A 56365-nucleotide genomic window follows, 5' to 3' on the forward strand; every position below is an offset into this window, starting at 1 on the left:
CATGGCTGGTTACTACGCTTCGCTGGAGTATGCGAAGAACCGCCCGCAGGGGCGCCCCGCGGGCCCGGCCGGCAAGGACTCGGCCAAGCCGCAGGTGCGCATCATCGAACACGCCGACGTGCGCCGCATGCTGCTCGCGCAGAAGTCGTATTGCGAAGGTTCGCTGGCCCTGTCGCTGTATTGCGCACGCCTGGTCGACGAGCAGAAGACCGGCACGCCGCAGGCCGCCGATGACGCGCGCCTCCTGCTGGAGGTGCTCACGCCCATCGCCAAGAGCTGGCCCAGCGAATGGTGTCTCGAAGCCAATTCGCTTGCGATCCAGATCCACGGCGGCTACGGCTACACGCGCGATTTCCCGGTGGAACAGTACTGGCGCGACAACCGTCTCAACATGATCCACGAGGGCACGCACGGCATCCAGGCGGCCGACCTGCTGGGCCGCAAGGTGTTGATGGAGGACGGCCGCGGCATGAAGTTGCTCGCGGCCCGCATGGCCGAGACGATGGGGCGTGCCGCCAAGGTGCCCGAGCTTGCCGCGCATGCAAAGGCGCTCGGCGAGGCCCTGCAGCGCGTCGGCACGGCCACGCAAGCGGCATGGTCGACCGGCGATCCGCGCTCGGCGCTGACCAATGCCGTGCCCTACATGCAGGCTTTCGGGCACACGGTGCTGGCCTGGATCTGGCTCGACGTGGCGGCGCGTGCGCTGGAACTCGATGCTGGCAAGGCATCGGCTGTGACGACCGGCAAGGCCAGCGCCGCGGCCTACTTCTTCAACTACGAGTTGCCAAAAATCGGCGCCTGGCTGAACGTGGTCGAAAGCCGCGATCCGACTTGCACCGACATGCCGGAAGAGGCATTCTGATGGCCGCCAATCCGCATGCCCGCATCGAGAACTGGATCTGGATCCTGATCTATGGCGGGCTGTTCCTGGTGATCCTCGGCATTGCCACCGCCCGCATCGACTCCTTCACCGGCTGGATGCTGGCCGTTCCCGGCGCCGTCGCTGCCGTGGTGGGCGTGGTCCTCATTTATGTTCGTTCCCGACTGAAAGACGACAAGCCATGATCAAGCACATCGTGATGTGGAAACTGCTCGACGCCACGCAGGCCGCGCGCTTCAAGGCCGAACTCGACACCTGCAAGGGGCTGGTGCCCGGCATGCGCGAGTTCGAGGTGGGAACGCGCACCGACGGCCTGGAAGCCAACCAGGACGTGGTGCTGAACTCGAGCTTCGACGACGCGGCGGCGCTGGAGGCCTACATCGTTCATCCGCACCACAAGAAGGTCTCGGCATTCCTGGGCACCCTGCGTGAATCGCGCGCGGTGCTCGACTACGAGATCTGATCGACCCCAAGACACTGGAGACCCACCACATGACACCTCGCACCGTTCAGAAACTGTTCGACCTCACGGGCAAGACCGCCCTCATCACCGGCGGCTCGCGCGGCCTGGGCTTGCAGATGGCGCATGCGCTCGGTGAAGCCGGCGCGAAGATCATGCTGAGTTCGCGCAAGGCCGAGGACCTGGAACAGGCCGCGGCCGAGCTGCAGGCCGCCGGCATCGACGCACGCTGGATCGCAGCCGATTGTTCGAAGGAAGAAGACACCCGCCGCCTGGCCGACGAGACGCTGGAGCGCATGGGCGCCATCGACATCCTGGTGAACAACGCCGGCGCCAGCTGGGGCGCGCCGGCCGAGGACCATCCGGTGGCGGCATGGGACAAGGTGATGAATCTCAACGTGCGCGGCTACTTCATCCTGGCGCAGCAGGTCGCCAACAAGTACATGATCCCGAAGAAGGCCGGCAAGATCATCAACATTGCGTCGATCGCCGGCCTGAACGGCAATCCGCCCGAGATGACCACGCTGGCCTACAACACCTCCAAGACGGCGGTGATCGGTTTCACCCACACGCTGGCCGCGGAATGGGGCAAGTACGGCATCAACGTCAATGCGATCTGCCCGGGCTTCTTCATGACCAAGATGGCGACGGGCCTGATCCAGTCGATCGGCGAGGAAAAGATGGCCAATGCCGCGCCGCTGCGCCGCCTGGGCGACGAGGAAGACCTGAAGGGCCTGACGCTGCTGTACGCGAGCGATGCCGGCAAGCACATCACCGGCCAGTGGATGGCGGTGGATGGCGGCGTGAGCGTGGTTCTCGGGGCAGCCTGACGTCATGTCGATCCCATTCGGCGTCGCGATTCCGTTCGTCGACCTCCTGGGCTTCACGCTCGAGCGTTTCGAGAACGGCGAGTCCGAGATGCACTACACGACGCAACCCGAGCACACCAACAGCTTTGCGGTGGCGCACGGCGGCGTCACCATGACCCTGCTCGACGTGACGATGGCCACCGCGGCGCGCAGCGTGCAGAACGACATGGGCGTGGTCACCATCGAGATGAAGACCACCTTCATGCAGGCGTCGCGCGGGCCCTTGATAGCCAAGGGGCGCCTGATGCATCGCACGGCCACCATGGCCTTCACCGAAGCCACGGTCTATGACGAGAAGGGCCGCGCTTGTTCCCATGCGACGGGCACCTTCAAATACGTGAAACGCCTTCCGGTCAGCGGCAGCGAAGTGCATGCACTGCAGCCGGTTTCAACAGACTAGTTTTTCCAAGAGACACCCCATGCCCATCAACAAGCAGATCCATCTCGACAATCGCCCCGAAGGCGAGGCCACGGCGAGCAACTTCAAGCTCGTGACCACCGAAACGCCGGCGCTGGCCGACAACCAGGTGCTGGTGCGCCACCATTTCATGAGCCTGGACCCCTACATGCGCGGTCGCATGAACGACTCCAAGAGCTACGCCGCCAGCCAATCCGTGGGCCACGTGTTCCAGGGCGGCACCGTGGGCGAGGTGATCGAGAGCAAGCATCCCAAGTACAAGGCGGGCGACAAGGTCGTTGGCTTCGGCGGCTGGCAGGAGTACAGCGTGGTCGATGCCTCGCAGCCCGGCGCGCTGAAGAAGGTCGACACCACGCACGTGCCGCTGTCGCATTACCTCGGGGCGGTCGGCATGCCGGGCGTGACGGCCTGGTATGGCCTGGTGAAGATCATCGCGCCCAAGGAAGGCGACACCGTCGTGATCACCGCCGCCAGCGGCGCGGTCGGCAGCGCCTTCGGTGCGCTGGCCAAGGCGCGTGGCTGCCGCGTGGTCGGCATCGCCGGCGGCCCCGACAAGTGCAAGTACGTGACCGATGAACTCGGCTTCGACGCCTGCATCGACTACCGCCAGCACCCCGATGTCAAGAGCATGAGCGCGGCGTTGAAGGAAGCCTGCCCCAAGGGCATCGATGGCTATTTCGAGAACGTCGGCGGCTACATCTTCGACGCGGTGCTGCTGCGCTGCAATGCCTTCGCGCGCGTCGCGCTGTGCGGCATGATCGCGGGCTACGATGGCGCGCCGATGCCGCTGGCCAACCCGGCGCTGATCCTCATCAACCGCCTGAAGATCGAAGGCTTCATCGTCAGCGAGCACATGGAAGTGTGGCCGGAGGCGCTCGCGGAACTGGGTGCGCTGGTGGGCTCCGGCAAGCTCAAGCCGCGCGAGTCGGTGGCGCAAGGCATCGAAGCCGCGCCTGAAGCGTTCCTGGGCCTGCTGAAAGGCAAGAACTTCGGCAAGCAACTCGTCAAGCTGATCTGACGCACAAGGAAGAACGATGGCCGACCTGATCCTGCACCACTACGCCACCTCGCCGTTCTCGGAGAAGGTGCGGCTCATCCTCGGCGCGAAGAAGCTGCCGTGGAAGTCGGTCTTCATCCCGCCGATCATGCCCAAGCCCGACGTGGAGGTGCTGACCGGCGGCTACCGCAAGACGCCGTTCCTGCAGATCGGCGCCGACATGTACTGCGACACCGCGCTGATCGCCGACGTGCTCGAGCACCTGCAACCCGAGCCGACGCTGTACCCCGAGCCCGAGAAAGGCCTGTCGCGCATCCTCGCGCAGTGGGCCGACAGCACGCTGTTCTGGGCCGCCATGGCCTGGAACCTGCAGCCAAAGGGCGCGGCCGAGGTGTTCTCCAAGGCGCCGCCCGAAGCCGCCAAGGCCTTCGGCGAGGACCGCGGCAAGATGAGCGCGGGCAACATGACGCGCCTGCGCCCGGCCGACGCCACGAGCGCCTACAAGTCGTACCTGCGCCGCCTGTCGGACATGTTCGACGACAAGCCCTTCATGCTGGGCGAGGCGCCGTGCATTGCCGACTTCGCGGCCTACCACCCGCTCTGGTACACGCGCCGCATCGACTCGGTACGCGGCATCCTCGACCTGACGCCGGGCGTGGTCGACTGGATGGAGCGCATGTACGCCATCGGCCACGGCGCGCCGGAGAAGTTCACTGCCGAGGAAGCCATCGCCGCGGCCAAGGCCACGCGGCCGAACACGCTTCTGACCGACAGCACCTTCCAGGACGACCACGGCATTGCGCTGGGCAGCGACGTCACGGTGCGCGCGGAGAGCTTCGGCCTCGAGGAGACAGCCGGCAAGCTGGTCGCGGCCACGCGCACGCACTACACGCTGGAGCGCAGCAACGAGCGTGTGGGCACGGTGCACGTGCACTTCCCGCGCATCGGGTACGTGCTGCGCAAGGCGGAAGGCTGACGCGCACGAGAGATCCCCTCAGGATCAGGCGCCATGAACCCTGGTTCCGTTCCCAGGCGGCGGGTGCTGCAGGCTGTGGCGGGCGGTGTTCTGGTCGCGCCCTTGGGCGTTGTTCCGTGGCGCGCCCGGGCCGCTTCATCGCCACTTGCGCGCGTTCGGCCCGGTGAACCGGGCTGGCCTTCGGACGAGGCCTGGCAACGGCTCGGCCAGCAGGTCGAAGGGGCGCTCATCAAGGTGCAAACGCCGCTGGACGCCTGTATGGCGACGCCGACGAGCGCGGCTTGCGCGCAGCTTTTCAAGGCCGTCAAGAACCCTTACTTCACCGGCGACGATGTCGCGCTGACCCAGACACTGGGTTGGGTCGATGCATGGACCTCGAAACCCAGTGTGTATGCGATGGCGGCGCGCACCACCCGGGACGTGGTTGCCGCCGTCGACTTCGCACGGCAGAACAGGCTGCGGCTGGTGGTGAAGGGCGGCGGCCACAGCTATCAGGGCACCTCGAATTGCGCCGATTCGCTGCTGGTGTGGACGCGCCGAATGAATGGCGTCCAGATGCACGACAGCTTCGTGCCCGCGGGTTGCGATGCCGTGCCGCGGCGCGCAGTGAGCATGGGAGCAGGCGCGCTCTGGGCCCATGCCTACGACGCGGTCACGACGCAGGCTGGCGGCTATGTGCAGGGGGGAGGGTGCACCACCGTCGGCGTGGCGGGTCTGGTGCAGAGCGGCGGCTTCGGCAGCTTTTCGAAGCGATACGGCACTGCCGCCGGCAGCCTGCTGGAGGCCGAGATCGTCACCGCCGATGGCGCCGTGCGCCTCGCCAACGCCTGCACCAACCCGGAGCTGTTCTGGGGGCTCAAGGGCGGGGGCGGCGGCAGCCTCGGCGTCGTGACAAGGGTGACCTTGCGCGTGCACGACCTGCCCGGGGAATTCGGCGCGGTGAACATGTCGGTCAAGGCGCTGTCGCCGCAGGCGTATCGGCGGCTGATCGGGCTCATGGTCGAACACTACGCGAAGAACCTCATGAACCCGCACTGGGGCGAGCAGATCCGCGTGCGGCCGGACAACGTCCTGCGCGTCTCGATGGTGTTCCAGGCTCTGAATCGCGGGCAGGCGCAGATGGCATGGCAGCCCTTCGTCGACGCGGTGGCGAGTGCGCCGGCGGACTTCTGGTTCGAGTCGGCGCCCTTCATCGCGTCGCTGTCGGCGCGCGAGTTCTGGTCGGCGACGACGTTCAAGAAGCTGGCGGGCGTGCTCGCGACAGACGACCGGCCCGGCGCGCCGAAGACCAACGTTTTCTGGCCCGGCGACCAGGGGCAGGCCGGCCAGTTTCTGCATGGCTACGACTCCGCCTGGCTGCCTGCATCGCTGCTGCGCGACGACCGGCGCGACGCCTTGTGCGATGCGTTGTTCGCGGCATCGCGACACACGGGCATCGGGCTGCACACGAACAAGGGATTGGCCGGCGCGCCGGCCGAGGCGATCGCGGCGGCCAGGGACACGGCCACGAATCCGCTGATGCTCGATGCCTTTGCGCTGGCCATCATGGGCGCGGAAGAGCAGCCGGCCTATCCTGGCGTCGCGGGCCATGAGCCTGATGTCGCGCGAGGCCGCCTGCGGGCGCAAGCCATCGCACGCGCCGTCGCCGAGCTGCGCAGGGTCGCGCCCAATGGCGGCGCCTATGTCTCGGAGAGCAACTACTTCGAGCCGGACTTCCAGCGCCAGTACTGGGGCACGAACTACCCGCGCCTGCAGGCAGTGAAGGCCCGCTACGACCCCGATGGCCTGTTCTTCGTCCACAACGGCGTGGGCAGCGAAGGCTGGAGCACCGACGGCTTCAACCGCACGGCTTGAGCGGGAGCGCCCGCACAAGCCACGGCGCATCTGGCGACTTGTCCGGAGCCTCCCAGGCCATCTCGTCGCCTGAACGACAGCCCGGACGCGCGCAACGGGGTCCAATAGCCGACGGACTTCATTCCTCAGTTTTCAGAGACATCACAGGACGGCATCCATGATTCAGGACTTCAAGGGCAAGACGGCAGTACTCACCGGCGCGGGCTCGGGCTTCGGGCTCGAATGCGCGCGCATCGGCGCGGCGCGGGGCATGAACCTCGTTCTCGTCGACGTGCAGCAGGACGCGCTCGATGCGGCGCAAGCAGAGATGGAAGCCGCCGGCGCGCAGGTGCTGGCACGCAAGGTCGACGTTTCGAACACCGCGCAGATGGAACAACTGGCCGCGGATGTGAAGGCACGTTTCGGCGCGCCGCATTTCGTCTTCAACAATGCCGGCGTCGGCGCCGGTGGCCTGGTGTGGGAGAACACCGTGGCCGACTGGGAATGGGTGCTCGGCGTCGACCTCTGGGGCGTGGTGCACGGCGTGCGCCTGTTCGTGCCGATGATGCTCGAGGCAGCGGCCAAGGATCCGGCCTACCGCGGCCACATCACCAACACCGCCAGCATGGCCGGCCTGTTGACGCCGCCGAACATGGGCATCTACAACGCGGCCAAGGCGGCCGTCGTGAGCCTGACCGAGACGATGTACCAGGACTTGACGCTGGTCACTGACCAGATCGGCGCCAGCCTGCTGTGCCCTTACTTCGTGCCCACCGGCATCACCAGGAGCGAGCGCAACCGGCCCGATGCGCCGACACAGGCCCAGCTCACCAAGAGCCAGCTCATCGGCCAGGCCATGAGCGACAAGGCGGTGAGCAGCGGCAAGGTGACGGCAGCAGAGGTCGCGAACAAGGTGTTCGACGCCATCAGCGCAAACCAGTTCTATGTGTTCAGCCACCCGAAGGCGCTCGGCAACGTCAAGAGTCGCATGGAGAACATCGTGTCGATCACCAACCCGGCCGACCCGTTCCTCGAGCGGCCCGAGATCGGCATTGCGTTGCGCGCGCAGCTCCGCACGCCCTGACACCGCGACGGGTGTTGTTGCAGGGCGGTTCCGCGGATTGGTGACAATCGAGCTTTACCCAGCGATCCGGCCCGGATCGACAGGAGTTGACTCATGGGATGCCCTTGGAAGCGCTGAAGACCCAGTGCCGCGGCTGCGCGCTGTTCGACACCGCCATCGGACCGTGCTGCATCGCGTGGAACGCGCAAGCGATCGTGGCGGTGCAACTGCCGGAAGCCAATCCCGCCTGCACCCGGGCGCGGCTGTTGCAGGGCACCGGCGCTCTGGAGGATGGCGAGCCGCCGCCGTTCGCGCAGGCAGCGATCGAGGGCGTGCAGGCCCTGATGCAGGGTAGCTCACGCGACTTGCGCGAAGTACCGCTCGACATGTCGGGCGTACCCGAGTTTCATCAGCGCGTGTACGCCATCGCCCGCCGTATCGGCCCTGGTCACACGCGCACCTATGGCGAGGTGGCGCAGGAACTGGGCGACAAGGGCCTGGCGCGGGCTGTCGGCCAGGCGCTGGGGCGCAATCCGTTCGCGCCCATCGTGCCGTGCCACCGCGTGCTCGCGGCCAATGGCAAGCCGGGCGGATTTTCCGGCGGCAGCGGCGTGCCGACCAAGCTGCGCATGCTGGCCATTGAGGGCACTTCGCCGAGCGGGTCGCTGGCGCTGTTCGACTAGCGTGCTGTGCCAGCTTGACGTTCGTGCGTCATGGAGCACCACAGCGATCCGGAGAAGGCGAGTGTGGCATCCGCGCCGATAGCAAACAGACGGCACCGCGTCGTGAGACTGATCGACTGTGTCTGGAACGCCATCCTGCTGATACCAGCCCTGTGGATCTTTGGGTCCACGCACCTTCGAGATCCCGGGGCTGCTTACCTCGTTATCGCAAGCGCGGCGTTCTTTGGCTTGCTTCGGGCGATCCTGGGGCTTCGAGTGTTCCTGGTGCTGACCTATGTACCGGCGCTGTTCGGTGTTCTGGCCGTGGGAGCCGATTGGCTACGCGATGTCAACCTTCTCGAGGCGGCCCTGATCCGGCCGGATCCACGCGAAGCATGGCCGGTCATCCAGCCTTATGTCGTGTGGATAGCCCTGGCCGCGCTCCTGTTCGCCACGCCGATCTGGGTGTTGTTCCGCACGCCATCCACCCGGACGGCGCGCCGGAAGCGGTCTTCGGCAACTCTCGCGGCCATCACCGTCGCCTTGGTCATGGTCGGCGCGGTCTTTCATCGCACTGTGCTGAGGGCGTGGCCGCTGAATGTCATTTCCGTGGCCGCCGCTTCTGCGATCGGCCGCGACGACTTCATCCCGACGGCATCGGCTTATGCGGCCACCAATCCGCGCTCGGCAACCGCGAACTGGGGCGCCTCGCGGTTGCCGGGCCTTCATCCGCAGAACGAGATATACATCCTCATCATCGGGGAATCGGTGCGTGCCGATCGGCTCGGCGCATGCGGCGGGCAAAAGCAGGTCGGCATCCAGCACGACGCGATCATCTATTGCGACGTGACGTCCGGCTCCAGCAGTACGCACACGTCGGTCCCTCTGCTCGTCTCGCGCGAAATGCCTGGCGGTGCATATCGGGTCAGCAAGGACGCAACCTTCATGAAGGCCTTCGAGGAGGCGGGGTTTCACACCTATTGGCTCGCTCTCCAGGAAAGAGGCATCGCCTGGCCTGACGCCGAAATCGACATGTTCCTGACAGCAAAGAGAACCGATCGGGAAAGCCTTCTGCCATCGCTCAGATCGGTGCTCGCGCAGAACGCGCCCAGGAAACTGATCGTGCTGCATGCCTACGGCGCACACTTTTCGTACTGTGATCGCTATGACCCGGCAACGGCTGCTTTCCAGGCAGATTGCTCGAAGCTTTCTGAATTCCCGGATGAATCCACGCTTCCGGATTTCCTGCGTGCCTATGACAACGCCGTCAATGAATCCCTCCGGTTCGTCGATGCCGTGATCTCGGAGGTGGCGCAGGCGGGCGGCTCTTCCTTCGTGATGTTCACGCCTGACCATGGCGAGAACCTGCTCGACGACGAGCGAAAGCTCTTTCAGCACGCGCTGAAAGATCCAACGCATTGGGACACGAGAGTCCCGGTCGTCATGTGGGCGAGCGACGAATGGCGCGCCGCCAACGCCGCGCGATGGGAACGGCTCCGCGCCAACCAAGGAGCGAAGGCGATGCATGCCGACCTGGTGCCCACGCTGCTCAACGCTGCGGCCATCAGGTATGTCGACGAGCGGCAGGTGGCTGTCGATCTCGGAGCGATGTCACCGGCTGCTGACAGAACCCGGTGGGTCATGCGACGCCTCGGTGAAAAGGTGGATGGCGATCGACTGCGCTGAGAACGGGCCGGCAAGCAGGACACGCAGCTGCGCGACTACTTCTCACAGTGATGGCCCATCGGGTTGGCGCGCGTCATGCGTTGACGCGCGAACTGTTCCTTTTCCTACCTGTCGCTGCCGCACGGCTGCACATGCTTTGCGCCTCTTTCTTTTTTGGGAGACGCCCATGTTGCAACCCTTCAGTCTGGACCCGAGCATGGTGTCCTTGATCGGCAAGACCTTCTATCCGACCGGCTATTCACTGGTGATGTTTCCCGATGGAGCCGATGCCAACGCGACCGGGGATCGCCTTTCCGCCGAGATGCCGGAGAGCAATGTATTCCTGCTCGAACCGGCCACGATCCTGCGGCAGATCACGCCGACCGTGGATGACGCTGACAATCCGCTGCCTTCCGCCGGTACGGAAGGCGCCACCGTGCGGGCCTACACGAAGCTGGCGCTCGAAGGCCACCACGGGCTGCTGGTCGAGACGCCGGATGCAGAGTCGGCGGAACGCATGATGCAGGTGGTCCGGCAGGTTCCGTATGCGATGGCTCAGCGCTACCGCGCGCTGGTCATCGAGGATCTCTAGAGTGAGGCTGGCTTAACGCGCTTCCCGCTGCACATCGGCGTCGAAACTCACGCCGGCCTGCGTGAGCCCTTGCCACGCCGGGTAGGTGGTCGCGAAGTCGCTCACGATGCGCTCGAGTGGCATGTCGTCGTATGCGCCGCGTTCTCCGACGTACTCCATGTGCCGCCGCCCTTCGCCGTCGAAAGGGTGGTAGAGCGAATCGGCTCGCCCATCCCATTCAAGCGGCAACAGGCCGAAGCGCTGGCACAACTCGACGTTGAACGCGGGTGTGGACTTGATCCAGGCACCCTGCAGCCACAGTTCGGCGTAGCCGTGCCAGATGAAGACGTCCGTCTGCATGGTCTCGCGCATGCGCTGCGTCGACAGGTGATTGCGTACGTCAGCGTAGCCGACCCGCGCGGGAATTCCGGCTGCCCGCGCAGCCGCCGCGAGGAGGGCGGCCTTGGGCACGCACCAGCCATACCCCTGTTCGATCACCTGGCTCGCCCGCATGCCTTGCAGGGACAAGTCGATGCGGTACGGATCGTAGCGGAAGCGATCGCGCACCGCGTAGTAAAGAGACACGGCGCGCTCGCGATCGTCGGCGCCCTGCGCGTGCGTGGCCGCGAAGTCGACGACGCTGGGGTGGTCACTGTCGATCAGCGCGGTCGCTGCGAGGGTCGCCCTGGTCGGGCCTGGAGTCGTGATTTGCATTCCCGATATTTACCAGAAGCCCGATCCATCGGTTCGACAGGCATCTGCATCCCCTGATTCGAGGGCGGGCAGACGCCACGACGTGAAGCGCATCCGGATAGGGCAATATCGAAGAGTGCCTATTCCAACTCGCCCCATGCCGTTGCCCGCGTCGCTGCAAGTCGCCTTGCCCCTGGTCATCCTCGCGTTCGGCCACACGCTTTCAAACCTCATTCGCACCTTGCCCGCCATCGCCACCGATGTCATGTCCGCCGACATCGGCACGACGACCGGCTACCTCGGTGTGCTCACCGGCGCCTACCATCTTTTCTTTGCGCTCGGGCAGATTCCGGCGGGCGTGATGCTGGACAGGCTGGGGGTCAGGACGGTGTCCCTGTCACTGTTCGCGATCACGGCGCTCGGCGCGATCGCCGGGGCGCTCGCGCAAGACGCCTTCGGTTTTTTCGCGGCCCAGGCTCTGTTGGGCATCGGCTGCTGCGGCATGCTGCTGTGCCCCTTCACCTTGGCCGCCAAGACCTTGCCGCCGGCACGCTTCGCGATGTGGTCGGGATTGATCCTGAGCATCGGCAACAGCGGCATGTTGTTGTCCGCCACGCCCATGGCATGGCTCATCGAGCATCACGGCTGGCGCGCCAGCTTCTGGGTTTCGGCTGCGATGGCGGTCGGCATCGGTGCGCTGGTTGCCCTGGTCGTGCCGGCCATGACAAAGCCAACGGCGACAGCGCCTTCGCTCAAGCTGAAGACGGAGTTCCAGGAGGTGCTGCGGATGACCGCTTCGCTTCCCATGCGCGGGCCGGTGCTGCTGGCCTTCACCTCACTGGCCGCCGCGCTCGCGGTGCGCGGCGTGTGGGGCGGCCCGTGGTTCATGGAGGTCCAGGGACTGACGCGGATCGAGGCCGGCAACGCCCTCATCCCGCTGACGCTCGCGTTGGCGATCGGGCCGCTGGTTGCAGGGGCCATCGACAGGGTGACCGGAGCCCGGCGTGCCTTGCTCGCGGGCAGCCACCTCGTGGCAGGCCTGCTGTTGCTCATCGTCGTTGCTGCAGCGCCGGGAGGCTGGCTGCAAGGCGGCTACGTGGGCTCGCCGTCATTCGATGCGTGGATCTTCTTTGCCTTCGGCTGCTGCATTTCGACGCAACCCCTGCTCTTCGCGATGGGTCAATCGTCGACGCCGAAGGAGAAGTCCGGCAAGGCTCTCGCGGCGCTGAACCTGATGTTCTTCTGCGGCACCGCCTTTCACCAACTCGTGAGCGGATGGATTGCGTCGACGCTCGGGCTGGTCACGGTGTTCTTCTATTTCGCCATGGCCTTGGCCGGGTCGACCTTGCTCTTTCTCCACTACACGCGCCGCCGGGCCTGAAGCACTGCTGTAGTCGGCCAATTTGTCAGCTGAGTCGCGCGGGACGCGCGCTTTGCGCCCATGTCCGGCCTGTTGCCAACTCGCTGGCAGCTGCATCTTCGTCGCTCGTGTGAGCAAGTTCCTACGAGGCGCCATGCGCGCGACTGACAGAGTGCGACGGGGGAGGGGAGAAAGCTTGAGGCTTGTTTTAGGAGCTGATCGAATGGCTTACATAGACGGGTTCGTCATCGCCGTCCCCACGGCCAACAAGGCCAGGTTCATCGAGCACGCGAACAAGGGTGACTCCGTCTTCCTGGAGCATGGCGCGACTCGCGTTCTCGAGTGTTGGGGGGATGACGTCAAGGCGGGCAAGCAAACCGATTTTCGGCGTGCAGTCCAGGCGAAGGACGATGAAACGGTCGTCTTCTCCTGGATCGAGTGGCCGGACAAGGCGACGCGCGACGCCGCGATGGACAAGGTCATGAAGGACCCGCGCCTCGATCCCAAGACCAACCCGATGCCCTTCGACGGCATGCGAATGATCTTCGGCGGGTTCACGCCCGTGGTGGACCTTGGCAACCCGCGCTGAGACACCGCCTCGTCAGGGACTTCGATGCGGCAAGTGCGCCCGTCAAGGCGATCGACGCAAGAACCTCTGGTGATCGCGTCGCGACAGAGGCCAGCGCAAGCCGATTGGAGGCGCCTTTGAACAAGGAATTGAAGCAATGGAACCGATGCAGCCCATGAAACCCATGAAACCGATGGAGGCCATGAAGCCGATGGCCCCGCCGGACAGCAGCTGGTGGCCGAAAGGGCTCAGCGACCCGTCGAGTAGCGGCCAGCAGGACGGCATGCGCTATGCATTCTTCCCGGCGCAAAGACGCCTGGCTGTGGAGCGCGATGGCCGCCTGGCGCAATACGAAACCGGCGACCATCGCATCACGGGCGTGTCGCAGACCGGCGGATCCGCCCCCGGCGGTGCCACGTTCACGAGCCAGAACGGGGAGGTCGACTTGTCGACGCTCAAGCGTGCAGATTGAAGTTCCAGCCGGGCACGCTGTTCGTCAGTGATCGAAATGAAAGGCCACCGTCGCCCGCGGTCCGACCCGCCGTGACGACACGCGATCGGCAAACTGCCGCAGCAGGAACCCGGCCAGCCTGCGCTCGCCGTCGCCCGAGTCGATGATTTCCTCGATCGTCGGGCGCACCTGCGGCAACTCCAGTGCATCGCCGTCATAGGACACACGCAGGTCGAGGTTGAACTCGTCGAACGAGGCTTCGATGACCAGCGGTCCGTTGGCGACACCGCTCGACGCCAGCGTCTCGATGGACTGGACCAGGTTGAACTTGGCACGCACGATCACGTCGCGGCGCGCGCCCCACACGCCGCCCTGCATCTCAAGGAAATCCTCCAGCGCCTCCGGATCAAGCCCTCCGGGTTGCACCGTCATCGACACCGTCTTGCGCAGCCCGATGCGAAACAGCAGGTTGAGCCCGAGCCCCACCAGCGTGCCGAACACCATCGCGTTGCCGAGCGAGGCGCGCAGCCCCGGTGGCAGCACCACCAGGAAGCCCGGGTAGATCTCCACCGCCAGTCCCATCACGATCGACAGCCCGATCACCAGCGTCTTGCGCGCATCGAGCAGGCGCGAGGTCATGATGACCAGCCCGTTCAGCACGATGAAGGTCGACGAGAACACCAGCGCCGCGCCCAGCACGGCGCGCGGCATCAGGTTGACCAGCAAGCCCAGCTTGGGCACAAAGGCCGCGACCAGCAGGATCGCCGCGATCGAGTAGCCCACGCGCCAGCTCGTCACGCCCGTGGCCGAGGCCAGACCCACCGCGCCGGTCGACGAGTTCATGCCATGTGCTCCGAGTGCACCCGCGACGACGTTCCCGAGTCCGTCGGCCATCACGCCGCCGCCGACCGTGCGCATGTCGGCCCGCACCCAGTTGGCCTGGTTGGCCTTCTGCGAAGTGGTCACGTTGCCGATGGTCTTCAACACCGCGGCGACGGCGCCCACCACGAAGGCCAGCAACAGGCTCGAGTGGAACGACCAGCCCGGATGCGACAGCCCCGGCAACGCCAGCAGTGGCGCGGCCGACACATGCGCCACCTCCACGCTGTCGAAGCGCCCCAGCGCCCAGGCCGCGAGGCAACCGGCCGTCAGCCCGATCAGCACGCAGTAAAGACGCAGCACGCCGCGCCCCCAGACGTTCAGCGCCACCATCAATCCCAGCGTCGCCAGCCCGAGCGTCATGTCGATGCCCGCGGGCACGCCGCCGGCATCGACAGAGGTACCGACAGCCGTGCGAAGGCCGACCACGCCCACGGAGATCCCCGACAGCAGCACCACCAGCCCCGTGATCTCGGGCGTGAACAGCTTGCGCAGGTGTGGCAGACCGCGCGCCAGGATCATCTCGACCAGCCCGGCCACGATCGTCATGCCGAACACCGCGGACAGCCCGCCATGCTGCGCGGCGAGCATCGAGGGCACCACGTACACCACGCTCGGCGCAGGCTGGCACAGGAAGCCGGAGCCGATCCGCCGGAAGCGCATCACCTGCAGCACGGTGCCCACGGCCATCGCAAGCAACGTGAAGCTGACCATCGTCGAAGCCACCTCGGGCGTCGCACCCGCGGCATGCGCCACCAGCACCGGATACACGAGGTAGATGAACATCAGGCCGACATGCTGAAGGCCACTGAGGACATTGACGCCGAGGGGCGGCTTGTCGTCGACCCCGTAGAGGAGGCCAGCAGGCTTGTGCGACATGCGGGGAGGTTCCAGGAGTCGGCGGTGGCGTGCATTCTGTCTGGATCGGCAAGATCGTGCAGGCGGGGCACTGGCAGGCTGTTGAAATACGATCCCGCAAAGCCTCCGCCGCGGCCCCGACTCGTCTATCAACAGCCTGTTGGAACCTCTTCACACCATCCAGGGAGCTTCGAACCGATGACCGACATCTGGCGCATGCCCGCTTCACGCGTAGCCGACCTGATCCGCCAGCGCAAGCTGTCGGCCATCGAGGCGGCGCAGGCTGCATTGGCGAGGCTCGATGCCGTCAACCCGAGGCTCAACGCGGTCGTCGACTGCCGGCCGGACGAGGTGCTGCGGCGCGCAGGGGCGATCGATGCCGCGCTCGCGCGGGGCGATGATCCCGGCGCATTGGCCGGCGTGCCGGTCACGGTCAAGGTCAACATCGACCAGGCCGGCTTTGCGACCACCAACGGCGTGACGCTGCAGAAGGACCTGATCGCCTCGACGAACAGCCCGGTGGTCGACAGCCTGTTGAAGGCCGGCGCGGTCATCGTCGGGCGCACCAATACGCCCGCATTCAGCTACCGCTGGTTCACCGGCAACAAGCTGCATGGCGCCACGCTCAACCCGCGCGATGCGGCGCTGACGCCGGGCGGCTCGTCGGGCGGTGCGGCATCGGCGGTGGCGGCGGGGATCGGCCACATCGCGCATGGCACGGACATCGCGGGCTCGATCCGTTACCCGGCGTATGCCTGCGGCGTGCATGGACTGCGGCCGACGCTGGGCCGCATCGCAGCGTTCAACGCGGCCTTGCCGGAGCGCAGCATCGGCGGCCAGATCACTGCCGTGTCCGGGCCGATCGCGCGCACGGTGCACGACCTGCGGCTGGGCCTGGCCGCCATGGCGGCGCCGGACGCGCGCGATCCGTGGTGGTGTCCCGCGCCCCTGGTCGGCCCGGCCGCGCCGCGCATCGTCGCGATGTGCCTGCGGCCGGACGGGCTGGACACGCAACCCGAGGTGTTGAAGGCCCTGCTCGATGCAGCTGATCGACTGCGTGACGCGGGCTGGACGGTCGACGAGGTCGATGCGCTGCCGCCGCTGCGTGATGCCGTCGAGAGCCAGGTCACGCTTTGGATGGGCGATGGCTACGAGGCCATGGTCAAGGCGGCGGAGCGCGAAGGGGACGCGGGCGCCACCACGGCGCTGGCTGGCCAGGCGCACATCGCGCGGGACATCTCTGCCGCGCAGCTTTCCGCTGCCCTGGTCAATCGCGCGACGATCACGCGGCAATGGCAGGTGTTCCTGGCGCGCTACCCGGTGGTACTGCTGCCGGTGTGCGCCGAATTGCCATTCACTGCCAACCTCGACCTGCAAGGCGACGAGGCTTATGCGCGCGTGTGGCAGTCGCAGTTGACGATGATCGGACTGCCGCTCACAGGCTTGCCCGCGCTGACCGTGTCGACCGGCATGGTCGGCAACTGCCCGGTCGGCGTACAGCTTGTCGCCGGGCGTTTCCGTGAAGACCTCTGCCTGGCCGCGGGCGAGGCGATCGAGGCGCGCGGAACGCCGCCGATGCCCGTGGTCGACCTGGTCGGCTGAAAGCGCCCCGGGCTCGCGCACGTGGCATTCCGGGTCTTCCTCGCGTCGCTGTTCGTCTCCAAGCTGGCCGACCAGATCCTGTTGTTCCTGGTGCCGCTGGTGGTGTTCCAGGTGACGCAGAGCGTCGCATGGTCGGGCTTCGCGTTTGCGGTGGAGGCCTTTCCGCGCTACCTGTCGTTTCCGGTGTGTGGCGCGCTGTGCGACCGCAAGTCGCCGTTCAGGTTGTTGCAGGCCAGCCAGGTACTGCGCGCGGGGATGTGCGTCGTCGGCGTGGTGGGCGACCTGTTGTGGGGCGGGATCGGCTGGCTCGTGGCTTTGTCGGCCGTGTGCGGTGTGCTGACCACGCAGGGGATGATGGCGCGCGAGGTGATGCTGCCGCAGATGGCCGTGCATGGCGAGCGCTTCGACCGGGTGCTGGCGTGGTCGCAGGCGGCGGACCAGGCGGGTTTCATGCTTGGGCCGATGCTGGCAGCCGCCTTGCTTGCCTTGTGGCCCTGGCAGGGCGTGGTGGGCGTGGCGGCGGCGCTGTTCCTGCTGGCCGACATCGCGACGGTGGCCTGGCGGCGGATCAGCGACTTGCGCCTGCGTGAACCCGAAGTCGAGGCCGGTCCGTTGTGGCGGCCGGTGCGGATTGCGCTCGGCCATGTGTGGCGGCTGCCCGGCCTGAAGCGGCTGGTGGTGTTGGCGGCCGGCGTGAACCTGATCGTCGGCGTGACGCTCGCGTCCTCGGCGGCCCTGGTGACCGGATTGCATGGGCGCTCCGCCGGCTACTACGCGGGGTTGCAGACGCTGGGCGCGCTGGCGACCATTGCCATCCTGCTGGTGATCGCTCGCGCTTCGATCCCGGTGAGGACGCTGGGCGTGATTGCGTTCGTGATGATGCTGGCCGGCGGCCTGCTGACCGGCGTGGCGCCCGACCACTGGTTCTACGCGGCGGGCTTCCTGCTGATCACCGGCTTCGACAAGATGTTCAACGTGTTCATCCGTGCGCGCCGGCAGAAGATCATTCCACCGGCGGATTACGGCAAGACGACCGGCGTGGTCGTGATGCTCAACAACCTGACGCAGCCGCTCGCGGGACTGCTGGTGGGCGCGTGTGCCGGGCCGCCGGAGACGGCGCGACTGATCGTGTGGCTGTCGTTGGCGATGGGTGCACTGGGGCTGGGGGCATTCCGGTCAGCGTCGTCGCCGGATCGCTGAGGGAGGGCACCCTCGCCGAACGCGTCAGCGAGCGGCGGCGCCCTGTTGCTGGGTGCCTTGATGCGGCGCGCGCGACTGCGTGGAACTGGCGAGCAGCCATGCAACTGCAGTCGTGGTGAGGATCTTCGTGATGGGGGAGAGGTTGTTCATTTCTTTTGGGTAGCGCGGATGACGGTGTCCGGATGGACAGCGCGAAGCTTAGGGGCGGTGCGTGTCGATGACATGACAGCAAAAGCCCCGTGGAAGTGCAGGCTTGAATCACAGGTGCAGGAAGTGGCCATGGCCACACCGCGAGCAAACGGCTCTGCAGGTGCAAGCTTTTCGCTGCCCTCGGGCAATCCGCCGTGTCGATTTTCGGTAGGCTCGTTCGTCGTGTGATTTGAGGGTCGTCCTCTGAATTTCCTGGAGTAACAAGCCATGGCTACCAACACCGTTCGCCTTCACCGCGTGCTGCGCACGTCGCCTGAAAAGGTCTACCGCGCCTTCACCGAACGCAGCGCCTTCGAGCGCTGGCTGCCGCCGTTCGGCTTCACCGGGCAGGTCCTTGGCATGGACGTCGTCGTCGGCGGCGCCTGGCGCATGTCGTTCACGAACTTCGGCACCGGGCACAAGCACTCCTTTGGCGGCAAGTACCTGGAACTCGTGCCGGGACAACGCATCGCGTACGACGCGACATTCGACGATCCCAACTTGCCGGGCACGATGAAGACCACGGTGACGCTGGCTGCCGTGTCCTGCGGCACGGAGGTTTCGATCGTGCAGGAAGGCATCCCCGAGATGATTCCCGTGGAGATGTGCTACCTGGGGTGGCAGGAGTCGCTGATCGCGCTGGCGCAGTTGGTGGAGCCGGATATTCCGGGATGAGAAGCAGGATTCTTTCGCCCGTCGTCGGGGCCGCTCGAAGCGGCCGTACGGTGCTGTTGTCGGCCCTCAGCAGCCGTTCAATGAGGGGGTCAGAATGCAGCCGCTCGACGCTGGTTGGGGCACTACTTCCGGTCCGCGAACGGAGTTCATTCGATCACCCGGGTTGCTTGCAACAGCAACGAATTCGGGAACGTCACGCCGATCGTGCGTGCTGTGCGATGGTTCAGCACCAGTTCGTAGGTGCTTGCCTGCTCGATGGGGATATTGGCCGGATCGGCACCTTTGAGGATGCGGTCGATCAGCCCGGCCGAGCGACGAAACAAGGCAAAGTAGTCCGTGCTGTAGCTCATGAGCTGGCCGGTGTCAGCGAACATGGTGGCAAAGGCGCAAGTCGCTGAGCGATATTTCAACGCCAGAGAGTCGAGTTGCTGCAGCCTGGGGCCCTGAATGAACCAGGCGTTCGCAACCATGAGAAACCAATGAATACCTTGCTTGGCCATGTTCTCAAACGCAAGTTCGAGCTCCTCGGGCGTATCGACCCTGATTCGAAGCAAGCCAATCCCCAACGCCTCTGCGGCCTCGGAGTATTGCAATACTGCCAATTGCGTCCCGGGCTGACCTTCCCGGTAAACGAGCAAACCCACCTTGTTCAGAGTCGGGACTGCCTCCTTCAGCAGTGCCAAACGCTTTGACGAGAGTTCGTACGTCTGGATGGAATATCCCGTTGCCCTGATGCCCGGGTGTGCGAGTGACTTAACCAATCCGCTGCCCACCGGGTCATTGCCAATTGCGAAGACGATCGGTGGCGGATCGGCGGATTCTGCTGCGGCTCTTGATGCAATGTCGGTCGCAGAAAAGAAGACATCGGGTTTGAACATCAGCAACTCGGTTGTAAGCGTTCGAATTTGAGCGGCATCTCCATCTGAGTAGCGGACATCAATGATCAGGTTGCGACCCTCGACCCAACCAAGCTCTTTCAAGCCCTCGTAAAGCGCTTCCACATATGGCTTTGCCTCCACCTGCGGAAGGATGGTCAGTACGGCCATGCGACGCTTCGAGCCATCCGCAAAAACGTAGGGCACTGTGCATGCGCTCGCGCATGCTGCGAGCAAGAGTCTTCGCGTTTGGCATGTCATTCGATTACCTCCGCAGGGGTGAACGACTTCGCTCGTTCTGCCCATCCGCATGGTGTACGACGAAACATAGTCCCGGCCTTTGATTTGGCCAAGATCTCGCATGGCCTTATCTCGCATGGCCTTATGGAACGCTTCCGGGGACAGTCGCCTGCAAGTTGGGCGAAGGGGCTGAGAAGACCGATCGTCCGAGGCCTCTGTCGCGCGCGGACCAGCGACAAGACGTGCAGTCCAAACGACGAGCCGAGCAGCAGTTTGCGACAATTGACCACAACGGTCCTTTGCAGACTTGGGCGGCGATCTTACGGCTGCGTCGAATGCGATGGGAGTGGCGTCGGCGGTGTCTTTGACAACCAGTCTCTTGTCGCAGTTGAGGCAAAGGTGGCGGTGACCGCACCCGAGTGCCGTAGACGGCCTCTGCCCCACGCCCCCCCCCGCCGGCATGAAGGAAAGCCCCAATAGAACGCATCTTGCAGTTTTTGACGTTCTAGGCATAGCATGCCCCGCGGACGAAACGCGCCCCGACGCGGTCCGCTGGAGATCGAATGGCGAACTCCAAAATCCAAAATCACTTGGAGACATACATGCTCAAGGCTGGTCGTCGTTCTGCCCTTTGTTCCGCACTGACTCTGGCATTTGCCACCACGTTCGCGCTGACCGCGACGCCGGCCTCCGCGCAGGAAAAGAAGAAGCTGGCTTTCATCGTCAACGCGTCTTCCGACTTCTGGAAGCTGGCCGAAGCCGGCGTCAAGAAGGCGCAGGCGGAGTTGCCCAAGTACGAGCTGCAGTTCAGGTATCCGGCGCAAGGCACCGCCGCGCTGCAGAACGCGTTGATGGATGACCTGGTCGCCGCCGGCACCAGCGCGATCATGATTTCCTCGGTCGATCCGAAGACATCGGTCGATGCCTTCAACCGCATCGCCAAGCAGGTCCCGCTCTTCACCACCGACAGCGACGCGCCGAACAGCAATCGCATCGCCTATCTCGGTTCATCCAACACCCTCGCTGGCGTGCAGGCCGGCGAGATCGCCGTGAAGGCCTTGCCCAAGGGCGCCAAGTGCATGGGCTTCGTCGGCTTCCTCGGTGCGGACAACGCCAAGGAGCGCATTGCCGGCTTCAAGAAGGCCGTCGCGGGCAAGGGCATCGAACTGGTCGACGTGCGCGGTGACGACGTCGACTTCGCCAAGGCGCGCAGCAATGTCGACGACGTGCTGGCGGCCAAGCCGGACATCAATTGCATGGTCGGCTTCTACTCCTACAACCCGCCGAAGATCTACGAGGCGCTGAAGGCCGCGAACAAGCTCGGCAAGATCACGGTGATCGCGTTCGACGAAGACCCGATCACGCTGGGCGCGGTCAAGGACGGCAGCTTTGCCGGCACGGTCGTGCAGCAGCCGTACGAATGGGGCTACCAGGGCATGAAGCTGATGGCCGCCTACCTGGAAGGCGACAAGTCCAAGATCCCGGCGGACAAGCTCATCATCGTGCCGACCAAGGTCATCGACAAGGCCAACGTCGATGCCTTCTCGGCCAACCTCAAGGCGACCCTGGGCAAGTAGCCAGCGTGTGCGGCAAGCCGGTGCGGGGAGGCACACACTGACCGAACCGTTTCTTCGACTCGCCGGCATCACCAAGTCCTATCCCGGCGTGACGGCGCTCGACCGCGTCTCGCTGGAGGTCTCCCGCGGCGAGGTCATCGGCCTGGTCGGTGAAAACGGCGCCGGCAAGTCGACGCTGATGAAGATCCTCGGCGGCGTAGTCGCGCCGTCGTCCGGCGACATCCATGTCGATGCAGACAGGTTCGATGCCTTGTCGGTCGCCCACGCAATCGACGCCGGCATTGCCTTCGTGCATCAGGAACTGAACCTCTTCGAGAACCTCGATGCGGCGGCCAACGTGTTCATCGGTCGCGAGCCCCTGTATGGCGGCTTTCTCAAGCTGGTCGACCGCAGGAAGCTGCATGACCAGACCCGTCCGTTCCTCGATGCGCTGGGCGTGGACTTCACGCCGGACTCGCCAGTGTCGGAGCTGTCGATCGCGCAACGCCAGTTGCTGGAGATCGCCAAGGCCCTGTCCTTGAACTCGCGCCTGGTGATCATGGACGAGCCGACCTCCAGCCTGACGCTGTCCGAGACCGACCGATTGATGCGGGTCATCGCCGACCTGAAGGCCAACGGTGTCAGCGTCATCTTCATCTCGCATCGCTTGAACGAACTGTGCGAATGCGCGGACCGCGTCGTGGTGCTGCGCGACGGCAAGAACGTCGGCGAACTGGCGCGCGAGCAGATCTCGCACGCGGCCATGATCCGCATGATGATCGGCCGCGACCTCAAGGCGCTCTACCTGCCGCCTGCGTCACCGCCGGGAGACGGGGTGCTGGAGATCGATGCGGCGCAGACCCGCACCTGGCCCGGACGACCGGTTTCGCTGACACTGCGGCGCGGGGAGATCCTGGGGATGGCTGGCTTGATCGGCGCCGGCCGGACCGAGCTGGCGCGCGCTCTCTCGGGCATCGACACGCTCATCGGCGGCGCGTTGACGCTCGATGGCGAGAAGGTCGAGTTCGCGACACCGCGAGACGCGATCGAGCGCGGCGTCTTCCTCGTCCCCGAAGACCGCAAGCAATGCGGCCTTCTGCTGGCGGATTCGATCTGCGAGAACATCCTGCTGCCCAACCTGCATCGAAGTTCGAAGGGTGGGCTGGTACAGGAGGCGCAGGCGCTCGCGATGGCCGAGCGGCAGAAGGAGCGGCTCGGCATTCGCGCCGCGAGTGTCCGCGTGCATGCCGGGACGCTGTCGGGCGGCAATCAACAGAAGGTCGTGCTGGCCAAGTGGCTGACGATGAACCCGCGGGTGCTGATCTGCGACGAGCCCACGCGCGGCGTCGACGTCGGCGCCAAGAGCGAGATCTACCGGATGCTGCGCGACCTGGCCGACGCTGGCGTCGCCGTCCTGATGATCTCCAGCGACATGGAAGAAGTGATCGGCGTCAGCGACCGCATCGCGGTGATGCACGAGGGCGCCATCAGCGGCTTCCTCGAGCGAAGCGAATTCAGCGAGCACGAGATCCTCCGGCTCGCGGTCGGCAAGACGGTCCACTGAGACTTGCACAGATGCTCAAAAAAGACATAGGCCTGCTGATCCTCATCCTCGTCGTCGGCACCGTCGTCGCGATCATCAATCCGCTGTTCATCTCGCCGATCAATATCGCCAACACCGCGAATCTCGTGGGCCTGTTCGGCATCTTCGCGATCGGGCAGGCCTTTGTCATCATCACCGGCGGGATCGAGCTGTCGGTGGGTTCGATCATTGCGCTGCTGGGCGTGCTGTTCGTCGACCTGATGGTGAACCACGGCCTCGCCTGGCCGGTGGCGCTGGGACTGATGCTGGTGCTTGGGGCCGTGATGGGGCTCGCGCATGGCCTGCTGATCACCAGGCTCCACCTGCAGCCTTTCATCGTCACGCTGTGCGGCCTGTTGATCTACCGCGGCGCGGCGCGCTACTACACCGCCGACGGGACAGCGGGCTTTGCCTTCGGGGACAGTTTTCCGACGCTCGAATGGCTGACCACCGGCCGGACGCTCGGCATACCGCACTCGATGTTCGCGTTCGTCGTGATCGCAGTCGTCATGTGGGTCGTGCTGCACCGCTCGGTGTTCGGGCGCTACCTGTTCGCCGTCGGCAAGAACGAGGAGGCGGCACGCTATTCGGGCGTGCCCACGAACAAGGTGATCGTCGCGTCGTACGTGATCTGCGGCGTGCTCACGGCCATCTCGGCCATCTTCTTCGCGATGTACACGCGCTCGATATCGCCTTCGTCGCACGGCAATTTCTACGAGCTCTACGCGATTGCAGCGTCGGTGCTGGGCGGTTTCTCGCTGCGCGGCGGCGAGGGTTCGATCGTCGGCGTCGTGCTCGGCTCGATCCTGCTGCAGATCCTGCAGAACCTGGTCAACCTGCTGGGCATTCCGAGTTCGCTGAACTTCGCGGTAATGGGCTCGGTGATCCTGATCGGGGTGCTGGCGGATACGCAGTTCGCGGAGTATCGCAAGCGCAAGGCTGCCGCGAAGGGGGCTGCGGGTCGAGAGTCATGATCGGTGTGACGACGACTTCCTTCCATCTCGGATTTGGGGCAGCATCCGCGACCATGGCCAGCATCAAGCTGCAGAAGCGGGCAGATGATTTCTTTGATGAGGGCTGGGTGTGACCAGTCAGAGGACCGTCAGGCTCTCAGGCCTATCGTCGATGAGCCTTGACTGCGGTCAAAGCTGGATGCAATGTTTGGGCTGGCGTCCTGCGCATTGAGTTGTTATCGGGGTGCCGATCTTCGCCGACACTGTCGACTCCGCCGACAGCTTCCTGAGTCAACGCGGCTCGTCCGTTGGAGGAAAAACATGGCACGTGCACAAAAAATCATGGTGATTCGCCATGGCGAAAAGCCTCAAGGCGCCGTACCGCCTTACGGAGTGACGACTGATGGCGTGCAGGATGTGAATTCCTTGCTGGTGACGGGATGGACCCGCGCCGGTGCGCTCGCAGTCCTTTTTGCACCGAGCCGTGGGTCGCTGCAAAGCCAGGAACTCGCGCAGCCACAAGCTGTCTTTGCGGCATCCGAAGATGCGGGCACGTCGAGCAAAAGACCATTCGAGACGGTCAGCGTCGTCGCCCAAAAGCTCTCGCTCGACATCAATGCGACTTACGCTGTCGGCCAGGAGACCCAGGTGGCGACCGCTGCGACGTCATGCGATGGCGTCGTGCTGATCGGTTGGGAGCACAAGCACATTCCGCTGATCGCCAACGCAATACTCGGCGACACGAGTGCGCCGCAAAAGTGGCCCGGAGAACGGTTCGACATGGTTTGGGTGTTCGATCTTGACGCGACCAGCGGCGCCTATCGATTCAGCCAGGTGCCCGAACTCCTGCTGCCCGGTGACAGCGCCGAACCGATCCCGTCTGTTGCCTGAGAGCGAGCGCTATGAATGCCCGTACAGGTGCCAGCGAAGACGCGACCGGCATCGCCTATCGCTTCGGGACACCGGTGATGCGCAGGATGTGCTGTTCCCTGAATTCGAAGTCCGGGACATCCAGGTCGGGCATCCGCAGCAATTGCGGGTCCTGGTCTGCGTACTGCTTGATCGCGCGGCCGGCGTAGTCCCATTCGCCGAAGCGGCACGGGTCGTAATAGCCGCCTTGCCACGGGCGCGCGGGTGCATAACGGTCCGCGCCGTTGGGTGAGTGTTCGACCTCGCATCCGTCGCTCGGGTTCACCAGGGAGTAGACGAAGAACGATGGACGCCCGGCCGGCATGGGGCGCTGGTTCCAGGTATGGATGGTCTGCGTCCGGAGGTCATCGAGGATCGCATCGGTGGTTCGCAAGAGGGCCAGCGGTGTGCCCTGGAAGGTGTAGAACTTCGGGCTACCCGCAGGCACCTTCTCCAGGTCGATGTCGAGATAGGGCGGCGCCTTGCGTTCCAGCCCGGTCATCCAGTGCACGCAAGCCAGCCAGGCGGCCGTGGCGAGCAGGGCGGCGATTGCGAGGAGGATGCGGCGCAGGATCACTTCGTAGCGGGGAAGTCGGCGACAGGACGAAGTCTGCCGGACTGGATCGGGACCCGGGTCCGTGAAAGGAATGGTCGCACACTGGCCGTCATCGTGCGCTCGCAGGCGTAAGCGATGTGTTCAGGAAGCATCGAGCTCCGACGGCGCATGCGCTTGCCCATCGCCGCGCCGGGGCAGTACCTGAAGGCGGTCGCTATGGGGCATGTTCGTTACTTCGGTGTCCCGTTACCCGTTGCCAACGTCCCACTCCTGACGCGCAGTGCTGCGCCGCCGCCTTCAGCCGATTGGAGCCCGCAGAAAGCCCGGCCCGCCGTCATGCAACGGCATACGCCCTTGCCCCGGACGTGCGCCGGCCGGATACTGCCCCCGCACACGGAGGACAACCGCGAATGGCGAATGGCGGATTGCCGCGCCTGCACCTGGTCTCCAGCCAGCTCCCGGTGCAGGAGCGATTCGAGCGTTGGCAGCAGAGCCTGGGCGGCACGTTCAACGTGTCTGTCCCCGAGGGCGCGCGGCCGGAGGAAAGCGCCTACGACGTCTCGATCTGGCAGTTCGGCAGCGTGCTGCTGAGCGACAGCGTCTTCGGCCCGCGCTCGCAGACCCGCACGCTGCGCAACGCGCGCGCCGACCAGCTCGACCACTACCGCGTGATCCTGCAGACCGAGGGCGAACTGCGCCTGGAAGCCGACGGTCGCCGATTCAAGATCGAGGCGGGCGAACTGGTGCTGTCGGACATGTCGCGCGAGGAGCGCTACGAGACCACGCGCGGTGCCAACGTCGTCATGTTCATTCCGCGCGAGATGCTCGACGAGGCGCTGCCGCGCAGCTTCGACCTGCACGGCGCGCAACCGGGCGGCGCCACGGCTCGCATGATGGCCGACCACCTGCGCGCGCTGGCCCGTGTGGCTGCACAACTCCAACCGCAGGAGACGGCGGCGCTCGCACGCGCCACGGTCAACCTGCTGGCCGCGAGCCTGGTGCCTTCGGCGCAGACGCTCGACCATGCGCGCCCCACGATCGAGGGCAATCTGTTGCGCCAGGCCTGCCGCTACGTGGACCTCCACCTCAGCGAGCCAGACCTCTCGGCCGAGGCGCTATGCGGCTTCTTCAAGGTGTCGCGCTCCACGATCTACCGGCTGTTCGAGCCCCTGGGCGGTGTGGCGCACTACGTGAAGGAACGGCGGCTCGCACGCATCCATGCGGTGCTGTCGTCATCGACGCAGCGGCAGTACCTCGGGCGCATCGCGGAGGACCACGGCTTCAAGAGCACCACGCACTTCAGCCGCGCCTTCAGGGAGCAGTACGGCTACAGCCCCAACGAGGTGCGCCAGCGCGGGCTGCTGGCGGCAAGCGAGCCCGCCCCCCTCGCAAGCGCAGGCCAGGCCGCCTTCGACAAGTGGCTCCGCTCGCTCCGCGACTGACACGACTTTGCAATCAAGCGCAGGACAAGGCGGAGCGCCGCAGACAGTGCTGTAGCACGGCAAGGCGCTCCAACGCCGTGATGCGCTTGATTGCAAAGTCGTATGAGACGCACGGGCAAGAACTGACACGCACCGTTGAGACGCCTTGCACATGGATTCCTAGAATTTCCCCATCCTTTTCACACGGTGCTCTTCCATGACTCTGGCGTGTCCATCCCCACTTCCCCACATGCGCTTCGATTCGCGGGCGACGTCGGCGCGGGCAGCGCTGGACTACTGGCGCGGTTCGCTTTCGCGGAGCTGGGACATGCAGCTGGCCGACGACGCGGACCCGGCGCACTTCCATGCGGACGTGACGATGTGGCGCATGTCCGAGCTGATCGTCGGCGCCGCCACCTTCGGGCCGACGCAGACCCGCATGCGGCGCGAGCGCAACATCCAGTCCGACCAGTTGGACCACTACCGCCTGCTGCTGTTGCATGGCGGCGCGTTCCACTGCGACGCGGCAGGGCGGCGCGTGTCGCTTGCGCCGGGGCGCTTCCTCATCACCGACATGGCCCTGCCCGAGGAGAGCGAGTCGGCGTGTTCCAGCTCGGTTCTCTACATTCCGCGCGACACGCTCGACGCCGCCTTGCCGCAGCCGATGCGGCTGCACGGGCTTTCTCCGGACAACGCCTGCGCGCACCTGCTGTCGGACCACCTCGCGGCGCTGCTGCATGGCCTGCCCGACACCGCGCCGCAAGAACTTCCGGCGCTGTCCGCAGCAACGGTGGGCCTGGTGGCCGCCAGCCTGGCGCCGACCTTCATCGACCCGCTGACGACGGGTGTAGCGGTCGACGGCGCGCTGCTGCGTCGCGCACGCCGCCACATCGAGGACCATCTGGCCGACACCGAACTGGCCGCGGTCCACCTGTGCATGCTGCTGCGCGTGTCGCGCTCGACGTTGTATCGCCTGTTCGAGCCGCTCGGCGGCGTGTCGCAATACATCAAGGAACGGCGGCTGGCGCGCGTGCACCAGATCCTGGCGCAGTCCTGCGACCGCCAGCCGATCGCGCGGCTGGCCGAAGACCACGGATTCAAGAGCGCGGCGCATTTCAGCAAGGCCTTCCGTGCCCAGTTCGGGTACAGCCCGCGCGAAGTGCCGCGCGCGGTTGAACCGGCCCGCCTGCCTTCTGGTGGCAACGCTGAAGAGCGTTTCGACCGCTGGCTCAATTCCCTTTGCCACTGAACCGCTGGTTGCTTCGGCGGCCTTGCTTTTCCGATTTGCGGCGGGCCCCTGCAACCTCCGGATGGCGGCGGAACACGCCCGGCACCCGGTCGCTGCCGATGCCGCCGACCAGGGCCGGGACATGCAGCAAGACTCACCCGGTCACGCCGCGTCGCCTTCGAATTCGGAGCGCGCCACCTTCAGCGATGGCCCGAGCAGCACCACGCCCCAGCGTCGGCCGAAGCGGCGTAGCGCGGCGCGGTCCACGGACTTGCCATCGAGCAGCGCGGCCACTTCGCCAAAGAACCGCACGGCGTCTATACCGGGTTCGATGATGACTTGCTGCCGCGCACCCGTGCCCGTCACGTTGACGAAGGCCCGCGCCGCGCCTGCAGGCACGCGCACCAGGTCGCCGCGCCGCGCGACGAAGCGCCTGCCGTCGACCTCGAAGAGGTAGCGGCCGGTCACGATCTCGAAGGTCTCGGACTCGGCGCGCCGGTACAGCGGCGGGCCGAAGCCCGCGGCGTTCGTGGTCTCGATCACCGTGGACTGGGCCTTCTCGGGCTCGAACGGAAAGCGCACGCGGACGGTGAGCCCGAGTGCGGGAATGCGGATGATCGGCTCCTCCCGCTTCGGCCGCGCCGTGCTGACGATCACCTCGACGGGCACCTCAGGAACCCACGCTCACGTCGGTGCCGGCCGGCCAGACGAACACGCTGTGCGTCGGCGCATTGCCGCGCACGGTGATGCGCTGGTTCAGCGTGCGGCCGGCGAGCGTGGCCTGCACGTCGTAGCGGCCCGGTTGCAGGCGCGCCACCGGGAACGGGCCCTGCGACACCACGTCGGTCATGACGGCGAAGGGTTGCCAGCGGTCGCGCCGGGCCGGCTGGAGGAGGGGAGCGGGAACGGGATTCATGTCGAGATTCCTTCGGTGACGGGCAGTGCCCGCGGGTTGGGTTGGAAAGGTGTGCCGCACGCTTGCAAGTGCATTCGATGCGGTGAGAAATGTTAGGAATCGACACGACCTGCGTGTGGCCGCGGCATCCCAATTCATGCCCCAGCGTTTCATGCGGCCGGCATCACGAAGTACACGGAGACGCAGAGGCACGAATTGGGATGCACGCGCCACTTCGCATCGACCGTCGCTCCTAAATTCAACGGCATACGTCGGCGACGTATTCATCCATTCATCACCCACCAACGAGGACCCCGAAATGAACCTGCCGAAGAACCACATCAAGGCCTTTGCCTTTGGCGCCTTGTGCGTCGCATCCCTGAGCGCCTGTGCTGCGGCCTATGGCCTGTCGCATCCCAACTTCCAGCAAGCCGAGAACGCGATGCAGGCCGCCATCAACCACATCCGATCGGCGCAGGATGTGAACGGCCCGACCTTCGGCGGCCACGCAGGCCGTGCGATCGAACTCCTCCAGCAGGCACAGACCGAGATCTCGATCGCCGACGAGTTCCACCAGGGCCGTCGCTGGTAGGGACGAGGCATCGCACACATGGCCGTCGTGATGCGGGCCGCCGCGGTGGTAGCGATGGTCGTCCATGCGGTGGCGCTGCCCGAGCGCTATTGACGCGGCCTGCAGCACCTACGCCTTCACGCTGGTGGTCACGTGCGCGGCCAGCGGCGAGCATTCGGTGCTGCTGCTGTCCGCGAGGTTGTGGGAGACGCTGCGGGGCGGCGTGCTCGGGCTTTTCGCTTCCAGTTTCTGCTTTCCGTTGCGGGCGCTGCCGGGGCTCGCGAAAGACTCATCGATCGAAAAAACACCATGAGCTACTTCATCCTCGTCACCATCCTGATGTTCCTTGCTCCGGCGGCATGCGTCGCCTTCCCGGTGATCGCGCACCATGCGGCGCTGGACTGGGCGCTTGCGCTGCGCTGGTTCGCGTTCTGGATAGTCGGTGCGCGACTCGGCAGCGCCGGCCTGCGGCAGATGCTGAACCCGGCGTTCACCGCGCGCCACATCCTGGGCATCGAGGGCGGCGAGGCGCTGATCCTGGTGCGCGAACTCGGCTTCGCCAACACGGCCTTCGGCGCCATCGGCATCCTGAGCCTGTGGTGGCCTGCATGGGCCGCGCCCGCTGCATTCGCGGGTGTCGTGTTCCTCGGCCTGGCCGGCGTCAACCACGCGATGCAGCCCCATCGCAATGCGCGCGAGAACTTCGCGATGCTCACCGACCTTGCCGGCGCGCTGGTGCTTGCGGCCTGCGTGTGCGGCGCGGCTTCGATGTCATGACCTGCACGCGCAAGAAGCGGGACGCGCGGACAACACTTGCGCGGCTGCAAAAAATACGATGCGTGCAGCTTCAACCACTTCACCTGCAGAGCACATCATGACCTTCAAGATCACACCGCTGCTGGTGGCAAGCGCCATGGCAGCGTCCCTCTCGTTGCTCGGAGGCTGCGCCAGCAGCGGCATGGGCGGCGGCGACATCGTGCAGGAGGGCAAGCCGGTGCAGCCGGTCCTGTTCTCATGGCGAAGCCGCGACGGCTCCATCGACGGCAGCATGACGGCCACCACACCCGACGCGACCTACCAGGGCCGCTTCATGCAGGTCACGCAGCAGACCGTGACCGAGGCGCTCGCGCCGATGTGGGATGCGTGGCCGATGGGCTGGCCGGACTGGCCTTACGGCGCGTGGACCGGCGTCGGCGGCTACGACACGGTCCAGTTCACCACGGCCTACAGCGGCAAGGTGATCGCCAATCTGAAGAGCCCGGCCGGCCGTGCCATGCGCTGCAGATTGCAGCTTCAGCAACCAGACGCCGGCATGTCCGGCGGCGGCAGTGGCGAATGCCAGGTCGCGGGTGGGGTGCCTTTCCAGGCGACCTTCTGACATGCAACGACGGGAGCACGTTGACGTTCGCTGCTGCAGGGTGAACTTGGGGCGCGATCATGCCGACGGCGTACTCTGCTCCGCGAATGTCCCCCGCCGTCAACCTTCGGCTACCGGCTCCTCCTTTGTTTCGCTGCGCAGAGCACACCATCGACGTGCTCCAGACACGCAAGGGTTGATCCGCCCGCACGACGCGGCGCCACCCGTGTCGAGGGTGCTGGGTGTTCCCCGCAGCGAAATAGAGGAGGAGCCGAAGGCGGGGGACATTCGCGGAGGGGAATACCCAGTGGCCTCGACACGCACCCCCACCGCCCGCACTGGAGTTCCCTCAATCAGGACGCAAAGCGCCACGGAGAAACTGTCATGACCATCCGCCTGCTGAAGACATCGATGGTGTTCGCCGTCGGACTCTGGGCGCTGCTCATCGCCGCCGACAACATCCTCGACTACGACTCGAACTGGCACTTCGTCCAGCACGTGCTGTCGATGGACACGGTGTTCCCCGACAACGCCTTGAAGTACCGCGCGATCACCGATCCGAAGATCCAGGCGCTGGGCTACTGGATGATCATCGCGACCGAATGGGTGATGGGCGCGCTGTGCCTCACGGGCGCCTGGGGCTTGTTCCGCGCGCGCCGCAACCGGCTCGACTTCATCGCGGCCAAGCCGCTGGCGGCCTGCGGGCTGGTGCTGGTCTTCCTGATGTACTTCGTCGGCTTCGTCGTGGTAGGCGGCGAATGGTTCTGCATGTGGCAGTCGGAGATCTGGAACGGGCAGGCCAAGGCCGTCATGTTCCTGACCTGCGCGATGCTGGTGCTGATCGTGCTGCTGCTGCAGGAAGAGGATCAGAGGCCATGAGCGCCGCCCGGCCGCCCGAAGGCGCTCGCACCGCAGCGCGCTCGTCACCTCCCGCTGCTTGCCTTCTCGTATCACGAAGTCATGCCGAGCGTTTGCGCCGAAGCTCCGTCGACACCGCCTTGCCCAGGGTGTCGAGATCAAAGGGCTTGGCCAACACCAGCTGCGGGCCGATGAGGCGCTCGACGGCTTTCATGTCCGCATAGCCCGTCGCCAGCAGGATGGGCAGCTCGTCGTACATCTTGTGCGCTTGCGCGATCAGTTCCGCGCCATTCATGCGCGGCATCAGGTAGTCGACCAGCAGCAGGTCCGGCCTGGCCATCTTCAGTTCGATCAGCCCCGCAGCACCATCGGCCGCTTGCCGGACGCGGTAGCCAAGCACCTGGAGGCACTCGACCATGCTTCGGCGCACGCCTGGATCGTCTTCCACGACGAGGATCTCCGCCTGCACCGCCAGCGCGGCGTCCTGCACGGCCGCAGCCTCTGCTGCAGCGTCCTGCGGCGCGGGCGCCAGCGGAAAGCTCAGCCTCACCGTCGTTCCTGCGCCGACCTGGCTCTCCAGCGTTGCTTCCCCGCCCGACTGCCGCGTGAAGCCGTAGACCTGGCTCAGGCCCAGCCCGGTGCCGGCATGCGGCTTGGTGGTGAAGAAAGGGTCGAAGACCTTGCCCAGCAGATTGGCCGCGATCCCCGTGCCGGTATCGCGCACCACGACGCTGACCGTGCCCCGTGGGTACGCGGGATCGCCGGGCCCGGTTTGGGCGCCAGCCGCAGCGATCACCGTGTGTATCTCCAGGATGCCGCCCTGGGGCATGGCGTCGCGCGCGTTGACGGAGAGATTGAGCAGGGCCATTTCCATCTGCGCCGCGTCGACGATCAGCCAGGCAGGCTCGGGACACAACGCCAGCGACAGCCTCACGTGCGCCCCCACCGAAATCGATATGAGTTCCGCCATGTTGTGCACCAGCTCATTCACGTCGTGCAGCTTGGGCACCAGGCTTTGCGTGCGCGCAAACGAAAGGAGTTGCCCGGTCAGGCGAGAGCCGCGATTCACGGCTTCCTTGGCTCGGCGTGCGTAGTCGCGTACGCGGTCTTCGTCGACCTTCAATCGCTCGATCAACTGGAGGTTCAGGTTGACGGCATGCAGCAGGTTGTTGAAGTCGTGCGCGATGCCACCGGTCAGGCGACCGAGCGCTTCCATCTTCTGGTTCTGGACCAGCGAGCCCTCGACGCGCTCGCGTTCGAGGATCTCGTGCATCAGCCGATCGTTGGCACTGGCAAGGTCGGCGGTGCGCTCGGCGATGCGCGTTTCGAGCTGATCGTTGAGCTGCTCGACGCTCAGCTTTGAAGACTGCAATTCGGCAAGATGCCTGCGCGTCAGGTACTGGCGTTGGCGTGCGCGCAAGGCCGAGTGCGCCGCACTGGCCAGCGTGTCGGGGTTGACGGGGCGCTCGATCAGCACCAGGTTGCTGAGCTCCTGCAGCGCCGACCGCGCACGGTCCGAACGGCGGATGGTCTGCCGCGCCGCGAGCACGACAAACGGGTAGTCGGACCACGGAGGCTGCCGCGCGAGCATCGTGCGCAGCGCCTCCACCAGGTCCTCGCAGAGCGACTCTTCGGTGACGATCGTCGCGGCCGATTCCTGGTCAATGGCGGCGATCAGGGCGTGGGCATCAGGGCAGACATGGACGTTGATGTGCCGCGCGCCCAGCACTTCGCTGATGACGCGCGCGTCGCGCCCGAACGGCGCCAGGACGAGGACTCGATTTTCCACGCTGTCACGCCTGTTCGGCGTCGCCGAGCAGCGACGTCCCGCCCCGGTAGCGCGGGAGGCCCGCCATGACACCCCTGAAGTCCGTGAGTGCTTCACCGATCTCAAGGCCGCCCGGGCCAAGCCGGAATTGATGGATCGTCGATGCGTGCGCGCTCGCGCGGCTCTTGATCACCGCCATGGCCTTGAGGAGTTGTCCCCGGGCCTCGAAGTAGCGGAACTGCAGCATCGAATCGCTCAGGTAGCTCAGGTCGACGTCGTTGGGCACGTCGGTGGCAATACCGTGCTGGGAAAGCACCAGGATGGTCGTCACGCCCTGAAGGTTGAGGTATGTGAGGAGTTCGTGCATCTGCAGCATGAGGAAGTTGCTGCCGGGCATGGCGACCAGGTAGGCGTTCAGCGTGTCGATCACCACGGTGGTGACACCCTGGCGCTCGACCGCATCGCGGACATGGTGCGAAAAATGTCCGGCGGAGATCTCGGCCGGGTCGATTGCGTGCAGGATCAGCTGGCCTGCCGGGATGTAGTGCTCGATATCCAGTCCAAGTGCGCGCGACCGCGTCACCAGCGTCTTGATGCCTTCGTCGAACAGGAAGATGGCCGCCTTGCCGCCGCGTTCCATGGTGGCGCGCGCGCAGCACACGGCGGTCGTCGTCTTGCCGACGCCGGCCGGCCCGGCGAACAACAGGTTCGTGCCTGGCGTCAGGCCGCCGCCCAAGAGCCGGTCGAGCTCTGCATTACCGGCGCTGACGGTCTCGCTTGCGTGCGCGCGTCCGTGCTCGCTCGCCACCAGGCGCGGAAATACCCGCAGTCCACCCCGGTCCAGGTTGAAGTCGTGCTCGCCTTCCCGAAAACTCACGCCACGCAGCTTCACCACGCGCAGCCGGCGCTTGTCGGGACCGTAGGTGCCGGTGTTCTGCTCGAGGTGGATCACGCCGTGCGCAATGCTGTGCAGGTGCATGTCGCCCGCGCTCGCGGACTTGTCGTCGAGCATGAGCACCGTGCACCCTTGCGTCAGGAAGAAGCGCTTCAGCGCCAGTATCTGGCGCCGGTACCGCAGCGGGTTCTGGGACAGCAGGCGCAGCTCCGAGAGGCTGTCGAAAACCACTCGCTCGGGCCGCACGCGCTCGACCAGGGCCATGACGCCGCGGATCGTTTCGCCCAACTCGAAGTCGGAGGGGTTGAGGATGCTCTGCTCGGCGTCAGCACTCAGGCCCTCGTCGCTCACCAGGTCGAATATCTCGACGTTGTGCAGGTCCCAGCCGTGCGAAAGGGCGCCTTGCGCCAACTCGTCGGAGGTCTCCGACAAGGTCACGTAGAGGCTCTTCTGGCCCAGCGTCCGGCCCTGCAGAAGGAACTGCAATCCGAGCGTGGTCTTGCCCGCACCCGGCGTCCCTTCGACGAGGTAGAGGTGGCCGGCGGGCAACCCGCCCGCCAGCACTTCGTCGAGGCCCGGAATGCCGGTGGGTTGCAGGATCGGCAGGACGGAGGGTGGGCGTTGACTCATCATGGGGACCGCGGTTGCGTTCACTTTTTTCCAATGGGGTGGATGAATCTAATATCGCGCGCGCACCCCTTCGCCCGCTGCCGCGCGCGCCTGCATGTAGGCGCATCTCCTGCGCGGATGTCGGTCTGCTTGCGCCCAGGCGAGCACGCGGGAGCGGGATGCCCGGTCAACAACTGGGACGCATCGCCAACATGCGAGCGACCGCGAATCGAACAATCGCTTCATCGCGATCGAAGACCGGTGATCGCGGCAATCACTTCACTTGAGAACCGGTCCTTCACTTTCAATTCGCAAGGATTCCAGCATGTTCAAGCTTGCCCCGATCACGGGTTCATCCACCGCGCGACCGCTGCGCGTTCTCCTTGGCGTGGCTGCGGCCGCGCTGCTCGCTGGCGGCAGCGCCATGGCCCAGCCGCAAGTCACCCCGCAAGCGGCCCCAGCCGACGCGGCGGCCGGCAACGTCGTGCCCATGCCCGCGGCCAACTGGCTGTTCGTCCAGACCGGCACCTCGTTCACCTCGGACGGCAAGACACTCACCATCCGTGGCGTCGCACCGCAGACCCTGATGTTCTCCGACCGCCCCGAGCGCATGACCGGCGACGTGCTCACGTCCAAGTTCGCCGAGTTCTGGAACCAGGGCAAGGACGACTTCCAGAAGGACCCGCCCAACGCCACCATCTCCACCTCGATCGACGACAAGACCGACCTCACCGTGGTCGAGTTGCTCAACCCGCGCGTCTCCGGCGACACGCTCACCTACGACATCAAGCTGCTGGAAGGCACATTGCCCACGGCCGGCAAGCAGATCAGTGTGTTCATCGACTGGTGGTACGGCCCCGGCTGGCACGGGGGCTTACGCGGTGGATGGCGCGGCGGCGTGTACGTCGGCGGGCCGGTGGCAGTGCCTGTGCCCGTGCCCGGCCCCTACGCATCCGGCCGTTGCTGGCGCGGCCCTTACGGCGGCCTGCACTGCCGCCCGTGGTGGGGGTATTGAGTCGCGCCTGGAGACGCGTGTGCGGCTGGGGGAGTTCACGCGCCCCCTGCCGTTCATGCGGCTCGCCCGGCAGCGCTTCAGCTACCTGCCCAATACACCTCGTTCAACACCTCGTTCCGCGGGCGGGAGCACCTGTGGGTGGCGTGGGACGCGCGCATCACTTTCCCGCTGGCGGCGGATGCGCCGCCTGCATCGCCAGGAAGTTCTTCTCGCAATAGTCCCCGGCCTTGCGCAGCATCGAGCGGTTGAGCGCGTTGGCGAGCGGGGCGTCGCGGTCGAGGTAGGCATGGGCGACGCGCACCCGGTCGCCCGAGAGCGACTCCATCTGCGTCTCGCTCATCATGCCGATGCGGCGGAACCAGCTCATCTTCCACTTGAGCGAGTCGAGCACGCTGATCACCAGCGCGTTGCCGCACAGGTTCGCTTCCTCCTCGAGGTAGGACTCGATGAGCGACATGAAAGGCTCGCCGCCCTGGGCTTCGGCCGTTGCCAGCACCTGGGCGTGCGCATGGAGGTTGCTCAGCGCCTCGTCGGATGCATGGGCCACGATGGCGTCCGACATCAAGCCGTGCAGCGCCGCCCGCAGCGCATACAGGTCGCGGATCGCCTGCGCCGAGACGGGGGCCACCTGCGGGCGCCGACGCGCGGTAAGCGTGATGAGGCCGTACTGGTTGAGGATCAGCAGGGCCTCGCGCACCGGCGTGCGGCTGGTGCCGAACTGGTTGGCGATGTCCACCGAATTGATGATCGCGCCGGGCGCCAATTCGCCCCGGATGATGCTGCCGCGCAGGGATTCGACGATGGTGTCGACGGTGATGTCGTCGCTGGCCTGGATCTGATTCATCTCGGATTGTTTTTGATATTCAGTGTCGACAGTGTAGTGAAAGGTTTGTAAAAAACGTGGACAAAGTGCCTCTTCGTTCTTAAAGTGTCGACACTTTCTCCCGCAGCGGCATGGCCTGCGGACCTGAATCGACCGGAGCCCGGCATGAACCTCTTGTGCGATGACGAACTGTTGATTCCCGCGGAAAGCTTCGAGCCCGGGGCCGGCGCGCTGCCGGACCAGCTCGCGCGATGGCGCGATTGCGTGGGCCCTGCGTTGGACGTCAGCGTGGACGCCGACCGCATGCCGCGCGACTGGAGCACCCGCACGACCGGCTGGAACCTCGGCGGCGTGATGGTCGTGCGCGGCCACTACGACCCGCAGACGCTCACGCGCCGCGCGAGCAGCGTGGTCGGCGACAAGCTAGACCACTACGTGCTGCACCTCAACCAGTCGCCGCACGCGATGCACCTCGATGCCAATGGCCGCCGCATCAGCGTCGGCCCCCGGCAACTGCTGGTGAGCGATTTCGCGCAGCCGCGCTCGGTGTCTTGCGAGGGCGACGTGCTGTCGGTCTTCATCCCACGCGCGTCGCTGGATGCGCTGATGCCGCGGCAGCTCGACCTGCACGGCGTGGTGCCGACTGGCGCCTGCAGCACCATCCTGGCCAGCCACTTGCAGTCCCTTTCCACGCTGCTGCCGCGCATCACGCGCAAGGAGGCGCCCGATGCCATGGTCGCGACGCTGCAGCTGCTGGCCGCCAGCCTCGCGCCGACGATCGACATGCTCGGCCTGGCGCGCCCGGCGGTCGAGGGCACGCTGATGCGCCAGATCCGCCAGTACATGGAAGACCACCTGGGCGAGGAAGACCTCGGCGCCGACAGCATCTGCGGGCACTTCCGCATTTCGCGCTCCACGCTGTACCGGTTGTTCGAGGCCGAGGGCGGGGTGCTCAATTACCTGCAGGACAGAAGGCTGGTTCGCATCCACGGCCTGCTGGCCTCGCCGACGCAGCGCAGCTACCTGGGCCGCATCGCGGCCGACAACGGCTTCAAGAGCGCGACGCACTTCAGCCGCGCCTTCCGCGCCAAGTTCGGCTACAGCCCGCGCGAGACGCGCAGCGGGCAGGTTTGTTTGACGGGCGCGCGTGGCGTACAAGGCTCACCGGCGCTGGGCTCGACTTTCGGCCGCTGGCTCGCTTCCGCCCCCGTCACCGCCTGAAGTGCCAGTGCGAGCGCAGCAACGCATGTTCGCTGGGCACTTCGCAGGCGCATCGGGGCAGGGGTCTTCAAGCCGGGCTGTGCGGCGCCGGTCGCAGCAATCCCGTTGCGGCCTTCGCGCCCAGCACCATCTCCGTCATCCAGCTCACCAGCAGCATCCCGTAGGCCTGGCGTGAAGCCTCTGACGACAGCGCATGGTCCGCGCCGGAAATGACCCGGTACGTGACCGAGCGCACCCGCTTGAAGGCGCTCAGGTAGTTCTCGATGACCGGATGCGGAATCGTCTTGTCGATCTCCGACTCGACGATCAGCGCATCGCCCTTGAACGTCGAACAGGCGGCGAGCGCCCTGTTGTCGGCGGGCACGATGGTGGAGTGGCGGTAGATCATCAGGTCTTCCCGGCCGAGCTTGCCCTTGGGCGTGTCCCATTGCTCGTCGCGGTAGATCGCCGGCGCGCGCAAGGCCAGCCAGCGCACCGGTCGCAGCGCGCTCACGAGCGCCGCCAGATAGCCGCCGTAGCTGCTGCCGACGATGGCGATCGATTGCGGGTCCACCGCCGGGTGGCCCACCAGCGTGTCGTAGCCGGCCAGGACGTCCTGCAGGTTGTCTTCCCGCGTGACGGCCTCGCGCAGGTCGTGATGCCGCGCGTGCCCGCGCAAGTCGATGGTCAGGCAGATGCAGCCGAGCGCTGCGATCTCGTGTGCGCGGGCCAGGTATTGCGCCTGGCTGCCGTCCCAGCCATGCACCAGCAGCACGCCCGGAATCGCCGCCGAGGGCGCGACCAGCGTGCCCGCGATGTGATGGCCGGCAACGGCGATGTCGATGGCGCTATGACGCGTGGGCATCCGTCCTCATTTCGCTGACGACGGTGTACTTGACGAGTTCGCCAGCCACCTTGTCGTTTCCCCGAAAGTACACCGTTGCGCCCGGGGGCGCCTGCTGCGTGCCATGGACCTCGAAGCAGGAGGCCCAGACCTGGCGGCAGTCGGGTCGGTCGCGGAAGCTTTCGAGCCCGGCGATCTCCGCGCCGGTGGCTCCGCCTAAGCGCCATGACTGCTCCAGCACGCCGGAGCGCGGCTCGCCGCCGGGGGACAGGCCCTGGGCCACGTCGTAGTTGATGCGCGAGGCGTAGAAGCCGGGGAAGCACTCCTCGGCCGCCTCGTGGTAGGTGCGCGATTGCTCGATGGCGAGCCGGACGTTCGGCGCCAGGTCGAGCGCCAGCAGCGCATCGAAGCCGCCGCGCACCAGCGTCAGGTCGCTGCCGCCGTAGACCATGTGGCCGTGGTTGTTGCGGGTCATGCGCTGCACGCCGTGGTAGCTCGCCCGCAGCCCGGCCACATGGACCTGGCCGACGCTCAGCGTGACCACCGGCTCGCCGAGGTTTTCCTCGATGACCACGCCATGCGTGCGCAATTCCTCCTCGCGCATCTGGCCGATGCAGTGTTCCAGCGCGGCGACGTTGCGCACCACGGTCTGCCCCCGGCCGCCAGTGGCGCAGGCCGGCTTGACGCGCGCATTGCCGTGGTCCAGCACGCGCTTGCCGGCGATGAGTGCCTCGTCCTGCGAGAACGCGCTGTAGCCGCGTAGCACGCTGCCGGCGACGCGCTTGGCGAAGGCGGGGTTCCAGCCTTTGGGCTTGGCGGCCGACTGGTAGACCAGCGGGTGCGTGATTACCTTGGTGCCGACGAAGGGATGCGGCACCACGCCGCCGAAGAGATCGTGTTCGTCGGTGATGCCGAGCGCGTCGGCCGCATCGCCGGTGAGGGTGTCGCTGGGCACGAAGTACGTGGGCGCCTCGCAGGGCAGCGTGCGCTTGAATTCGCCGCGGAAGCCCACGCCCTTGAGCATGGCCAGCCGCCGGGCGGCCTCGGCACGGGTGGCGTGCTCATGTTCGCTGTCGAAGTGCCGGTGGTCGGCCGTCAGCGCGACGACGCAACCAGCCGGCAGCACGCTGGCCTGGACATCGGGCGGACTCTGCAGGGAGAAGAGGGCATGCATGGTGGGGCTCACGGTCAGGGTTGTGGGCCGGCGTCGCATACTCCAGCCCCAAGGCCGGGTTGCGCCCGACCCGCCCCACGAGGGGGATCGAGTCGAGATGGCAGACCACATCGACTCACGAGTTGCCGGGGCATGCGCGAGATCGTCGGTGGCGCCGTGTGGCAGGCCCATCGGCGGCAGGCGAACGATTGCGCCGGCCAATACCTACACTGGCCCGAATGGTGGGCCGGATAATCCCCAAAATCCAGAAAATGTCTAAAATACAGACTTCGACATTCTCCGGAGAACACCTTGGCCCAAGCCCTGAGCTCCCGTCCTGAAGCGCTGGACCGCCTGGCGCGCAACATGCCGACCTTTACCGCCACCCATCTGGCCGGCGGCATGCAGAAAGTCACCAGCACGGTGATGGCCGAAGGCGCCGTCGTCATCACCCGGCACGACCAGCCCACCATGGTGCTGATGTCGGTCGACCGCTACCTCAAGCTCGAACAGGCGGCCGAGCCCAATCTCGATGCGCTCACGCAAAAGTTCGACGACATGTTCGCCCGCATGCAGGGCGCCGAGGCCGCCGAGGGCATGGCCGATGCCTTTGCGATGACGCCGGCGGAACTTGGCAAGGCGGCGGTTCGCGCGGCGCGATAGGGCCGGCTCGTTGAAGAAGAAGTCCTGTCGGGTTCGCCGACAGGCGGGAGGATCGAGTGCCAGCAAACATCTTCGTCCTGGCCGGCGTCAACGGCGCCGGCAAGAGCAGCATCGGCGGCGCCGCATTGCAGGCCCGCAAGGTTCCGTATTTCAATCCCGACCTGGCGGCGCGCGCGCTGCAGGACGCCAACTCCAATCTCTCCCCGGAAGCCGCCAACGGCCATGCATGGGAATACGGCCGCAAGGGCCTGGAGCGTGCGCTGAAGGAGGGCGGCAACTACGCCTTCGAAACCACGCTCGGCGCCAACACCATTCCCGACATGCTGCTGGCCGGCGCGCGGGCCGGGGCACAGGTCCATGTCTGGTATGCGGGGCTGAATTCGCCGGAGCGGCACATCCAGCGCGTGAAGGACCGCGTCACGGCCGGCGGCCATGCCATCCCCGAGCACAAGATCCGCGAGCGCTACGTCAGCAGCCGCGCCAACCTCGTCAAGCTGCTGCCGCACCTGGCCAGCCTGCGCGTCTACGACAACAGCGCGGAGGGCGACCCCAAGGCCGGCAAGGCGCCGAAGCCGGTGCTGCTGCTGCACATGGAGGCGGGGCGCATCGTGACGCATGTGGCGTTGAAGCAGGTGCCGCAATGGGCCAAGGCGATCCTGGCGGAGGCGTTCGAGCTCGACGCGGCCAAGGGTCCGCCGCATTGACGGCGCTGCGCATTCGACATCGAGGGGCTTGACCTTGCCATGGTGGCAAGGTTCAAACTTGCGACCACTCCATCAACCCCAACCACGTCGAACCCTCATGAACTCGATTCGTTCAAGCGCAATCCTCGTGCTGGCCCTGCTTGCCAGCGGCAGCGGCTTTGCCAACGGCACGCACGAAGGAGGCCATGGCCACGTTGCCGAGGCCGATGCCGATGCCGAAGTCGGCAGGCCGGGCGTCGCCGCCAAGGCCACCCGCACGGTCAACGTCGACATGAAGGACACCATGCGCTTCACGCCCGCCGACATCAGCGTCCAGCAAAACGAGACGGTTCGCTTCGTCGTCAAGAACTCGGGCGCGCTGAAACATGAACTGGTGTTCGGCACCGAGCAGGAACTCAAGGCGCACTACGAAGCCATGAAGAAGAACCCCGGGATGGAACATGCCGACCCGAACATGGTGACGCTTGCGCCAGGCAAGAGCGGCGAGATCGTCTGGCAGTTCACCAAGGCCGGCAAGGTCGACTTCGCATGCCTCCAACCCGGTCACTACGACGCGGGGATGAAAGGGGCGGTGAACGTGACGAAGGGCCCCGCCAGGTAAGGTTCACTCGGCATGCCGGCGATGATCGCCGCGCAGTGCCGGAATGAAGCGGGGTGTCATCGCCGCGTAGTCTCGCCAGGCCTCTCCGAACTCGCGCGTCAATTCGCGCTCCTCGGAAATGGCGAGCCTGAGGTACATCGCAAGCAGCAGCGGGAGCCCCGACAGGGTGGGCAGCGTCGGCCAGTGAAGCAGCAAGCCGAGCATGATGAGCGCGAGTGCGACATATTGAGGATGCCGGATGCTGCGATACGGGCCCGTCGCCGCAACCCTGTCCCGCCGCTGCGCGAGATGCAGGACATGCCATGCCATCGCCAGGAGCACGAAGCCTGCAAGCACGGTGGCGAAGCTGAGGAAACGAAGCGCCCCCGTGTGCGGGTCGGGGTTGGAGTGGTTGCGCATCAACAGCGACCAGAAGTGGCGGGCCTCATGGCCGAACAGGTCGGCGTCCTCGACCCTGGCGGCGAGCCATCCGTGGAACAGAAGCATCGTGAGCGGATAGCCGTAGACCTCGGCAAACAGGGCCGCGATGAATGTGCTGTACGCGCCGAAGACCTTCCAGTCCCGCGACGTGGTCGGTTTGAAGAAGCTGTAGGCGAAACCGACGAACACGCATGTGTTCAGCAGGACCAGGCTCCACAGGCCATGGCCGTCGCCGACACCGTTCACCGATCGTCTTCCGATGGGTAGGGATCGAGCCGGCTTCGCCGCCGCCGGTGGCTGGAGTGCATGACTTCGTGCATCAACGGACAGGCTACGGCAAGCAGGAACGGGAGCAGCCCGAACCGGCTTGCCCTGTCCTCCGTGTACAGGAAGAAAGCACCGGCAAGCACCCCGACCAGCAAAGTGGCCGCTCCGGATGAGCGCCAAAAGCCTGGATCGTCGTAGTGAACCTTCATTGCAAAACCCCGGATGGAAAGGCGAAGTGCGATACGGAACGTCAGGCCTCGCCGCGTTGATCGCTCTCGTTGGATTCGATCTTCACCTCAACGAGTTCCGCACCGGAGTGCGGAGTTTTCGTCGGCATGGATAAAAAGGACGGCTTGCGGTTCGCGTGCGCGGCGCTGCTGGTTCGCTTCGCGTTGCAACGAGAGGCGAGGGCGCGCAAAGCTGCCAAGCCCGGCCGTCTTCATGGCCGCCCGCCATGCGGCGTGAGCATGCAATCACGTCGTCTGGCGGGGACTGTGATCTTCAGGTGGGAGGGAGGGCGGACGCATCAGCCCGTCGAGATACGGCCACGGCTTTCCAAGCTCATCGCGGCGAGCGGGTGGTACCGCAGGATGCGGACTGAAATCAACTGCCACGTCGCATTGAACTGCGATGGCGTTCAGGCATCCATCGAGGCTGACGTGCTGACTGGACTCGACGGAATGATCGGTTCCGATGGAGCCATCGTCGTGGTGATGATGGGGTGTCCCTTGCCAATGGAGCAGCGCATGCTGCGCTTCCGAGGGAACCCAAGGGGGAGCGGGGAGGTTGAAGACGGCGGCGAGGTGGCTGAATGCGAACGCGAGCAGCATCACGACGACGAGGATTCGTCGTCCAGGTGACCACCGCATAGCCGGGCCAATTCGCATCGAAAGTATCTTAGACCGACGCTCGATGAATGCAATCGCTCTTGTATTCAGCGTTGGTTCAGCTCGCGCGCCGACCCGGAAATGGCACCGGAGTATTCGGCCGGCGGGGCGGTTGCAGCCCTGCCTTCAGTGCCTGTGCCGCGGCGGCCTCGTCCAGCGCCGACAGGTCGATGTAGGCGATCGGCGCCAGCAGGCCGGGTGGACGGCAATCGTCGACACGCACCGGGACGATGCGCTGGCCGAGGGCGAACGCCGCCTGCCATTCCTCGTTGGTGAAGCGCGCGTCGAGCGAGTGGCGCGACAGGATCAACAGCATGCGCTCGCACTGCTGCAGCGCGGCGTGCATGCGCGCGACGAAGTTGTCGCCGGCCTCGAAGTCCCAGGCCTGCATGACAACGGACATGCCGAGCGCCTCGACCTGCTGGCTCACCCATTCGGCCCAGGCCTTGTCCGCCAGGTTGTAGCTGACGAAGTAGTGCTTCATATTCCGCCGATGTGCCCCTGTTGTTCCTGCTGGATCACATTGCGCAACTCGTGGCGCATGCGCCAGTAGGTGCCCAGTGCCGGATCTTCCTTGAAGGTCGTCTGCAGTTCGACGAGCAACTCCAGGAACGCCGGCGCATCCAGTCCGAGCGCCTGCTGGCTGCTGCGCTGGAGGATGATGTCCTGCCCCACGGCGTCAGCGGTCTCCAGCTTCGCGCGCCAGGCCTGTGGCGTCAGTTCGTTGGGCGCGAACGGCGTGCGCCAGGGTGCCACCCACGTCAGGCTTTCACGCAGCGCGGCGCGCAGCAACACAGCCAACACCAGCAGCGCGCCGACCGCCAGCACCACGAGCAACGCGCGCACCACGTAGCGGCCGGGCGCGACCCGGTCGAGCCACAGCATCACGGGCTGGAGCAGCGGGTCGAACAGGGCCGACAGTGTCGGCGCGACGAGTTCATAGAGCGCGCACAGGCCGTACACGGCCGCGACCAGGACCCCGGCCGCGGCCGCCCCTGCGACCACGAGCAGGAACCCGTACCATTCCCGCGGATCCTTGCGCCACGACCGGCGCACAAAGTAGCCGAGCACGACCAGTGCGCAGATCGCAGCGGTGCCCAGCAAAAGGCGGCCTTCAAGCGACTGCGGTCCGTTCAGGTGCGACCAGATCTCGCGCACGGGCGGCAGCAAGATCCGTCCAAGCCAGGCCTGCAGCCATCCCAGCCCGTAGAGGACTGCCCCGATTACCGAAATCAGCGCCAGCGCCCCGGCCGGCACGCCAAGCCCGTAGCTGCAATGCGCCCTGGCAATGGCGGACGCGTTGCGGACGCCCGACCGCAGTTGCGACAGCGGCAACGTGCAGAGCGCGAAAGCCGCGAGGATGGCGTAGTGCACCAAAAATGCCGGCACCGACAGCAGCACTGCGGCGAAGTAGATTGCGAACGGGGCCGTCACAAGCATTCCCAGGAACGGGAAGAGGGATGTGGACCAGAGCAGAGGTGCATAGCCCAATGCCACGGGCACTGCGGCGGCGGCGCCCAGTACGTAGAGCCACAAGAGCGCGGACTTTCGGACGAACCCGATCAGCGCCATGATGCCCACGACGGCAGCGTAGCGACCGGGTGTCAGGAACGCCTCGATGTTCACGCCCGGATCGACACCGTCCTTCGGCGGCAGCCAGGTCACGGCCGCCCAGTAAATCAGCGGCACCAGGGCCGCGATGCCAAGCCCCAGCACCAGCATGCAAAGCACGCCGAGCGCGAGATGCCACCAGCGCCGCGGCGCCGTCGACGCGGCCGCGGCTTTCGCGTGGCCGACGAGCCGATGCAGCAGTTCACCCCGGGCGAGGTCGAAGCCGATCTGCGCCGTCAGGTCGGTGCCGATCCGGGCACTGCTCGCGGCAGGGCTCGCCAATAGCATGAGCGCCTGGTTGCGCACCCAGCCAATGCGCGACTCCAGCAGGCGCACCATCGCATTGCCGACGTCGGCGTCGGGCACGTTCTCGCAGGCCCAGAGCATCTTGACCTGGGTGCTCGGATTGCCGTGCTCGACCAGCACCGTGACCGCGCGGCTGAAGGTCTGGACCTGCGTCTGCGCCATCGAGCCCGCGCCCTGGTGCAACAGGCGCGACAGCAGCTCGACGCGGTCGGCGGCGAAGCCTTCCTCGTCGTCCGTCATCAGCGGGCCCGTGTCGGGCCACGGTACTTCCGGCGCCTCTGCCGCTGCGGAGGTGGCGTCGGCGACGGGCGCCGAAGCTTCGTCTGTCTCCACATCATCGAGCAACAGGTCGTCGTCCTCCTTGGGGGTGCGCGCCACGACGCGGCGCTCGACCTCGGCCACGAAGCCTGAGATCGCCGAACCCAGTTGCTCGACCGGCTCCGAGCGCCCGCGCATCAGCACGTAGTTGACCAGCGTCTCCTGCCAGCGCGGCGCCTCGATGGCGGTCTGCCAGTGGACGTCGACGCCCGAACGTCGGATGTGCCGCGCCGCGAAGAACTCCTGCAGCCGATGGTGGGCGAAGCGCAGCCGCATCGACCCCGCACCGGAGCTGCCGCTGAGCAGTCCGCAGCGCATGCCGACCTGCGCCAGCGCGTCGACGTCGACGCCGGGCAGTGCCGGTCGCAGGTCGACGAGTGAAGCCGACGTGCCCTGGTTCCGGTCCATGAGGACGAAGGCCAGCCGGCCCAGCTCGGTGAACGGGCGTGGTAGCCTGGCAAGCACCGCCTGGCTGCCGGGGTCGGCGCGTTTGCGGCGGTAGACGCGCCGGCAATAGAACGCGATCAGCCCCGGGCGGCTGGCCGGCCACTCGTGGGTTGCGAGGATGTAGTAGCGCAGCAACCAGAGCACGAAGGGGTTGCGCACGTCGACCGGCAGCCCGCCCGACCACAGCCGATCGGTGAGCGTCTTGAGCGAGTAGTTCTCGCCAGAAATCCTCAATGGCCAGGCAGGCACGTAGAGCGACAGGAACTCGCGCACCTGGTCGCGCCCGAACGGGAGCAGGACCATGCGCCGGTGCAGGAACTCCGGACTGAAGTCGTTGATGCGGCACGAGAAGAGGCTGCGCGTCTGGGGGTGCCGGCTCGCGGCGAACTGGCTCAGCGCCTCGACGTGCGCGCCGTAGCGTTCCCGGCTCATCTCGTCCATGCCGTCGAAGAAGATGATCAGCCGACCGGCGCGGTGAAGGGCCTCGTAGCGCGCGGCGATCCGCGCGTCCAGGCCCTTGAGCACGTGGGCATCGACATCGCCATCGACCGGGCGCGCGCTTGCAACATGGAAGTCGCCGAGCCGGATGTAGACCGGCAGCGTCGGATAGACGCGCCATCGCTGCGCATCGATCACGTTCAGCACTGCATGCTGCAGCGTCATCGTCTTTCCGCTGCCCGGGTCGCCGAGCAGCACCAGGGGTTCGTCGCTGTGCACGATCGAGTTCGCGATGTCGCGCACCACCTTGCTGCGCCGGCTGACGGCGCTGATCTGGGCCGTCGCACCATCGCCGCCCCGCGCGGTGCCCATCACTTGGCGGATCAGGTGGTGAACCGGACGCTCGAAAGGGTCGCCGCCCGGCAAGGGCACGGCAGACGGCGAGGGCACGTCGCGCCCCTCCTGCGGCACGTAGCTGCGCTCGCGAAGCTCCTGCGCGAGGCCCGACCGCAGGCGAGCCAGGTAGTCGCGCAGGTCGGCCAGTTCGGGCGGTTCGGCGAGCAGTCCGACACGCGTGAAGAAGGCGTGAAGCCGTGGCGCCGTGTGTTCGAGCAGGCGGCGCCACGGGTTCGGCGGCGTCAGCAGAAGCGCGTTGCCGGCAGTCACCGGGAACGCAGGGGCGGTGTCGGGCCGTCGCGGCGCCAGCCGCTCCCGCAGCCGGGCGATGCATTGCCTCTCGTCAAGGCCGTGCAGGCGAATCGGGGCGCGCGCCGCCAACAGGCCGGGGAGAGCAGCGTCATCGATGACGACCGGAACGACGCGGGAGCCGCCGGCCAGTGCGGCGGTCCATACATCGTCCAGCGAATCCGCCAGCGAATCGGCCAGGAACGAACGGGACGTCACGACGAGCGCGCCGCCGAGGCGCTTGAGCGCCTCATGCCGGGCGCGGACGAAGTTGTCGCCGGCGGCGACGTCATATTCGTCCAGTTGCGTCGCGTAGCCGAGATCGTGCACCGCCCCCTCGATGAAGGCGGCCCAGTCGAGATCGCGCGGGTGATGGCACACGACAAAGCCTCGCTCGCCCGATGCTTCGGTCGGAGCCTTGAGGAAGGTCGGCGAATCCATTCGTCAATAGGGGAGTGGAGCGTCGATTCTGCCCACACTCAGGTCTTCAACCACCGAAAAGGCTTCGGAAACCAGGCCCAGTGGTCATCGAGCCAGACAAGCCCGTCGTAGGCCATGCCGTCCCTGGCGCCGGCCGCGATCACCTTCCACGCGACCCATACGCGCTGCGGCTGCAGTTCGCTCGCCAGCGTGCGGTAGCCGCCCGGGAAGTGGCGGGAGAGTTCGTTGTCCTCGGCCAGCATGCCGGCGGGGGCCACGTGGCAGACGACGCGGCTGCCGGGTGTGGCGGCGGCCAGGCGCGGGCCGGCCGTCCACATGCGTTCCGCGGCTTCGGCGAAGGCCGCCGCGTGCGTCGGCGTGAACGCGAGGGCCGCATCGCCCGGGCGCGGGCGCAGGGTCTGCAACAGCGTGCCGCCGGGGTTGCTGGCCAGGGCCTCGAGCAGCGGCTGCACCTGGGCCTTGATGGCGTCGGCCATCGCCAGCGCCTGCTGACGCGCATCGACCTCGGGAACGCCCGCGTGCAGGGCCAGCAAGCCGACGTAGGCGGCGCGGCGGGCGAGCAGGCGTTCGCGGTCGAGCGATTGCGAAGCGGGCGCAATGAGCGCGGCGTCGAGGGTGGCCAGCGCTTCGGCGAGTAGCAGGGCATGCCACGCACGCTCCTGCGGGTCGTCGGGAGGGGTGTCGTCGAGTTGTCGGGCCAGGAGGTCCGAGGCAGCGAGCAGGGTGTCCACCGGCAGGCTGGGCGCCGATGCGTCGAGCGAGAACTCTGCCTGCCACTCGTCGATGCCGAAGCTGCCCGTGGCCGTGATCTGCACGCCGCTCGCGGTGGTGTGCCTCTGGCGCGTCAGCCGGGGAATGCCGTCGACGTCGGCCTGCCATGCGGCTTGGCGGGCGTCGGGCACGGTGCGCGTCGGCAAGCTGAGGGACAGCGTGACGCGCGGCGCGGGTGCGACGTGTTCGCACAGCGCCGGGAATCGACGCAGCGGCGCCAAGTCGATGGCGAATCGTTGCTGTGCGAGTGCGGCGCATGCGCTCAGCTCCCATGCCGCCATGCCGAGGGTGAGGCCGCTGCGCGCGGGTTCGGCGTAGAAGGCGCGGTGGCGCTCGAAGGCATCGAGCAGCAATGCCGGCACGGCCGCTGCGTCCTGGCGCGACAGTGCCTCCAGAAGGGCGGCCAGCGGCCGGAGCAGTTCGTTGCCGGCGTCCGGGTCGAGTGCTGTTCGAGCGGTTTCGGCAATGGCCCGATCGCAGGATTCACGGGCGTCCTGCGTCTGTCTGCCTCCGAGAATCGCATGCCCCAGCAGGTTGCCGAGGTGCGTCCAGCAGGGCGCATGCGCGAGACCTTGGCCGCTGGCCTGCGCCGCGGCGAATACCCCGGGCATCAGCAGCGCACGCAAGGCATGGCGGTCGCCGGCCAGCAGCGCCGCTGCAAGCGTCGGCAGCAATGCGGCAGGGCTGGCCCGCATTTCGGAAAGCTCGAATCGCTGCGCCGGTTCGCGCCATGACAGGGTAGCGGCGGGCGGCGCCATCAATGCGACCGCCAGCACGCGTCCCCAGGTGGCCGCATCGGCCAGCGCGGCATCTCGCCGGACCATGTCGGCGGCGGCATGCGCAAGCCGCGCCTGCTGCAGCGCCTGGTCCAATGCATCTTCGGCAGAAGGCGCATTCATCGCCCGGGCTCCTTCATGTCGTAGGCCTTCACCACGATGCTGCCCAGCTTGCCGGCGTTGTCGGCCGTCTGCTGCGCGAGGAAGTAGCGGATGTTCGGCATCTCGGCCAGGATCGCAAGGCCGAGTGCCTTGATCTGCGGGTCGGACGAGTTTGCCATCGAGCGACCGAGGCTCGTCATGTATTCGGGAGTGCCTTGCTGGGCGCGCACCGGCACGCTGCCTTGTTCGGCGGGGCGGTTGCCCAGGCCGGCGTGCGGGCCCTTGCATTCGATGATGACGAGCGCGCCGCTGGCGTCGCGGTAGGCCAGGTCGGGCACGCCGGAACCGGCATGCGGTATCGGCAACGGCGTCATCGGGCCGCCGTCGAGGCCCACGGCCACCTTGCGGCCGGCCGCCTCGCCCAGGCCTTTGGAAGTGAGGTTGAGGTCGCCGACCACGCGCGACCAGTTCGCCTCGGCCTCGTTGTACGCAGGGCTGCCCTTGGGATGGCTGGCCAATTCCAGGTCCAGCGCGTCGCGGCGGGCCAGCAAGTCGTTGCGGTGCGCGGCGGCTTCGTCGGGTGTCATGTCGACGATGTGCCTCACAGGTTCCTCGCCGGGCCGCAACGGACCCGCGGCGCGGATGGCGACCTCGACCAGGTCCGTGGCCAACAGCGCGGGATGGGCGCCCGCGAAGGTCGGCGAAGTACCGCCGGCCGGCTTGAGGAACAGCAGGTCGCCGAGTTGGTTGAACTTTCCGGTCTGCGGGTTGGTGTAGTGGCCGGTGATCCAGCGCAGCAGTGCGATCTCCATGCTTGCGACGCGGCGGAGGGTCAACACGTCCAGGCCCTTGTCGGTGCGGCCTGCGCTGATGTCGGTGAACTGGCGGCCTTCGTTGAGGTTGCGCCGCATGGCCATGTATTCGCCGAGTTTCCGGAAGTTCGGGGAATCGGCGAACAACTGCGCGACGAGCTTGCCGTTGGCGATGTGGTTGAGCACATCAGGCACCTTGTCGACGCGCTGGCCCTGGCGGGTCGCGGCATCGCGGCGGGCTTCGGCGGCGGAGATGCCGTGCTCGCGCAGGGCGACGCGGCCTTCGGCATCGGCTTGCGCCGTGAGGGTGCGGATGCGCGCTTCCAGTTCGGCGCGCTGCGCCTGCACGCCCTTCGAGCGACCGCTCGGCACGATGTCGAGTCGTTGCTGCAGGGCTGCGGCCTCGGCGCGCAACGTGGGCTCCTTCAAGCGCGCGGCGTGGCGCTCGACCACATCGGCGAGCACCGCGCGCAGGGTGGGCGATGTCATTTCAGGGTGTAGCGTGGCGAGCGGACTGCCAAGCTGGCCGCTTTGCGCGAGGTGCAATCCAACGATCTGCGCCAGCTCGGCGGCCTGGGCGCGGTTGCCCATCGCAGCGGCGACTTGGAGCTGCTTCAGCAGCGTCGGCACGTCGGCGGGCGTGCCGCTCAGCGGCTTCATGAACGGGTTGTCCATGGCGCCGGTGCGCACTTCGGCCAGGCGCGCGATCAGGTGTGGCTCGCCGAGCAGCGTCTCGGCGAGGCCGGCGCGCCTGGGCGCATGCTGGCCGAAGGCGAGGCCGAGTTCCGCTGCCTTGGCTTCGGCGACATGGCGCAGGGCCAGCAGCGCGGCGGGCTCGGCGCTGCCGTCGGCCGGCTTGGGCGGCAGGTTGCGCAGCATGGCTTCGAGTTCGGCGAGCTTGCGGTGGTCGGCGGCGCTGGGCTGTGCGCCTTCGGCGGGTGCGTGGCCGGGCTGGAGCAGGTCGCCGGCGGTGTCGGTGGTGCGTGAACGTTGCTGTGCGTCGGCCAGCGCGGCGCGGGCGGGCGAGTGCTCGGGCAGCGCGTCGAGTGCGAGCTTGAGGCGAGGGTCGGCGACGTCGGCGTGCAGCAGGCCGAGGTGCGCGGCCAGGGCTTCGATGTCGGCGTGGACTTGCGCGCGGGCGGCGTTGTCGGCTTCCGGCACAGCGGCCAGGCGGTTGGCGAGGACCTCGAGTTCGCCGAGTCGGCCGCGGTCATGCGCCGACAAGCGATCACCTACGGCTGCACCGGGCCGCAATGCGTCAGGGGCAGCACCGGCTTCGGTGCGGTGATGGCGCACCTCCGTCAGTTCGTGCGCGATCGCGCGGCCATGCGTTTCGAGCGGCGCGTTCGGCGACAGCCGCACGAAGTACATCGGATCGTCGCCATCGGGGTTGCGGCGGAAGCTGGCGATGGCGCCGTGCTCGGTGTCGCCGACCTCGACCTTGACTTTCATCGGCCGGCCTTCGGCATCGGTCATCGACAGGTGCAGCGCGCCTTCGCTGGCGCCATGGGTCGTCAGCGGGCCGACGCTGCTGAGGCCGAAGGCTTCGCCGATGGCGGCATTCAGCGCATTGAGCGGGTGCGTGATGACCGGCTCCGTCGCCAGCTGCATGCGCGAGCCGGCGACGGGCGAGGCTGTGCCGTCATGCGGCAGCAATGGATTGGGACCTCCCGCGGGGCCGGAGGGCGCATCGATCTCGTGCACACGTCCGCTGCCGGGCTTGATCATGCGGTTCAGTTCGCCGATGAGGCCGGCCGGGACTTCCATCTGGTCGTCGGCAAAGCGCACGTCGACCAGGCGCGGCTGGCCGTGCAGGTCGGCGGTGCCGTGCTCCGGGATGGCCGCCGAGCGCATCGCGCGGACCCAGCCTTCATCCACCTCGAAGGCGATGATGCGGGCCTTGCCCTGGCTGTTGTTCATCACGAACTCGACGGCGCGCTCGAAGGAGCCGAAGTTCAGGTGCGCCGACGCGCCGCCTTCGACGTGGACGTTGCCTTGCGCATCGACATGCACCAGCGAACGGCTGCGTTCGCTCTCGACACGGAACACCAGGCGGCCGCCGCCTTCGCCTTCGAGCAAGGGCCGGATCAGGCGGGGCAGCAGGTCGGGATTCCGCTCGACATCGGACAGCGGCACTTGCACCCGTCCCGGCTTTTCGCTGGTGAGGTTGGCGAACATCGCGTCGACGTCTTCCGGGCCGGGCAGGTCGGCGGTGGCGGACTTACGACCGCTGGCGAATTCGGCAGCCTCGGCGCGGTGCTGCACGGCCTGCGCTTCGAGTGCGATGGCCTCGTTGAGCAGGCGGCCGGATTCCTCGCGCAATGCGGCGGCGCGACGCGGGTTGTGGGTGTCGGCCACGGCCGCTTCCGCGTCCTTCGCGATGGCCTTGTCGAGCAGGCCGTTGGCGCGCTTCATCAGCGCGTCGGCCTGCTCGTGCAGGGCGCCTGCGGCCTGGCGTTGCAGCAGCGTGGCTTCCGGACTTGCCGGGGGCAGGGCGCGCGTGTCGGCGCCGGGTTGCTCTGCGCCGATGCGCATCGCGGGGCCGGCCTCGGCATGGTCGATGGCATGGCCGATTTCGGCGTCGCTGAGGTGCGGGAGCAGGCGCTGGTCGGCTTCGGCAGTCGCAGCCGGCTTGGGTGGCTGGGCTTCCTCCGCGGTGGCAACGGGGCGCGGCGCCGGTTCCTCGGTAGGCGCCGGACGGACTGTCGACGGTTCTTCGCTGCCGCCGGTTGCGCGAGGCGGCGGCGTGGCGTCGCTGTCCGCCGGGGCTGTGCGGGGTGTTGCACCCTCCGCTTCGGTGGCGTGCGGTGTCGCGCGTCCGGCTGCCGGTGCGGCAACCGGTGCCTCGATCAAACCGCCATGTGTCGCGATGTGGTCGAGGTTGATGGCGCGGCCCAACGCATCGTTGCCATTGCGGCCATGCGTGTCGAGGAACTGCAGGTCTTCGACCGCCGCATGGAGCGCATCCCCCTGCAGCGGCTTCAGGCCCATGCGTTCGCGCTCCGAATTGATGCGCGCGCCGCTGGCCTTCTGGCTGCGGTTCTGGATGCCCTGGCCCACGGATTCCGCGGCGCCTTCGCCGAAGCCCTGCACGAACGAATGCAGCCCCGCATGGCCGATCTCGACCAGCGCCGCGCCCATGTCGCCCTTGAACTTGCCGGTGCCGCTGTCCACGGCCAGCTCGGTCGCCTTGCCGGCCATGCCGCCCGCGGCCGAGATGCTCGCCTTGGTGAGCCCGCGCCCGGCCATGCCGAGGCCGCCCTTGACCAGCCCGCCTTCGCTGGAGGCGTTCATGCCCGCGCCGATGGCGCCGCCGACCTTCGACACGCCCTTGAGCCCCACGCCCGCGACGCGGCTCAGCGCGCCGCCCGCTGCCAGCTTCTCGGCCTGCGCGCGCAGGGCCGGGGCATTGCGGCCCAGCGCCTCGATCGATTGCGTCACGCTCGCCGTCGCCGCACCGGCCAGCCCGCCCTTGATGAGGCCGCCGAACAGCGCCATCACCGAATCGCCGCTGCTGCCTTTCCAGGTCTTCTCGTCCAGCGCCGCGTTGCCGAGCCCGCCGATGCCGCCGGTGATCGCGCCGATGATGATCTGGTCCACGACCGGGTTGCCCGTGAAGATCTTGGCCAGCGTGACCAGCGAGCGGGACGCGGTCTGTGCCGCCTGCGCCGCCTTCGAGGCCACCTGTGCCGCCTTGCCGAGTTGCGCGCCGACGCCCGCCGTGATCGCCTGCACCGCTGTCATCGCGAGGTCGATGCCGGCCTGTTCCCAACCGTAGCGGCCGCCCTTGATCGCGTAGTTGGCGCTCATCGAGGCGAGGCCGGTGACCACGGCGGCGGCGATCAACGGGGCTGCCGCACCGCCGGTGGCGACGGTGATCACCGCGGCGGCGATGGCCCCGAGGATCGCGATGCCGGTGGTCGCGATGTCGGCGAACGCGTCGATGCGCGACGAGTAGTTCTCGGCCACCGCTTGCGCGATGGCGGTGGTGGCCTCGAAGGTGGCGCGGTCGGCGCCCTGGTAGTCGTCGCCCTTGAAGTTGGGCAGGCTTGAGATCAGCTCGCCGCGCCGGTTCAGCGCGATCGGGCCGCCGGCCAGTGCCTCGAGTCGCTTCGAGGTGGCGGTCATGGCCTGGTCGGCATAGGTGCCGTCGGCGAGCATGCTGCCGAGCCCGCCCGATTCGCTGCGCTGCTGCGCGATGGCGAAGGCCGCGTTCTCGAGCTTCTCGCGGTCGTTGCGCGCCACGCCCTTCATCGCGCGTTCCATGCGCAGCCGGTCGTCGCCGGAGAGTTCGTTGAAGTCGCCGCCCTCGCCGTAGACACCGAGTTCGGCGTCGAGCGACTTGCCGGTCTGGACCTTGTACGCGGCGCGCATCTTCGCGATCTCGTCGCGGTCCATGCGTTCGGTGAAGCGGAACAGCAATTCCTCGTTGGTGCCCCAGTGCGCGTGCATCGCGTGGTCCATCGCGATGGCGCAGGTCTCCGGCGTGGGGCGTGCGTCGGTGATCAGCCCGACGGCCAGCTTCGCGTCGAGCGAGCCGGCGCCGAGCTTGTCGTTGAGGCGGGCGATGACGCGGTCGCGCGCGGCGATGACCTTCGGGTCGGTCATCGGCGTGGTCGGGTCGTTGGCCTTCGCGGCGGCGGCTGCCGGATCGACCGGGGCACCGGGCTTGGCATCGGCTGCCGGGGCGGGCGTGCCGGGTGGTTCGGGCGCGTACTTCTGCGCGGCCAGCAGCACGACGGCGGCACGCTTCTCGGCAGCCTGCCGGTGCGCGGCGCGCTCCTCGAGGCTGGCCTTCGACCAGTCGGCGGAGAAGCCGGCGTCGAAGGTGGCCTTGTCGAAGCTCTCCGGGTCGAAGTCCTTGTCGCTCTGCAGGGCGATGCCGACGCGGGCCGCGCGCGCGGCGACGCTGTCGGCGCCGCCTTTCTCGGTCAGGAGCGCGACGGAGAGGTCCTTGTCCGCGTCCTTGAGCGTGAGCGTGTAGTTCTGGCCGCCGGTTTGGGCCGGGCCGTCGCTGTAGGTGACGCCGGCGCCATCGTCGATATGGACCTGGATGTCGCGCGTCACGTAGTCCACGGCGCGCGCTTCGGCGCTCATGTTCGCGATCTTGCCGGTGGTGTCGGCCTTGGCCCAGTCGGTCTCGGCCACCAGTCCGCCGAGCGCGGCCACGACGGCCTTGCGGCGCGCGTCCGGGTCATCGTCCAGCAGCGCGCGCGCGTCGGAGTCGGCGCCCATGGTGGTGCGCGCCTCGATCGCGCGGTTCAGTGCGGCCTTGTCGTTCTCGCGGCGCGCATCGTCGACCTCGTCCTTCAGGCGCAAGGCGTCGGCGGTGACCTGGTCGCCGGTCTTCAGGGCGTCGAAGACCTTGCTGTCGGTGCCGTCCAGCGCCGCGCTGACCTCGGCGACGACATCGCCATGCTGCGCCCCGAGCGCCGCGGCCTGCGCCGGGGTCAGTGCGCGCATCACGGCTTCGACGCGGGCCTCGTCGTCGTTGAAGAAGCCGAGCGAGTCCTTCAGTTCCAGCCGCGCGGCCTCGACCGCGTCGCCGCGCAGCCAGGCGCGCGTGGCGGCGTATTCGGTGCTCTTCTCGCCCAGGTTCTTGACCAGGTCGGGCTCCAGTACGCGGCCGAAGGTGGGATAGGCGTCGAACTCCAGCGCCAGGCCGCGCGCCGCGCTGACGCCGCGCACGGCGGCCACCACGCCGGTCTCGTCCACGGTGCCCGCGAAGCCTCCGGCGAAGGCGTGGGTGATGCCCGTCGCGCGCGTGCCGATGTCTTTCTGCACCTGGTCGCCGGTGCCGGTGATCTGCTTGCCGAACAGCACGGCCGGTGTCGTGCGCTTCTTCAGGAAGTCGGCTTCGGCCTTGGCCTCGTCGTCCAGGCCGCCGCCCTTGGCGCCGGCAGCGCCGGGTGCACCGGGTGCAGGCGCGGGGGCCGGCGC

The 56365-nt window shown here is 66.8% G+C and carries 53 protein-coding genes (1 of these 53 running past the window's edge); 35 read left to right on the forward strand and 18 right to left on the reverse strand.

Annotated features, from left to right (window positions below; translation table 11 throughout):
* The 12 genes from HB681_RS30715 to HB681_RS30770 all read left to right on the forward strand — a co-directional run.
* Positions 1–862, forward strand: the 3' end of a protein-coding gene (locus tag HB681_RS30715; RefSeq protein ID WP_213958678.1) for an acyl-CoA dehydrogenase. 971 nt of this gene lie to the left of the window's left edge; 862 of the gene's 1833 nt are visible here — the last part of the coding sequence; its start codon lies beyond the left edge, outside the window; it ends in the stop codon at positions 860–862.
* A complete protein-coding gene (locus tag HB681_RS30720; RefSeq protein ID WP_213958679.1) occupies positions 862–1065 on the forward strand; it encodes a hypothetical protein in 204 nt (67 codons plus the stop codon). The genes HB681_RS30715 and HB681_RS30720 overlap by 1 nt, the downstream gene beginning before the upstream one ends.
* On the forward strand, positions 1062–1343 hold the full coding sequence (locus HB681_RS30725) for a Dabb family protein (protein WP_213958680.1): 282 nt from the start codon (positions 1062–1064) through the stop codon (positions 1341–1343). Before HB681_RS30720 ends, HB681_RS30725 begins: the two co-directional genes overlap by 4 nt.
* Before the next feature lie 29 nt (positions 1344–1372).
* Positions 1373–2170 carry an SDR family oxidoreductase gene (locus HB681_RS30730; RefSeq protein WP_213958681.1) on the forward strand — a complete coding sequence of 266 codons (798 nt, stop codon included), beginning with the start codon at positions 1373–1375 and terminating at the stop codon, positions 2168–2170.
* A gap of 4 nt (positions 2171–2174) precedes the next feature.
* Entirely contained in the window at positions 2175–2609 is a 435-nt protein-coding gene (locus HB681_RS30735; RefSeq protein WP_213958682.1) for a PaaI family thioesterase, read from the forward strand.
* Positions 2610–2628: 19 nt separating this feature from the next.
* A complete protein-coding gene (locus tag HB681_RS30740) occupies positions 2629–3645 on the forward strand; it encodes an NADP-dependent oxidoreductase (RefSeq protein ID WP_213958683.1) in 1017 nt (338 codons plus the stop codon).
* Between the two features lie 16 nt (positions 3646–3661).
* Positions 3662–4600 carry a glutathione S-transferase family protein gene (locus HB681_RS30745; RefSeq protein WP_213958684.1) on the forward strand — a complete coding sequence of 313 codons (939 nt, stop codon included), beginning with the start codon at positions 3662–3664 and terminating at the stop codon, positions 4598–4600.
* Positions 4601–4633: 33 nt separating this feature from the next.
* A complete protein-coding gene (locus tag HB681_RS30750; protein WP_213958685.1) occupies positions 4634–6454 on the forward strand; it encodes an FAD-binding oxidoreductase in 1821 nt (606 codons plus the stop codon).
* A gap of 157 nt (positions 6455–6611) precedes the next feature.
* Positions 6612–7517, forward strand: coding sequence for an SDR family oxidoreductase (locus tag HB681_RS30755; protein ID WP_213958686.1), 906 nt, complete (start codon positions 6612–6614; stop codon positions 7515–7517).
* A gap of 98 nt (positions 7518–7615) precedes the next feature.
* Positions 7616–8179: a methylated-DNA--[protein]-cysteine S-methyltransferase gene (locus tag HB681_RS30760; RefSeq protein WP_213958687.1), complete on the forward strand. Its 564-nt coding sequence runs from the start codon at positions 7616–7618 to the stop codon at positions 8177–8179.
* A gap of 102 nt (positions 8180–8281) precedes the next feature.
* Positions 8282–9844, forward strand: coding sequence for a sulfatase-like hydrolase/transferase (locus tag HB681_RS30765; protein ID WP_213958688.1), 1563 nt, complete (start codon positions 8282–8284; stop codon positions 9842–9844).
* Positions 9845–10010: 166 nt separating this feature from the next.
* Positions 10011–10415, forward strand: coding sequence for a hypothetical protein (locus HB681_RS30770; protein WP_256354451.1), 405 nt, complete (start codon positions 10011–10013; stop codon positions 10413–10415).
* Between the two features lie 12 nt (positions 10416–10427).
* Here the strand turns inward: HB681_RS30770 and HB681_RS30775 are convergent, their stop codons facing one another.
* The gene (locus HB681_RS30775; RefSeq protein WP_213958689.1) at positions 10428–11108 is read right to left on the reverse strand and encodes a transglutaminase family protein; all 681 of its coding nucleotides are present in this window, start codon (positions 11106–11108) and stop codon (positions 10428–10430) included.
* Between the two features lie 136 nt (positions 11109–11244).
* Here HB681_RS30775 and HB681_RS30780 point away from each other — a divergent pair, with 136 nt between their 5' ends.
* From HB681_RS30780 to HB681_RS30790, 3 genes are all read left to right on the forward strand, one after another.
* Positions 11245–12468, forward strand: a complete 1224-nt coding sequence (locus HB681_RS30780) for an MFS transporter (protein ID WP_213958690.1) — start codon at positions 11245–11247, stop codon at positions 12466–12468.
* Between the two features lie 202 nt (positions 12469–12670).
* Positions 12671–13036, forward strand: a complete 366-nt coding sequence (locus HB681_RS30785; RefSeq protein WP_213958691.1) for a DUF1428 domain-containing protein — start codon at positions 12671–12673, stop codon at positions 13034–13036.
* A gap of 154 nt (positions 13037–13190) precedes the next feature.
* Positions 13191–13487 (forward strand): hypothetical protein, encoded by a 297-nt coding sequence (locus tag HB681_RS30790; protein WP_256354452.1) that lies wholly within the window; start codon positions 13191–13193, stop codon positions 13485–13487.
* A 24-nt stretch (positions 13488–13511) separates the two neighbouring features.
* On the opposite strand, the gene HB681_RS30795 is transcribed toward HB681_RS30790, so the two are convergent.
* Complete coding sequence (locus HB681_RS30795) at positions 13512–15224, reverse strand: solute carrier family 23 protein (RefSeq protein WP_213958692.1); 1713 nt, start codon at positions 15222–15224, stop codon at positions 13512–13514.
* 177 nt (positions 15225–15401) lie between these two features.
* On the opposite strand from HB681_RS30795, the gene HB681_RS30800 reads away from it, so the two are divergent.
* A complete protein-coding gene (locus HB681_RS30800; protein WP_213958693.1) occupies positions 15402–16805 on the forward strand; it encodes an amidase family protein in 1404 nt (467 codons plus the stop codon).
* A 21-nt stretch (positions 16806–16826) separates the two neighbouring features.
* Positions 16827–18005: an MFS transporter gene (locus HB681_RS30805; protein ID WP_213958694.1), complete on the forward strand. Its 1179-nt coding sequence runs from the start codon at positions 16827–16829 to the stop codon at positions 18003–18005.
* Positions 18006–18029: 24 nt separating this feature from the next.
* Here HB681_RS30805 and HB681_RS38440 read toward each other — a convergent pair whose 3' ends face one another.
* A complete protein-coding gene (locus tag HB681_RS38440) occupies positions 18030–18155 on the reverse strand; it encodes a hypothetical protein (RefSeq protein WP_256735162.1) in 126 nt (41 codons plus the stop codon).
* A gap of 267 nt (positions 18156–18422) precedes the next feature.
* Between HB681_RS38440 and HB681_RS30810 the strand changes: the two genes are divergently transcribed.
* Positions 18423–18869, forward strand: coding sequence for an SRPBCC family protein (locus HB681_RS30810; protein WP_213958695.1), 447 nt, complete (start codon positions 18423–18425; stop codon positions 18867–18869).
* Positions 18870–19015: 146 nt separating this feature from the next.
* On the opposite strand, the gene HB681_RS30815 is transcribed toward HB681_RS30810, so the two are convergent.
* Positions 19016–19915 carry an ABC transporter substrate-binding protein gene (locus tag HB681_RS30815; RefSeq protein WP_213958696.1) on the reverse strand — a complete coding sequence of 300 codons (900 nt, stop codon included), beginning with the start codon at positions 19913–19915 and terminating at the stop codon, positions 19016–19018.
* A 671-nt stretch (positions 19916–20586) separates the two neighbouring features.
* Between HB681_RS30815 and HB681_RS30820 the strand changes: the two genes are divergently transcribed.
* The 4 genes from HB681_RS30820 to HB681_RS30835 all read left to right on the forward strand — a co-directional run bounded on the left by HB681_RS30820 (position 20587) and on the right by HB681_RS30835 (position 24966).
* Complete coding sequence (locus tag HB681_RS30820; RefSeq protein ID WP_213958697.1) at positions 20587–21561, forward strand: sugar-binding protein; 975 nt, start codon at positions 20587–20589, stop codon at positions 21559–21561.
* Positions 21562–21568: 7 nt separating this feature from the next.
* Entirely contained in the window at positions 21569–23104 is a 1536-nt protein-coding gene (locus HB681_RS30825) for a sugar ABC transporter ATP-binding protein (RefSeq protein WP_213958698.1), read from the forward strand.
* 11 nt (positions 23105–23115) lie between these two features.
* On the forward strand, positions 23116–24096 hold the full coding sequence (locus HB681_RS30830; protein WP_213958699.1) for an ABC transporter permease: 981 nt from the start codon (positions 23116–23118) through the stop codon (positions 24094–24096).
* Between the two features lie 300 nt (positions 24097–24396).
* Complete coding sequence (locus tag HB681_RS30835; protein ID WP_213958700.1) at positions 24397–24966, forward strand: hypothetical protein; 570 nt, start codon at positions 24397–24399, stop codon at positions 24964–24966.
* 55 nt (positions 24967–25021) lie between these two features.
* On the opposite strand, the gene HB681_RS30840 is transcribed toward HB681_RS30835, so the two are convergent.
* The gene (locus HB681_RS30840; RefSeq protein WP_213958701.1) at positions 25022–25561 is read right to left on the reverse strand and encodes a hypothetical protein; all 540 of its coding nucleotides are present in this window, start codon (positions 25559–25561) and stop codon (positions 25022–25024) included.
* 389 nt (positions 25562–25950) lie between these two features.
* On the opposite strand from HB681_RS30840, the gene HB681_RS30845 reads away from it, so the two are divergent.
* Together HB681_RS30845 and HB681_RS30850 are read left to right on the forward strand one after the other, a co-directional pair.
* Complete coding sequence (locus HB681_RS30845) at positions 25951–26982, forward strand: helix-turn-helix domain-containing protein (protein ID WP_213958702.1); 1032 nt, start codon at positions 25951–25953, stop codon at positions 26980–26982.
* A 307-nt stretch (positions 26983–27289) separates the two neighbouring features.
* Complete coding sequence (locus HB681_RS30850) at positions 27290–28210, forward strand: helix-turn-helix domain-containing protein (RefSeq protein WP_213958703.1); 921 nt, start codon at positions 27290–27292, stop codon at positions 28208–28210.
* 141 nt (positions 28211–28351) lie between these two features.
* On the opposite strand, the gene HB681_RS30855 is transcribed toward HB681_RS30850, so the two are convergent.
* Both HB681_RS30855 and HB681_RS30860 read right to left on the reverse strand, forming a co-directional pair.
* Positions 28352–28858 carry a cupin domain-containing protein gene (locus HB681_RS30855; RefSeq protein ID WP_213958704.1) on the reverse strand — a complete coding sequence of 169 codons (507 nt, stop codon included), beginning with the start codon at positions 28856–28858 and terminating at the stop codon, positions 28352–28354.
* Position 28859: 1 nt separating this feature from the next.
* The gene (locus HB681_RS30860; protein WP_213958705.1) at positions 28860–29105 is read right to left on the reverse strand and encodes a hypothetical protein; all 246 of its coding nucleotides are present in this window, start codon (positions 29103–29105) and stop codon (positions 28860–28862) included.
* Between the two features lie 298 nt (positions 29106–29403).
* Here HB681_RS30860 and HB681_RS30865 point away from each other — a divergent pair, with 298 nt between their 5' ends.
* The 5 genes from HB681_RS30865 to HB681_RS30885 all read left to right on the forward strand — a co-directional run bounded on the left by HB681_RS30865 (position 29404) and on the right by HB681_RS30885 (position 31891).
* Positions 29404–29676, forward strand: a complete 273-nt coding sequence (locus HB681_RS30865; protein ID WP_213958706.1) for a hypothetical protein — start codon at positions 29404–29406, stop codon at positions 29674–29676.
* Positions 29677–29740: 64 nt separating this feature from the next.
* Positions 29741–29968, forward strand: a complete 228-nt coding sequence (locus HB681_RS30870; RefSeq protein ID WP_213958707.1) for a hypothetical protein — start codon at positions 29741–29743, stop codon at positions 29966–29968.
* Positions 29965–30432: a hypothetical protein gene (locus tag HB681_RS30875; protein WP_213958708.1), complete on the forward strand. Its 468-nt coding sequence runs from the start codon at positions 29965–29967 to the stop codon at positions 30430–30432. Before HB681_RS30870 ends, HB681_RS30875 begins: the two co-directional genes overlap by 4 nt.
* 97 nt (positions 30433–30529) lie before the next feature.
* Positions 30530–31033, forward strand: coding sequence for a hypothetical protein (locus HB681_RS30880; protein WP_213958709.1), 504 nt, complete (start codon positions 30530–30532; stop codon positions 31031–31033).
* A 363-nt stretch (positions 31034–31396) separates the two neighbouring features.
* Positions 31397–31891 (forward strand): DUF2165 domain-containing protein, encoded by a 495-nt coding sequence (locus tag HB681_RS30885; protein ID WP_213958710.1) that lies wholly within the window; start codon positions 31397–31399, stop codon positions 31889–31891.
* Between the two features lie 79 nt (positions 31892–31970).
* Here HB681_RS30885 and HB681_RS30890 read toward each other — a convergent pair whose 3' ends face one another.
* Both HB681_RS30890 and HB681_RS30895 read right to left on the reverse strand, forming a co-directional pair.
* Complete coding sequence (locus HB681_RS30890; RefSeq protein WP_213958711.1) at positions 31971–33659, reverse strand: response regulator; 1689 nt, start codon at positions 33657–33659, stop codon at positions 31971–31973.
* Between the two features lie 4 nt (positions 33660–33663).
* Positions 33664–35166, reverse strand: a complete 1503-nt coding sequence (locus tag HB681_RS30895; protein ID WP_256735164.1) for an ATPase domain-containing protein — start codon at positions 35164–35166, stop codon at positions 33664–33666.
* A 301-nt stretch (positions 35167–35467) separates the two neighbouring features.
* Between HB681_RS30895 and HB681_RS30900 the strand changes: the two genes are divergently transcribed.
* Positions 35468–36157: a hypothetical protein gene (locus HB681_RS30900; RefSeq protein WP_213958712.1), complete on the forward strand. Its 690-nt coding sequence runs from the start codon at positions 35468–35470 to the stop codon at positions 36155–36157.
* A 157-nt stretch (positions 36158–36314) separates the two neighbouring features.
* Here HB681_RS30900 and HB681_RS30905 read toward each other — a convergent pair whose 3' ends face one another.
* Positions 36315–37001 (reverse strand): GntR family transcriptional regulator, encoded by a 687-nt coding sequence (locus HB681_RS30905; protein WP_213958713.1) that lies wholly within the window; start codon positions 36999–37001, stop codon positions 36315–36317.
* Between the two features lie 144 nt (positions 37002–37145).
* Here HB681_RS30905 and HB681_RS30910 point away from each other — a divergent pair, with 144 nt between their 5' ends.
* Positions 37146–38201, forward strand: a complete 1056-nt coding sequence (locus HB681_RS30910; RefSeq protein WP_213958714.1) for a helix-turn-helix domain-containing protein — start codon at positions 37146–37148, stop codon at positions 38199–38201.
* Between the two features lie 67 nt (positions 38202–38268).
* Here HB681_RS30910 and HB681_RS30915 read toward each other — a convergent pair whose 3' ends face one another.
* Together HB681_RS30915 and HB681_RS30920 are read right to left on the reverse strand one after the other, a co-directional pair.
* Positions 38269–39045 (reverse strand): alpha/beta fold hydrolase, encoded by a 777-nt coding sequence (locus HB681_RS30915; protein ID WP_213958715.1) that lies wholly within the window; start codon positions 39043–39045, stop codon positions 38269–38271.
* Entirely contained in the window at positions 39029–40198 is a 1170-nt protein-coding gene (locus HB681_RS30920; RefSeq protein ID WP_213958716.1) for a DUF3182 family protein, read from the reverse strand. The genes HB681_RS30915 and HB681_RS30920 overlap by 17 nt, the downstream gene beginning before the upstream one ends.
* A 291-nt stretch (positions 40199–40489) precedes the next feature.
* Here HB681_RS30920 and HB681_RS30925 point away from each other — a divergent pair, with 291 nt between their 5' ends.
* The 3 genes from HB681_RS30925 (at position 40490) to HB681_RS30935 (ending at position 42145) form a co-directional block, all read left to right on the forward strand.
* The gene (locus HB681_RS30925) at positions 40490–40840 is read left to right on the forward strand and encodes a hypothetical protein (protein WP_213958717.1); all 351 of its coding nucleotides are present in this window, start codon (positions 40490–40492) and stop codon (positions 40838–40840) included.
* 56 nt (positions 40841–40896) lie between these two features.
* The gene (locus HB681_RS30930) at positions 40897–41544 is read left to right on the forward strand and encodes a zeta toxin family protein (RefSeq protein ID WP_213958718.1); all 648 of its coding nucleotides are present in this window, start codon (positions 40897–40899) and stop codon (positions 41542–41544) included.
* A gap of 97 nt (positions 41545–41641) precedes the next feature.
* Positions 41642–42145 (forward strand): cupredoxin family protein, encoded by a 504-nt coding sequence (locus HB681_RS30935; RefSeq protein WP_213958719.1) that lies wholly within the window; start codon positions 41642–41644, stop codon positions 42143–42145.
* Between the two features lie 3 nt (positions 42146–42148).
* On the opposite strand, the gene HB681_RS30940 is transcribed toward HB681_RS30935, so the two are convergent.
* Both HB681_RS30940 and HB681_RS30945 read right to left on the reverse strand, forming a co-directional pair.
* A complete protein-coding gene (locus HB681_RS30940; RefSeq protein ID WP_213958720.1) occupies positions 42149–42811 on the reverse strand; it encodes an isoprenylcysteine carboxylmethyltransferase family protein in 663 nt (220 codons plus the stop codon).
* On the reverse strand, positions 42808–43041 hold the full coding sequence (locus tag HB681_RS30945; protein WP_213958721.1) for a DUF2933 domain-containing protein: 234 nt from the start codon (positions 43039–43041) through the stop codon (positions 42808–42810). The genes HB681_RS30940 and HB681_RS30945 overlap by 4 nt, the downstream gene beginning before the upstream one ends.
* A 69-nt stretch (positions 43042–43110) precedes the next feature.
* Between HB681_RS30945 and HB681_RS30950 the strand changes: the two genes are divergently transcribed.
* On the forward strand, positions 43111–43692 hold the full coding sequence (locus HB681_RS30950) for a hypothetical protein (protein ID WP_213958722.1): 582 nt from the start codon (positions 43111–43113) through the stop codon (positions 43690–43692).
* Between the two features lie 85 nt (positions 43693–43777).
* Here the strand turns inward: HB681_RS30950 and HB681_RS30955 are convergent, their stop codons facing one another.
* The 4 genes from HB681_RS30955 to HB681_RS30970 form a co-directional block, all read right to left on the reverse strand.
* A complete protein-coding gene (locus HB681_RS30955) occupies positions 43778–44203 on the reverse strand; it encodes a toll/interleukin-1 receptor domain-containing protein (RefSeq protein ID WP_213958723.1) in 426 nt (141 codons plus the stop codon).
* Complete coding sequence (locus HB681_RS30960) at positions 44200–47964, reverse strand: TIR domain-containing protein (protein ID WP_213958724.1); 3765 nt, start codon at positions 47962–47964, stop codon at positions 44200–44202. The genes HB681_RS30955 and HB681_RS30960 overlap by 4 nt, the downstream gene beginning before the upstream one ends.
* A 38-nt stretch (positions 47965–48002) precedes the next feature.
* Positions 48003–49634 carry an Imm49 family immunity protein gene (locus HB681_RS30965; RefSeq protein ID WP_213958725.1) on the reverse strand — a complete coding sequence of 544 codons (1632 nt, stop codon included), beginning with the start codon at positions 49632–49634 and terminating at the stop codon, positions 48003–48005.
* A partial coding sequence (locus tag HB681_RS30970; protein WP_213958726.1) for a hypothetical protein occupies positions 49631–56365 on the reverse strand: 6735 nt, incomplete at its 5' end. The genes HB681_RS30965 and HB681_RS30970, both read right to left, overlap by 4 nt.

Origin of the sequence: Variovorax sp. dw_954 (assembly GCF_018449755.1) — a bacterium.
Classification (GTDB): Bacteria; Pseudomonadota; Gammaproteobacteria; order Burkholderiales; family Burkholderiaceae_C; genus Variovorax.

Excerpts from the sequence above, each read along its gene's own strand:
- HB681_RS30720 (WP_213958679.1), top strand. The coding sequence starts at position 862 with ATGGCCGCCAATCCGCATGCCCGCATCGAGAACTGGATCTGGATCCTG.
- HB681_RS30725 (WP_213958680.1), top strand. The coding sequence starts at position 1,062 with ATGATCAAGCACATCGTGATGTGGAAACTGCTCGACGCCACGCAGGCC.
- HB681_RS30730 (WP_213958681.1), top strand. The coding sequence starts at position 1,373 with ATGACACCTCGCACCGTTCAGAAACTGTTCGACCTCACGGGCAAGACC.
- HB681_RS30735 (WP_213958682.1), top strand. The coding sequence starts at position 2,175 with ATGTCGATCCCATTCGGCGTCGCGATTCCGTTCGTCGACCTCCTGGGC.
- HB681_RS30740 (WP_213958683.1), top strand. The coding sequence starts at position 2,629 with ATGCCCATCAACAAGCAGATCCATCTCGACAATCGCCCCGAAGGCGAG.
- HB681_RS30745 (WP_213958684.1), top strand. The coding sequence starts at position 3,662 with ATGGCCGACCTGATCCTGCACCACTACGCCACCTCGCCGTTCTCGGAG.
- HB681_RS30750 (WP_213958685.1), top strand. The coding sequence starts at position 4,634 with ATGAACCCTGGTTCCGTTCCCAGGCGGCGGGTGCTGCAGGCTGTGGCG.
- HB681_RS30755 (WP_213958686.1), top strand. The coding sequence starts at position 6,612 with ATGATTCAGGACTTCAAGGGCAAGACGGCAGTACTCACCGGCGCGGGC.
- HB681_RS30760 (WP_213958687.1), top strand. The coding sequence starts at position 7,616 with ATGCCCTTGGAAGCGCTGAAGACCCAGTGCCGCGGCTGCGCGCTGTTC.
- HB681_RS30770 (WP_256354451.1), top strand. The coding sequence starts at position 10,011 with ATGTTGCAACCCTTCAGTCTGGACCCGAGCATGGTGTCCTTGATCGGC.
- HB681_RS30775 (WP_213958689.1), bottom strand. The coding sequence starts at position 11,108 with ATGCAAATCACGACTCCAGGCCCGACCAGGGCGACCCTCGCAGCGACC.
- HB681_RS30780 (WP_213958690.1), top strand. The coding sequence starts at position 11,245 with ATGCCGTTGCCCGCGTCGCTGCAAGTCGCCTTGCCCCTGGTCATCCTC.
- HB681_RS30785 (WP_213958691.1), top strand. The coding sequence starts at position 12,671 with ATGGCTTACATAGACGGGTTCGTCATCGCCGTCCCCACGGCCAACAAG.
- HB681_RS30790 (WP_256354452.1), top strand. The coding sequence starts at position 13,191 with ATGAAACCCATGAAACCGATGGAGGCCATGAAGCCGATGGCCCCGCCG.
- HB681_RS30795 (WP_213958692.1), bottom strand. The coding sequence starts at position 15,224 with ATGTCGCACAAGCCTGCTGGCCTCCTCTACGGGGTCGACGACAAGCCG.
- HB681_RS30800 (WP_213958693.1), top strand. The coding sequence starts at position 15,402 with ATGACCGACATCTGGCGCATGCCCGCTTCACGCGTAGCCGACCTGATC.
- HB681_RS38440 (WP_256735162.1), bottom strand. The coding sequence starts at position 18,155 with ATGAACAACCTCTCCCCCATCACGAAGATCCTCACCACGACTGCAGTT.
- HB681_RS30810 (WP_213958695.1), top strand. The coding sequence starts at position 18,423 with ATGGCTACCAACACCGTTCGCCTTCACCGCGTGCTGCGCACGTCGCCT.
- HB681_RS30815 (WP_213958696.1), bottom strand. The coding sequence starts at position 19,915 with ATGGCCGTACTGACCATCCTTCCGCAGGTGGAGGCAAAGCCATATGTG.
- HB681_RS30820 (WP_213958697.1), top strand. The coding sequence starts at position 20,587 with ATGCTCAAGGCTGGTCGTCGTTCTGCCCTTTGTTCCGCACTGACTCTG.
- HB681_RS30830 (WP_213958699.1), top strand. The coding sequence starts at position 23,116 with ATGCTCAAAAAAGACATAGGCCTGCTGATCCTCATCCTCGTCGTCGGC.
- HB681_RS30835 (WP_213958700.1), top strand. The coding sequence starts at position 24,397 with ATGGCACGTGCACAAAAAATCATGGTGATTCGCCATGGCGAAAAGCCT.
- HB681_RS30845 (WP_213958702.1), top strand. The coding sequence starts at position 25,951 with ATGGCGAATGGCGGATTGCCGCGCCTGCACCTGGTCTCCAGCCAGCTC.
- HB681_RS30850 (WP_213958703.1), top strand. The coding sequence starts at position 27,290 with ATGCAGCTGGCCGACGACGCGGACCCGGCGCACTTCCATGCGGACGTG.
- HB681_RS30860 (WP_213958705.1), bottom strand. The coding sequence starts at position 29,105 with ATGAATCCCGTTCCCGCTCCCCTCCTCCAGCCGGCCCGGCGCGACCGC.
- HB681_RS30865 (WP_213958706.1), top strand. The coding sequence starts at position 29,404 with ATGAACCTGCCGAAGAACCACATCAAGGCCTTTGCCTTTGGCGCCTTG.
- HB681_RS30870 (WP_213958707.1), top strand. The coding sequence starts at position 29,741 with ATGCGGTGGCGCTGCCCGAGCGCTATTGACGCGGCCTGCAGCACCTAC.
- HB681_RS30875 (WP_213958708.1), top strand. The coding sequence starts at position 29,965 with ATGAGCTACTTCATCCTCGTCACCATCCTGATGTTCCTTGCTCCGGCG.
- HB681_RS30880 (WP_213958709.1), top strand. The coding sequence starts at position 30,530 with ATGACCTTCAAGATCACACCGCTGCTGGTGGCAAGCGCCATGGCAGCG.
- HB681_RS30885 (WP_213958710.1), top strand. The coding sequence starts at position 31,397 with ATGACCATCCGCCTGCTGAAGACATCGATGGTGTTCGCCGTCGGACTC.
- HB681_RS30895 (WP_256735164.1), bottom strand. The coding sequence starts at position 35,166 with ATGATGAGTCAACGCCCACCCTCCGTCCTGCCGATCCTGCAACCCACC.
- HB681_RS30900 (WP_213958712.1), top strand. The coding sequence starts at position 35,468 with ATGTTCAAGCTTGCCCCGATCACGGGTTCATCCACCGCGCGACCGCTG.
- HB681_RS30905 (WP_213958713.1), bottom strand. The coding sequence starts at position 37,001 with ATGAATCAGATCCAGGCCAGCGACGACATCACCGTCGACACCATCGTC.
- HB681_RS30910 (WP_213958714.1), top strand. The coding sequence starts at position 37,146 with ATGAACCTCTTGTGCGATGACGAACTGTTGATTCCCGCGGAAAGCTTC.
- HB681_RS30915 (WP_213958715.1), bottom strand. The coding sequence starts at position 39,045 with ATGCCCACGCGTCATAGCGCCATCGACATCGCCGTTGCCGGCCATCAC.
- HB681_RS30920 (WP_213958716.1), bottom strand. The coding sequence starts at position 40,198 with ATGCATGCCCTCTTCTCCCTGCAGAGTCCGCCCGATGTCCAGGCCAGC.
- HB681_RS30935 (WP_213958719.1), top strand. The coding sequence starts at position 41,642 with ATGAACTCGATTCGTTCAAGCGCAATCCTCGTGCTGGCCCTGCTTGCC.
- HB681_RS30945 (WP_213958721.1), bottom strand. The coding sequence starts at position 43,041 with ATGAAGGTTCACTACGACGATCCAGGCTTTTGGCGCTCATCCGGAGCG.
- HB681_RS30955 (WP_213958723.1), bottom strand. The coding sequence starts at position 44,203 with ATGAAGCACTACTTCGTCAGCTACAACCTGGCGGACAAGGCCTGGGCC.
- HB681_RS30960 (WP_213958724.1), bottom strand. The coding sequence starts at position 47,964 with ATGGATTCGCCGACCTTCCTCAAGGCTCCGACCGAAGCATCGGGCGAG.
- HB681_RS30965 (WP_213958725.1), bottom strand. The coding sequence starts at position 49,634 with ATGAATGCGCCTTCTGCCGAAGATGCATTGGACCAGGCGCTGCAGCAG.